We start from the raw sequence: 46,314 nt of genomic DNA on the forward strand, positions 1-46,314 counted from the left end.
GCCGTCGCGGATCGGGGTCAGGTCGATGACCACGGTGACGTACTTCTCGCCGCGGCGGGTGTGGCGCCACACGTGCTCGTCGACTCCGATGACGGCGACGCCGTCGAAGCGGGCCTCGTCATCGATCAGCACACGGTGGCCCTCAGCCAGGACGGCGTCGTTGGCGGTGTGCCACGCGATCGCGAGGGCCTCGGCCACCCGCGCCACTGTCAGGTGCTGAACCACGATCCCGACCAGGGGCCCAGCGCACCGCCGCCCGCGAGAGCTTCGCCCGCGGATCCGCAGCCGCCGTGGTGTCCTGCCGCCACACCCGACGACAGCCCGTGCAGCGGTAGCGCCGCACCCGCACCAGCAGCGTGACCGGCCGCCACCCGAACGGCTCATGCGCCAGCCACCGGGTCACCGTGCCCCGCGGCGTGCCCTCGGCCCCGCACCCGCGGCAGAACGCATCATCGGCGCGCGCCACGACCCGGCAGCACAGCGTCGCCCGGTCGGGCTCCAGCCGTTGCCCGACCACGACGAGCCCGAGCTCGTCCAGGCGCGCGAAGGTCGCAAGGTCAGGGGCAGCGAAGGTAAGTTCAGGCACGTCGAGGTCTTCCAGATGGTGAGCGTGAGAACTTCCATCCTGGGGGACCTCGACCCGTCCCCGGAACCGGCTCAGCCAGCCAGCGCTACACCCTCATCTGCGTTGAGCCGGTATCTCGACGAAGTGATCGGCGTGCTCGCCGCGACGATGCCATCGCGTGGCAACGTGCTCCTCGCGGTCAAGATCGCCGGGAACACCCGCGTGAACCTCGACGGGACGCTGATCGCGACCGACCGGCTGCGCGTGGCGGGACCGACCAAGGGCGTGGACCGGTGGTGGTCCGGCAAGCACAAGAAGCACGGCGGGAACGTGCAGGTCCTGACCGTCGGTGACGGGTGGCCGGTCTGGGTCTCCCCAGTACGCCCGGGCCGCGAGCACGACACGACCTGCGCGCGCACCCACCCCGGACTCCTCGATGCCCTGGACCGCTGGGCTCGCAACGAGCACGGCGAGCCCACGACGGGCCGCAAGGCGCTGGCCGACCTGGGATACCTCGGCGAGGCAGACCGGCTCACCGTCCCGTACCCGAGGCCGAAGACCGGCGAGCTGACCGAGGACGCCAAGTGCTTCAACCTGCTGCACTCAGCGATCCGGGCGGTGGCCGAGCGGGGCAACGCGATCCTCAAGAGCACGTTCAAGGTCCTGGACAAGATCCACATGAGCCCGTCGAAGATCACCGTCATCATCGCCGCAGCCCTCATGCTGCTGCACGTCGAGCACGACAGGTCCGTGTGACGTTCACACCCCTACCGGGAAAGGCTCAGTGATCAGTGGTTCACCGGTCCACTGCGAAACATATAGCGCGCCCACCATTACGAAAGGTGTGCCGATGTACCCTGTTAACTCCCAAGCCGCTCCCATGCCTTTTCGTGGCGCGTCGTGACGCAGAGAATTGCAATCACGGTAGGCGCCCATATGTCGTCTCTTGATTGCCAGCAGCATCGCCGCACCTCTCCTCCATCGGTAGATTTGAGGGCCAAAGTCGGCTACCTTGCCGGTAATCTTACCCTCGATGGCTCCCGCCTTCGCTGTGTCAGCCTTGGCCCGCCGACTACTTGGGTGCCAGCGCCAGTAGTCCCACGCGGCCGCGTTTGCGACCAGGATCCGCGCTGTCGTGGTGGTGCCGGTGGTGTTCATCGCTGCCCTCCTCCCCTGCTGGTTCACTCGGCCTGAGCGGCGCGTGCGACGCGGTTGATCTGGTCGGGGCGGAAGCCGGCGCAGTGGTCCTGTCCGGTGCCGTCCTCGACGACGACCACGGGGGCCTCGCTGTAGCCCAGGTCTTCGGTGACGTAGGCGCGGGCACCGGGGTTGTCCGCCAGCTCGACGACGACGACGTTCACGGCCGGGTCCTCGAGCTTGTCGATGGTCATCTTGCAGCGGATGCACTGCGGGCCGGTGCTGTAGACGGTGACGGTGAGCATCTGCGTTCCTCTCGCTCAGGTGGGGGCCTCGTTCCTGATAGCGGAGCCATCGGCCGCCCGAGCGGCGGGTGCGTCAACCCGCAGGGCGTCGGGGGAAGAAGTTCTCGGACCGGAACAAGGAGCGCAGCGACGCGGCCGAGAAATTCTGGCCCAGACGGCGGGCCCTGGCCCGCTTGCGCGCACGACGCGGCGGCCATGATGGAGCGTCAGGAACGAGCCCCACGGCTTCCGGGTTCACCGTCGCGGGCCTCCGTGCCCGGCCTTCCGTGGTCGCCGTCGCTCTGGTCCTCGATCTTGCCCAGCGCTCGCGCGACTGACGACTTGCCGATGCCGAGCACCTTCGCGATGTGGGCGAGTGTGTCCCCGTCGGCACGCATCCGTCGGGCCACGTCAAGGCGCTCGGGCGTGATCACGGTGGGCCGGCCACCGATGCGGCCCTGCGCTCTGGCGTGGGCCAGGCCGCGGCGGGTGTTCTCCCGGATGGTGTCTACGCGCAGCTGCCCGTAGACGGCGGTGATGCTGAACAGCGCTCGACCCATCGGGGTGGTGGTGGTGTCGATCGCCGGCTCGGTGAGGCTCTTGATGTTGACCTCGCGCCGGCCGAGCTCGTTGACGGTCTCGATCGCCATGACCTCGCTGCCGGCGATGCGGTCCAGGGCGCGCACCACCAGGGTGTCCCCCGGACGCAGGTAGTCCAGGCACGCGCGCCACCGCGGCCGGTCTGCGTCAGCGCGGGATGCCCGGTCGGCCCGTCCCAGAAACGATCGTTTACGGCACCAGTCAGGTCACGATTGCATAACGCTTGGCCTCGTGGAGTAGTAGCCCCAGTCATGCCGGCCATCTAACAGACACGAGCGTCGTCTTCGAACTACACCGGCTCCGCCCTTCCAGCTCCCAAGGCCGACGCGATCAGGCAGCAAACACAGACGGGAGTCACGCCTTCCCATGACAATCGAATATTTGGATCCAGCAAGCCACGCCATTCTCCATGCGAATGACGCTGGCAGTTCGAATCTGCATTCTGGCGCCGATGCGGCCAGTAGCGTTGCGCAGATGATGAGTCGCTCACCGCTTGTTGACGGTCGGAAACCACGGTACTTTCAACCCACCTTCAGGCGAGAACGCCCGTCGGACCGAGCAAGAAGCGAGAGGGCCACAACTTCAATGGAACGTAAGCGCCTCAAGAAGGCTCGACCGCGCTGGATCGCCCTAGCAGCGACGTTCGTACTCGCCGGAACTGCAACGACAACTAGCGCAGCGGCAGGCGATAGCGACGACGCACTTGTCCAAGAGGAAATCAACACGGCCGCTGGGCAAGACGCATTCAGCCAATATCTCACCGATATCCTGGAACTCGCACCCGCCAGTATCATCGATTTCCGATGGGAGGGTGATCACGGACTCGTAGCCGTCACTCCAAACGGTACCGAGACCGCCAAGGCCCACGCCACTAAGCATGGCGTCAACGTGAAGGTCGAGACCACAGACGAGGGGGCCGTCCCATACTTTGATCGTTCCACAGTCGAGCTGGCCGCTATGGAAAAGATCGAAGGCGCGATAGGTGACACAGTCGAGACTGCAGACACAGCCGAGACCGCACTTGCAGCGCGCTACGAATACAAGACCGACAGCGTCGTAGTGACCGCATGGGTAGACGCTGACAGAGCCGCAATAGCCGACCTTGCGGAGAGCGTCGCCCAAGTTAGCGCCAAGCAGTCGACCGCCAGTCCCACGATCAGCGTCGAATACGAGGACGATAGTGACGCCCCACAGGCGGAGTCGAACACCAGGGGAGGCATGGTCTACGGTGGCTGCACCGGCGGGTTTGTCGGCAAGCGCGGGAGCGCCTACGGAATCATAACGGCAGCGCATTGTACAACTAAGCCGGCCAAGTATGACGGTGACGCAACCAGCACAACGTACGTTGCCAGCGAACAGAACGATCTAAGATTTACAAAGCTTACTGGCGGGACACCAAAGAATAAGTTCCGATACAAGAAGGGCGCGACGTTCCGCACCGTGAACAGCACAGGGATCGTGTCTGTCGGCAAGACGCTTTACAAGTTCGGCAAAACCACCAACTATACACACAGCAAGGTCGCTTCATACAGGGGGTGCGTGACCTTTACGAACATCAACAAGAAGTACTGCAACCTGTACCAGACTGCCGAAAAGATTAGCGACAAGGGGGATTCTGGCGGGCCCTGGTTCGCCGTCCACACCGCGTACGGCGTGACCACCGGAAGCAACTCCAAGGGCTCCTACATTACTCCGATCGCGTACATCTCGAAAATCTCGGGCACCGTCAAGGTAAAGACAAGCTGAAGTGGAGCCACCAATGCGATTCAGCACTCGGAGTTCAGTGGTCGCATCGGCAGTGATCGCCGCGACCTTCATCATCGGCGGGTGTGGAGGCGTCGACGCTCCCAGCGGAGAAGACAGCACTCTCGCGCCCACACAGGTCTCGTCGGCCGAGGCCGCGAACCTCGAACGCACGGTGATCAACGCCATCAACATCGACGACCGCCCCGTGGAAGTGCGCTATGAAGCGTCAGAAGACCACCTAGTCCTGACCGTCTACACCCTCGGCGATGACCTCACGCCCGAGGAAATTGAGGAGTTCGAGGCAGCAGCCGAAGCCGCAAGTAGCGGAGTTGATGTCGTGGTCCATCTAACGTCTGACGATGCTCCGGTGGCCGATAACTGAGCGGACGCTTCATCGTTCGGCGTGGAGTGACGTGCCACCATTGCTTCACACCGAACGATGAAGGGTCTGTTCACCGGCCACCACCCGCAAGCATCTCATCACGCCAGGGTGCCATTTCCGCGCTCCCTCGAGACGCTGGCAACATCCCGTCAGCGATAGACCCGCGATGGCATCTCGCGCTATCTTTAGCATCGACCGTTCTGGACTATGTGGTCACCTAGGGCGCGTCTCCTAAATCGTCGGCGAGGCGCGGCAGACTGACCCGGTGACGTCTTCTCGGTTCCGGGCACTGAGTGATGAGCAGTGGGAGCAGATCGAGCCGGTCCTGCCCTCGAACGTCGGGCGGCGGGGTCGCCCGTTCGGTGACAACCGGCGGGTGGTCGAGGGCATCATCTACCGCTACCGGACCGGGATCCCGTGGCGCGACCTACCGCGCGAGGAGTTCGGGCCGTGGAAGACGGTCTGGAAGCGGCACCGCCGATACGCCGACGACGGGACCTGGGACCGCGTGCTCGCACGACTGCTGGCCCATGCCGACGCGGCCGGGCAGATCGACTGGAACGTCTCGGTGGACGCGACGATCAACCGTGCTCACCAGCACGGCACGAACACCGCGCGCCCGGAGCAGGACACAGGGGGCGAGATCGAACTACACGCCGACACCGCCCGGGTTCGTCCACAGCCCGCTTGGGGGTGAGCGTGAACCTGCAGGTCACGGCATCGGCCGCTCCCGCGGCGGCCTGACGACAAAGATCCACGCCGCGGTCGACGGGCGCGGGCGCCCGCTCGCGATCGTGGTCACCGGCGGGCAGCGCCACGACGGCGCGGCTCTCGCCGAGGTGCTGGCCGACATCCGCGTCCCGCGCCTGGGACCAGGCCGCCCGCGCACCAGACCTGATGCCGTGATCGCCGACCGCGCCTACACCAGCGGCAAGACCCGCCAGATGCTCGCCGGACGGGGCATCAAGGCCGTGATCCCACAGAAGAAGGACGAGATCGCGGCCCGCAAGCGCAAGGGCTCCGCCGGCGGGCGCCCTCCGAAGCTGGACACCGTCACCTACAAGGGCCGCAACGTCGTCGAACGCTGCTTCGCCCTCGCCAAGCAGTGGCGCGCCCTGGCCACCCGCTACGACAAGCTCGCCATCACCTACCGCGCCGCCGTCGTGCTCTCAGCCTGCATCACCTGGACCCGCATCTAGGAGACGTGCCCTAGTGCTCGAGCGGCTTTACATTGGGCAGATCGCTCGGCGGGTCGCCCCACCCGTTGCGCTCATAGAGGGCACAGAGGGGTCTGCTGCACGGATAGGTGACAGCGGTTCTCAGGCGGCGAGTGCGACCTGAGTGGTGATGATGGCTTCGTACTCGATGGGGGTCAATCGTCCGAGACGGGTCTGGCGGCGGCGTCGGTGGTAGGTGCGTTCGATCCAGGTGATGATCCGGATGCGCAGCTGCTCGCGGGTGGTCCAGCGGCGCCGGTCCAGGACGTTCTTCTGCAGCAGCGCGAAGAACGATTCCATGGCGGCGTTGTCGCCGGCGGAGGCGACCTGGCCCATGGATCCGCGCAGGTCGTGGCGACGCAGCGCTGCCAGGAATTTGCGGCTTCGAAACTGGCTGCCTCTGTCGCTGTGCACGATGCAGCCGGCCACCTCGCGGCCCTCGACGGCCCGTCTGGCCACGGCGTTCTCCAGCGCGGCCACGGCCAGTCGGGACTTCATGCGGTCGCTGATGGAGTAGCCCACGATCCGGTTGGAGTAGACGTCCTTGATCGCGCAGAGGTAGACCTTGCCCTCGCTCGTGGGGTGCTCGGTGATGTCGGTCAGCCACAGTTCGTTCGGCGCCGAGGCGGTGAAGTCCCGGTTCACGAGGTCGTCGTGCGCGGGCGGGCCGGGCTTCTTGCCGTTCTTCGAACGCTTCTTGCCGAACACGGACCACCAGCGCCCGTCGCGCACGAGCCGCCACATCGTGCGGTCGCACGCGTGATGGCCGGCCGCGCGGGCCTCGTCGGCCAACAGCCGGTACCCGAACTCCGGGTCCTCGGTGTGGGCGTTGAACAGGGCGTTCGCGAGGTAGGCCTGCTCCAGCTCACGGTGGCTCACGGGGTTGGCGAGCCACCGGTAGTACGGCGCTCTGGCGAGGTTGAGCACCCGGCACGTCACCGCGACGGGGACACCGTCTGCGGCGAGCTCTCGGACGAGCGGGTAGCTCATTTTCCCGGCAGGTGCGCCTGGGCGAAGTACGCCGCGGCGCGGCGCAGGACCTCGTTCTCCTGCTCAAGCACGCGGACGCGCTTGCGGGCCTCGCGCAGCTCGGTCGACTCGCTCTTCGTCACGCCGGGCTTGGCGCCGTCTTCGACGTCAGCCTGGCGCAGCCAGTTGCGCAAGCAGGACTCGGAAATGCCAAAGTCCTTCGCGACCTGCTTGATCGGAGCCTCGCCCTGGCGGGCGATCGCCACGACGTCGTCGCGGAACTCCTTGGGATGGGGTCTGGGCACGGTGAACATCCTTCCAGCAGCACCCGCAGGCACCACAGGTCAGGTGTCACCTATCCGTGCAGCAGTCCCTTAGGCCACTTCGCTGTGATTCTCGGGTCAGGCGGAAGTCGCATCGAGTCGTCACCGCGCTCCCGCACCTGCCACGAGCTCGCCGGCAGTTCAGTGGAGATCGCGATCGTTCTGTGATGCATGTGGGCTCGGAAGGCACTTCGCCCTCCGAGCCCACATGCGTCATGGTCGGCTACGACAGACCAGCCCAGGGCCGGGCTCTTCGAGCCTGCTCCTGGAACTGCTCGCCGCGTCACAGGGGACTACGGACTGGATCGCGGTCGTGGGGATGGCAGGCCCCTCGGGCTGGAGGCGGCCGCCGACGCCGATGTGTCCCGCTCGCGCCTCATCGTGGTGCCGGACGTCCGAGGCCAGGCCGCTGAGGCGGTCGCGGCGCTCCTCGACGGGATGAGCTACGTCATCGTGGGGTCCGACGCCGGGCTGTCGCTGTCGAACCGTCGGCAGCTCTTGGCCAGGGCGTGCGATCGGAGATGCGGTCTCGTGGCCACCAACGGGTGGGTGCACTCGAGCCTGCGGCTGCGCGCAGCCCACTGGTCCGGCACCGAGGAAGCCGCTGGCTACTTCCGCCACTGCACGTTCGGGGTTGAGCGTCAAAGGCGTGGGGTCACCGACGCCTGGACGCTGACCTTGCCGAAACCCGCGCAAGGCCCTCTCGACCCGGCACGACCCGGAACTGCGGTCCAGCATTGGCGAGCGCGGCTGCGCGCCATGAGCTGACCATAACTACGCCACCTCACCGCGGGTTCCGGCGACTGGTCTGGGCCTGGTGTCGGCGTCAACCGTCGCCCTCGGCTGTCTCGCTGTCGCCGGCCGCGACGGCAGCCTTCGTGGCGGCGTACTGCTGCTCGCTCGCTCGACCTCGAGAAGGTCTTCGACGAGGTGGTTGGCCTCACCGCCCGAGCGGAACTTCGACCTGTACGAGCCCGGCGAACCAAGCTGTATCCGTCGGGCACGCTGAGGCTGCGCAACATCCAGAACCCGACTCTGGCGCGCCCCAGAATCGGCCGTTTCCGCGGCGCCACCTCGGGTGGCACCTCAGGGTCGGTCAGTCGGCGGGTCGGGAGTCCTTCCCGTCGAGCCACAGCCGGTCGCTGGAGTCTCGGTGTGCGCCGTCGGAGCCCACGTGCTTGCCGCTGATCCGGTCGCCCTTGGTGATGACGTGGACCATGGCCATCGCGTGGCCGTGACCGAGCCCGTAGCTCTCCTTGAGCCACGTCACGACGGGCGTCGCCTTGCTGCCGGTGCCGAACCCCTGCTCGGCGGCGGCGGCGACGAGCTGGCGCGGGGTCAGCCCCGTCTTGGTCTCGACGGCGTCGAGGTAGGCCTGGAAGGACATCAGCGGAACTCCTGGATCATCGTGTCGGACGCGTGGATGCAGATCATGCGCAGGGTGCCGGAGCCGGTGTTGCTGAAGCCGTGCCAGACGCCGGGCTGCACGACGGCGGTGTCGCCTGCGTGGGCGACCACCGTCTCGTCGCCGATCGTGATGGTGGCCTCGCCCTCCAGGACGGACCACGTCTCGGAGTAGGGGTGGCGGTGCAGGCCCGGCCCCTGCGGCCGAGGTGGTCCCAGCCTCGTGCGAGCGCCCGTGGACGCCTAGAGTTTCGATGTGCATCGAAACATCGTCGAGTTCCGCCTGACGCCGGACGACCTCTCGGCGATCCGGTTCGGCATCTCCCCGGGCCACGAGCTCGCGCACGCCGTGCGGGTGCTGGGCCGGCCGCAGTACCACCCGCTGCAGTGGGGCTGGCTGCGGCAGGCCCGTCACCATGTCCCGGCGCGCGCGTTCGAGCTGATCCGCCTTCTGGTCGGCCCGGACGGCTACCTGCCGGACTTCCTCACGTCGACACCCGGCTGGGACCTAGGCCCCGCGGAGGAGGTCGACCGGCTGCGCGAGACCGCGCTCGAGCCGATGCGGGTGGACCTGCACAAGCGTGTGGCCCGCACCACCGGCGACGAGCAGCGTCTGCTGCGGGCCCTGGCGGAGGACCTCGCTCGCACCCGGGAGGCCGTCGCCGACGCCTGGCAGCAGGTCTGGGACGCTGTCATGGCCCCGTACTGGCCGCAGCTCGAGCGGCTCCTGCGCGCCGACATCGGTACGCGCTCGCGCCGGACGACGACGCACGGCCTCGGCGCGATGGTCGACACGCTGCACGAGGCCGTCACCTGGGGCTCGAACGCGGTGCACGTCCGCCTCCGGCTGCACGGCGAGGTGCTGGACTGCGCGGGCAGCGGCCTCGTCCTGGCACCGTCCGTCATGGCGCCACGCTGCGCCGTCGTGACGGAACCGCCGGCCCAGCCCACGCTCTTCTACCCCGCGTTGGGCATCTCCGAGCGGTGGGCCGACGCTCCGGCCGACACGGCGCGTGCGCTCACCGAGCTGCTCGGCACCGGACGCGCCACGGTGCTCCTCGCGCTGTGCGCGCCCCTGTCGACCAGCGAGGTCGCGGCCGCCGGTGGCCTCGCCGCCTCGACCGCGTCGCACCACCTGACCCGGCTGGCGGCCGCCCGGCTCGTCGACTCCCGCCGGGAGGGCGCCCGCGTCGTGCACGTGCGCACGCCGCTGGGCGAGGCGCTCGTCGGCGGATGAATCGCCTGCTTGCACGACGCGGCTGGCCCAGCGTCCGACGAACTCCGAGATCGTCGAACGCCTGCGGGCGCAGGACCGTTCGGCCGGTCCGTCGCGCCCAGGTCCGTCGGTTCGGTCAGAGCCGCTGAGCGGCAGTCGCCGCGGACCGGCCGAAATCCTGTCGGCCGCTCGGCACCTGCGCCGCTACGGTCGCCGGTATGACCCACCACGACCTTCCCCTCGCCGGCCGCACCGCGCTCGTCACCGGCGTCTCGCGCCGCCTGGGCATCGGTCACGCCGTCGCCCGCGAGCTCGCCGGGCTCGGGGCGAGCGTCTTCACGCACCACTACGCCCCGCACGACGCCGACCAGCCGTGGGGCGCCGACGACCTCGACGCCGTGCACGCGGGCGTCCGCGAGGCGCTGCAGGACGACGCCGTCTCCGGGTCCGCGAGCGCCGACCTGCGCGACCCCGCCCAGGTGGACGAGCTGTTCGATGCCGCGCAGGCGCTCACCGGTTCCCTCGACGTGCTGGTGTGCAACCACGCGCGCAGCGGCGGCGACGGGTCGATCCTCGACATGTCGGCGGCAGCCCTGGACGCGTTCTGGGAGACGAACACCCGGTCCACGCTGCTCCTGACGCGCCGCTTCGCCCAGCAGCGCGTCGCCGCGGAGCCGGGCCCGACGTCGCGTCCCGGCGAGCGTCTGGGGCGTGCCGCGCCGTCGGGCACCGCTGCGCCGTCGGACCCTGCGACCGCGCCGAAGGTGGTGTGGATGACGTCAGGACAGGAGGCCGGACCGATGCGTGGCGAGGTCGCCTACGCCACGTCGAAGGCGGCGCTGGCCGGGGTGACCGCCACCGTGGCGGCCGAGCTGCTCGAGCTCGGCGTCGTCCTCAACACCGTCAACCCCGGCCCGGTGAACACCGGCTACCTCGACCCGGGGACGACGGACCGGCCGCTCGCGGAGCTGGAGGAGCTGCGGGCGGCGACACCGTTCGGACGCTGGGGCGAGCCGACCGACCCGGCCCGGCTGATCGGCTGGCTCGTGAGCCCGGCCGGTTCGTGGATGGTGGGCCAGCGGCTGACGACGGACGGCGGGTTCGGGCTGCAGTGATTCCGGTGCCGTCCGCTCCCGGGCGCTCCGTCAGGCTGCGTCACGGACGGCCTCGGCGCGCTGCTCCACCAGTGCAGGAATCTCCGGGTGGCCGTCGGGCGCGCCCTCCGCATCCGGCGGCCCGACGGTCACCCGGGCGCCACGAGGCACCAGGACGATCTCGTATCCGCAAGCCGCCGCGGCGGCGAGGACGGTCTTGCTGGCGACGGACGCGCCGCGTTCCAGACGGGAGAGCGTGGGACGGGAGGTGGTCGCCTCAGCCGCCAGCTCGTCCTGAGAGAAGCCAGCCGTCTGGCGGGCGCGCCGGATCGCCCTACCCAGGCCGGCCTGGGTCCTGGCACGAAACCACGGTCGGCGAGGACTCATCTCTGATTCATACCACATCCACGCGCCCGATGGATCAAGAATGATTCAGCGCCCCTCCCGGCACGAGGTGAATCAGAAACGATGCGTTGCGGCGGAAGGATCCCCTCCCTCCTCCACGAGGACGCGTAGTCTCGGCAGAGCGGCCGCCCACCGACGATCAGGAGACCTCATGTCCTTCACCCACCCCCAGGGCACGTACGGTGCCGGGATCCGGCCCGGGCGGTTCGTCCGGTGCGTCAACAAGCTGGCGGCCGGCCGGGCACGTCGCGCACGGGGTTCCACGATGGGCATGAACCTCCTCGTGCTGACCGCCGTGGGGCGCACGAGCGGCGAACCGCGGTCCACCCCGCTGGCCTGGTTCCCGGACGACGACGGTTGGCTCGTCATCGCGTCTGCCGGCGCGGCGGCCTCGAACCCTGCCTGGTACCGCAACGTCGCCGCCCATCCTGACGAGGTCACCATCGAGCTCGGCGGCGAGACGATCCCCGTCTCCGCCACCGAGCTGCACGGTGACGAGCGCGCTGTCGCGTGGGAGGGGATCCGGGCTTCCGCCAAGCAGTTCGCGGGCTACGAGGGTAAGACGGACCGGCAGATCCCCGTGATCCGGCTGACGCGCCGCTGACCCGCCGACGCGCCGGTGGTGCCGAGGGGCGCCGTTGCGACGCCGGCAGCCCGACGTAGTCTGCTCGGATGAGCCGGGCGGGCGAGGAACCGACGCCGCAGAGCTTCTTCGGAGGCTTCCCCGACGGTCTCGCGCTCTTCGACGCAGTCCGGGCCGCCGTGGAGACGATCGGCGCGTTCGACCTGCGGGTGACGACGAGTCAGATCGCCTTTCGCCGGGGACGGGGGTTCGCCTATGTCTGGCGGCCCGGCCAGTACGTGCACAGCGAGGTGCCGGCGGTGCTGTCGATCGTCCTGCCGCGCGAGGTCTCGTCCCACCGGTTCAAGTCGGTCGCGCGCCCCTCCACGACGGTGTGGATGCACCACCTCGAGCTCTTCCGCACCTCGCAGATCGACGACGAGGTCCGGGACTGGCTCGCGGAGGCGTACGCGCACGCACGGTGACGCCCTACGCGCGGGAGGCGACGCGCGCCGGGGTTGCCGGAGCGTCATCGGAGGCCGGTTCGGCGAGCGTGACGCCCCACGCCTCGCGGAGCATCGCGGTCCCCGCCTCGGTGAGGTTCAAGCCTCGTCCCGAGCGGTGCCGCACGACCCAGCCCGCCTCGAGGAACCGGCGTCCGACGGCGGCACCCAGCGCTCCGGCCAGGTGCGGTCGCCGTTCGGTCCAGTCGAGGCAGGCCCGCGTGGTGGGCCTGCGAGCGGCGACCGCACCGTCGACGTCGAACCCGGTGGCCTGCAGCCCGTCGGCACCGGAGTCGGTGAGGACCAGCACCTCACGCCCGGCCAGCCAGCCGCAGCCCACCCAGGCGTCCGCGAGCGCGATGCCGAGGTGACCGGCCAGATGGTCGTAGCAGAACCGTGCACGGGCCAGGTGCTGCGCGTGCCGGCTGAGCCGGTAGCCGACGACGGGTGCCGGGGCCGCCAGCGTGCCCAGCGCCTCGAGCGCGGAGGCTACGTGCGGCCCGGCGAGGGCGTAGTAGCGGTGCCGTCCGTGCGCCTCGCACGTCACGAGACCGGCGTCGACCAGCACGGACAGGTGCTCCGACGCGGTGGAGGCGCGGACACCGGCGGCACGCGCCAGCTCGCCGGCAGGCCGCCGCGTGCCGTCCAGCAGCAGGTTGAGGAACACCGAGCGCGCGGGCGTGGCCAGCGCCCGGCCGACGGCGGTGAAGTCACGGTCCCTGCTCACGAGACCCACGCTACGACGGGCACGGTTCGGCGTCTGCCGAAACGTCCCGCGTCTAGCGTGCGGAGCATGAGCCATCGCTACGCCACCTCGCTGCACTGGACCGGTTCGACGGCCGGGGGCATCCGGTCGTACTCGCGCGACCACGTCGCCACCACCGAACCGTCGACGGCGGAGGTCGCCCTGAGCGCGGACCCGGGCTTCCGCGGGAGCCCTGACCGCCTCAACCCGGAGCAGCTCGTCGTGATGGCCGCGTCGTCGTGCCAGATGCTGTCCTTCCTCGCGGTGGCGGCACGGGCGGGCGTCGAGGTGCTGGCGTACGACGACGAGGCCACCAGCCACCTCGACCTGGGCGCGCAGCCCTCGCGGCTCGGCGAGGTCCGCCTGCGCCCGACAGTCACGACCGGCCCCGACGTCGCCCCCGACCAGGTGCGCCGCCTCGCCGAGCAGGCGCACCGGGAGTGCTACGTCGCGAGCTCCCTGTCCGTGCCGGTGGTCGTCGAGACGACGGTCGTGACGTCGTGAGCGCCCGGTACCAGGACCTGCGGGTCGAGCTGCCCCACCGGCCCGGGGCGCTCGCCGACCTCGGTGAGGCGCTCGGCGACGCGGGCGTCAGCCTCGAGGGCGGCGGCGTCGTCGCGCACGGTGAGCGGGCGGTCGCGCACTACCTCGTGGACGACGGCGCAGCGGCCGTGGCGGCCGTCGCCTCGGCCGGGCTGGGCCGCGCCGTCGCGCGCGACGTGATCATGACCCGGCTCGACCAGGACGCCCCCGGCCAGCTCGGCACGCTCGCCCGGCAGCTCGGCGACGCCGGGGTGAACGTCGAGGTCCAGTACAGCGACCACGACGGCAACCTGGTCCTGGTCGTCGCGGACGACGACGTCACGGCGTGCCGAGACGTCGTCGGGCGGTGGGAGCGAGGGCTGCCGCGCGGGTGACTGCTCGGGGTGGCGGTATCGGCGGCCGGGCCCGAGGATCGACAGATGAGCCGAACTTGTGCCCCTCTGCCCGCACCGTCCAGGAATGGCTCCGCATGACCGGCGCGGTGCTGCTCGACGTCGACGGGACGCTCGTCGACTCGAACTACCTGCAGGTCGACGCGTGGCTCCGCTCCTTCGCCGACGTCGGGATCGAGGTCGACGCCTGGCGGATCCACCGGACGCTCGGGATGGCCGGGTCGCAGCTGATCCCGCGCGTCGCCTCCCTCAGCGGCGTCGAGCTGTCGTCGGCGCTCGCGGACGAGGTCGACGAGGCCCACTCGCGGCACGAGGCCGAGTCCGCCCATCGCATGCGTGTGTTCGACGGGGCACGCGAGCTGGTGCGCGAGATCGCCGCGCGCGGTGCCCGGCCGGTGCTCGCGACGTCGGCCTCGCCCGAGCAGCTCGCGCGGCTGCGGGAGCTGCTCGACGTGGAGGACGCGCTGTACGCGGTGACGTCGGCCCAGGACGTGGAGGCCTCCAAGCCTGAGCCGGAGCTCGTGCAGGTCGCGCTCGACGCGGCGGGAGTGGAGCCCTCCCAGGCGGTGTTCCTGGGCGACTCGGTGTGGGACGCCGTCGCCGCGGAGCGCGCCGGTGTGCCGTGCGTCGGGGTGCTCAGCGGTGGTGTCAGCGCGCACGAGCTGACCGAGGCCGGCGCGGTCGAGGTCCGCACCGACGTTGCGGAGTTGCTCGCCCACCTGGACGGCAGCGCGCTCGCGACCGTCCTCGGCGCGAGGAGCTGACCAGGGCTCAGGGGTTGAGCAGCTCGTAGACCGGTGGGAAGTCGTCCGGGCCGCCCGGGGAGTGGCGGAACGCCAGGCCGGAGGCGTCGAACACCTCGAACCACTCGTCCCAGCCGACCTCGCGCGACTCCGGGATGCTCTCGTCGTGCGGGAACACCACTGCGGGGACGGGGCGGCCGCCGAGGCCGGGCGACTCGATGAGCAGCGGCACGCCTGACCGCCCCTCGACCCACGAGCGGATCTCGCGGTGATCCGTGGTCGTCACACTCATCCGGTCAGGAGGCCTTCCGCCCGGACGAGCCCGCCACAATGGAGACGCCGATCGCGGCCAGGCCGATCTGGAGGGCCAGCTCGATCCAGTCGATCCCGCTCGTGTCCTGCACGCCGATCAGGCTGGCGATCCACGTACCGAGCAGGGCGGCGGCGATCCCGACGAGGATCGTCGCGATGATCGAGATGTTCTGTCGGCCACGGACGACCAGTCGTCCGAGCGCGCCGATGATGGCACCGATGATGATGGCCGTGATGATGCCGCCTGCGGTCATGGCTGAACCTCCTGGTCGTCGGGTCGCGCCTTCAGCCACACCGTATGGCCGGTCCGGCTCGGCTGCACGGCGGCCGCACGACCCCGCCGGGACCGGGTGCCCCCTACAGGGGGCCGAGCACGTCGCCCGGGTCGGCCACCAGATCCAGCGACTCCAGCAGGCCGAGCAGCCGCCGCTCCTCGTAGCGGAAGTGGTTCTCCATGATCGCGGCGACGCCGTCCAGGTGGCGCTGCAGCTCGGCCCGGGTCGCCGCGCGCGCGACGGCTGCCTGGAGCTCACCGAGCAGGTGGCCGATCATCGAGTGGTCCTGCTCGAGAGCCCGCAGCACCGGGGCGAGCTGCGGGTGGGCAGCCTCGATCGCCGGGAACAGGGAGCGGTCCTCGCCGCGGTGATGGGCGTCCAGCGCCGTGCAGAAGCCGTGGCAGTACAGCAGCAGGTCACGGGTGGCGGCCTGTCCAGGAGTACCGTCGGCCAGGGCCGCACGGGTCACGTCCAGGGCTTCGCGCAACCGTCCGTGCACTCGGCGCAGCTCCTGGCTCCAGGCGACGAGCCTGGTCGTCTCGCGCTCAGTCACGCGACGACGAAGGGTTCGACGAACGCATCGTCGTCCTCCTTCGGTCCGGCGCCTCCATGCCTGACACGGTCTGCCACCGGCACGCGACGCTGGGCGAAGCGTAGCAGGCCGGTGGCTCCTCAGCGGGGGTCGATGCGCCCTTCCCGCACCGCGCGGGCGAGGCGCGGGGGGACCTGGACCCGCTCACCGCCGACCACGACCGGCACGAGCGCCGGTTCGACGGCCTTCCACTGCGCCCGCCGGCTCCGGGTGCGCGAGCGGGACGTCTTGCGCTGGGGGACTGCCATGGGTGCTCCTCAGCCTTGGCGCGCCTTCCAGCGCGGGTTCTGCTTGTTGATGACGTACGTCTTGCCGCGGCGCCGCACGACCTTGGCGCCGGGCTTGTCCTTCAGGGACCGCAGCGAGGCGCGTACCTTCATCGCGCACCCCCGGCCGTGGCACCGGAGCCGGCTCCGTACCGACGGCGGAACTTCTCGACGCGGCCCGCGGTGTCCACGACGCGCGCGGCGCCGGTCCAGAACGGGTGGCTGGCGCTGGAGATGTCGACGTCGATCACGGGGTACGTGTTGCCGTCGGACCACTCGACGGTGCGTGCGGGGCGGCCCGGGCCGGACGCCGTCTCCCCCGCGAGGGTGGAGCGTGTCAGGAACGCGAACCCGGCGCTGTGGTCGCGGAACACGACGGGGCCGTAGGTCGGGTGGATGTTCTGCTTCATGATTCTCCTCACCAGCTCGACTTGGTCACGCCGGGCAGCTCGCCGCGGTGCGCCATCTGGCGCATCCGGATGCGGGAGAGCCCGAACGTGCCGACGTACCCGCGGGGGCGGCCGTCGGCGGCGTCGCGGTTGCGGACCCGGGTCGCGCTGGCGTCGCGGGGCTGACGCTGCAGCTCCATGACGGCGGTGGCGCGCTCCTCGGGCGTGGACGACGGCGCGGCGACGACCCGCTTCAGCTCGGCGCGGCGCTCGGCGTACCGGGCGACGACCTCCCGCCGTCGGGCGTCGGCAGCGATCTTGGACTTCTTGGCCATCAGCGGGTCTCCTTGAACTCGACGTGCCGCCGCACGACGGGGTCGTACTTGCGCAGCACCACACGGTCGGGGCTGTTGCGGCGGTTCTTGCGCGTCACGTAGGTGAAGCCCGTGCCCGCGGTGGAGCGGAGCTTGATGATCGGGCGCAGGTCGGTCGTCGAGGCCATCAGACCTTCTCTCCTCGGGCTCGGATGCGGGCGACGACGGCGTCGATCCCGTCGCGGTCGATCGTCTTGATGCCCTGGGCGCTGACGCGCAGGGTGACCCGGCGACCGAGCGAGGGGACCCAGTACCGCTTGGACTGGATGTTGGGGTTGAACCGGCGCTTGGTCCGCACGTGCGAGTGCGAGATCGAGTGGCCGAACCCCGGGACGGTGCCGAGCACCTGGCAGCGGGCGGACATGACTTCCCTTCGTGTGAGAACAGTTCTCATCTACGCGCTAGAGTGTGGCAGAAACGATAATCGTTCTCAACCAGGAGGAGGCACCGTGCATTCCCGCCAGCCCACGAACCCCCGCCGACCCGCGCTGAGCGTGCTCGTCAGCACCGACACCGTGCTCCGCGACACCACCGCCGCGAGCCTCACGCTCGGCTCGCCGGACGCCGTCGTCGTCCGCCACGACCTGCTGCCCGACGACGGCGCGCTCCGCCGCGTCGTCGTCGACACGACCGGCGTGGTCGAGGACGTCACCGTCGAGCTCGAGCACGCCTGCGTGTCCTGGAGCGTGCGCGAGGACGCCGTGCCCACGCTCGCCCGGCTCGCCGCGACCGGCCGCTGGACCGACCTGGTCCTCGCCCTGCCGGTCACCGCCGAGCCGCTGCCCGTCGCACGGGCGCTCGCCACCCACACCGCGGACGGCGAGCTGCTCGACCAGGTGCACCTCACGGCGACCGTCGCCGTCGTCGACCTCGACCGCGTCGAGGCCGACCTGCTCGGCGACGACCTCGTCGACGAGCGCGGCCTCGCGCTCACCGACGACGACGAGCGCCCGCTCGGCGAGGCGCTCGCCGCCCAGCTCGAGCAGGTCGACGTGGTGGTGACCACCGGCGACGACCCCACCGGTTCCGGCCTGGTCGACCGGCTCCGCGCACGGGACAGCCGCCGGATCGACGGGCTGCACGCGCTGGACGTCACCGAGCTCGCCGCCTGCCGGCACGACAGCGTCGCCGCCGAGGGCCGGGCCCACCCCCTCGGCGCCCGCAACCCGCACCGGTCGAGCAGCGACCCGCGCGACCGGAGCTGGAGCCTGCTGCTGACGTCCCGCCGCCCCTTCCACCCAGAACGCCTGCTCGAGCAGATCGAGCACCTCGGGACGGGCCCCGTGCGCAGCCGTGGCGTCTTCCACGTGCCCGACCGGCCCGACTCCGTCTGCCTCTGGGACGGCGCCGGCGGAGCCCTGTGCGTCGCCGACCTCGGCACGTGGCAGGAGGTCGCCGGGAACCGACCGCCGGTCACCCGCATCCTCGTCGTCGGCGCCGGGGACGCCGAGGAGGCGCGGAGCACGCGCGACCGCATCCTCGACGCCTTCGGCGAGGCGCTCGCCACGGGCGCCGAGGTCGACGACGGCGGGCTGCGCTGGCTCGGCCGCCGCGACGTCCTCGAACCCTGGCTCGGGGCGCGGACGGTGTGAGACCGGCTAGCGGCCGGACCGGCTCACGGCCAGGACGGCCCCCGCCGCGACGACGCACACGACCGCGGTGGTCGCCAGCCCGGCAGCGAAGCTCGCCCCCGCCGCGACGAACCCGACCACCAGCGAACCCAGCCCGGTACCGGCGTCGAACCCGATGTTCCACACGGTGCTGGCGGTCGGGTGCGCGCGGCGCGGGACGGCCGCGAACGCCTCCACGAGCGTCAGGTTCTGCAGGCTGCCGTAGGCCAGGCCCACCACCGTCATGCCGACTACCAAGGCCACACCGCGCGAACCGCCGTCGGCGATCGCCCACGCGCACAGCACCAGTCCGGCGACGCACAGACCGAGCAGCGGCGCCATGAACACCCGAGGGCCGTGCCGGTCCGCCGGTCCGCCCACCGCCCACCGGGAGAGCGCCGTCGCCGCCGTGAAGCCGAGCAGACCCACCGCTGCCAGTGCCGCGCCGCCCCCGAACTGCGGGGCGAAGGTCAGGAGGGCACCGCCCGGCGTCGTCACCGCGAGGAGCACGAGCGACGGCAGGACCAGGCCGAGCAGCACCCGCCACCGGGCGCGACCCGGCGCGGCCGACGCCGTGTCACCGCTGTCGGCGGCCGTGACCCGTTGCAGACGGGCCCCGAGCACGGCGGCCGCCGGGGTCCCGAGCACCGGCAGCGCCCCGAGAGCGAACACGACGGGGAAGTCGAGCCACTCGGCGATCCAGGCCGAGCCCGGCACCAGCAGGAGCTGCGGGACCGCGATCGACAACCCGTACACACCGATCGCGCGTCCGTGCCGCGGGCCGTCCACGAGCGCCGCCACGGCGCTCGACCCGCAGACCGTCAGGACGGCGAACCCCATCCCGCGCACGGCCGACAGCACGAGCAGCCACGGCAGGGCGTCGGTCAGCATGAACAGGGCCGACGGCAGCCCCAGCAGGAGCATGCCCGCGACCATCGTGGGCTGCCAGCCGATGCGGCGCAGCGCCGTCGGCATCGTGGTCTGGGTGAGCACCGTGGCCAGCATGAGCACGGCATTGACGAGCCCCGCGCCACCCGCTCCCGCGCCGCCGTGCACCGCCCACAGCGGGGCGACGGGCAGCAGCAGCGCATAGCCCGCGAAACCGAGCGCGGACATGGTCAGCAGGGCCCGCATCCCGGGCACCCGCGTGATCGGTCCGCCGGAGGACGGGGAGGGACGGCGCATCCCGGGCAACATAACCCGCGCGGGCCGCGTGCGGGACCGGGGCCGGTCAGTCGCCCGGCCACTCCCCCGTCCACCGCTGGAAGGCCCGGGCGCCCCCGCGGTCGATCAGCGCCTTGACGAGGGCGTAGATCGCCCCCTGCAGGAGCGACGCGAGGACGATCTCACGCAGCGCGTACTCGGACTCCAGCGGCTTGGGCGGGTCGTCCGGGTGGCCGGGCGCGAACCTCTTGTAGACGCGGCGGAACACCTGCCCGGCCACGAGGCCGCCCACGATCGAGCTCGCCAGCCCGAACGGCCGGTAGAGGACCTTCGCGCTCTTGCTGCCCTGGACCTCGCGGCGGGCCTCGTGGTTCTTCTGGCTCATGCCTCGACGTTAGGCCGGGACCGTCCGGCCCGCAGCCGCGCGGGCGCCGTCGTGCCGGAGCGCACCACCGGCCCGACGATGGGGGCATGGAGCCCGCCCCCGCCCCACGCCCGCCGGCCGACCACGTCGTGCTCGTCGCGCTCGACGGGTTCGGCGCCCGCTACCTGCGCCTGCTCGACGACCTGCCGACCCCGCACCTCGACGCCCTCGTGCGCCGCGGCAGCCTGACCACCGGCACCGGTGTGATGCCGAGCATCACCAACCCGTCGTGGACCTCCGTCGCCACCGGCGCCTGGCCGGAGCGCCACCTCAACTCCGCGTTCTGGTACGACCCGGCGGCACGCGTCGCCCACGGGCAGCAGCGCGACGTCGCCGTCCCGACCCTCGCCGAGGCCGTGCGCGAGCAGGGCGGCACCGTGCTCTGCGTCCAGTGGCCCGCGCTGCACGACCACGGCACCGCGTTCGGCGACCCCGACGGCCTCTACACACGGCCGGGCGGTGACTGCGCGCGGCGGGTCGACGACGCCGTCGCGGTGCTGCGCGGCGAGCCCGTGGACAGCGCGGGCCGGCCGACCACCATGAGCCGGCTGCCGCAGCTCCTCGTGGTCTACTGCGACGTCCTCGACGCCCTCGGCCACGAGGGCGGCGAGGGACACCCCGGGATCCCCGCGGCCCTGCGCACGATCGACACCCAGGTGGGACGCCTCGTCACGGCCACCCAGGAGGCCGGCATCGCCGACCGCACCGCCTTCGTGCTGCTGGGCGACCACGGCATGACGACGTTCCGGCGGGGGTTCGCCCGGGCCGCCCGCACCGCCGTCCGACGCGCCGGGTACCGGGCCGAGATCGTCCGTCCGGGCGGCGCGCCCCGCCGTCGGACCGACGTCGTGGCGGTCGTCGGCGGGGTGGCGAGCCTGCACCTGGTCGGACGCGCGGCCGGCGACCCGCGGGCCGTCAGCGCGATCCGCGCCGCGCTCGAGGCGCTCGCCCCGGTGCGGGCCGTCTACGGCAAGACGGAGCAGGCCCGGATGCGGATGAGCCCGCGCTACGGCGAGCTCGTCGTCGAGCCGGAGCCCGGCTGGACGTTCGGCCGCACGCGACGACGCCCCGCCGGGCGGCACGGTGCCACCACCGAGCTGGAGGTGGCGTTCGCGCTGGCGGGCGCCGGCATCGCGCCGGGGCGGCCGCCGTCGGACCCGCGGCACGTCGACGTCGCGCCCACCGTCGCCGCGCTGCTCGGCATCGACCCGCCGGCCGGCGCGCAGGGTCGCGTGCTGAGCGAGGCGCTCAGCCCGTGAGCAGCACGAGCCGCTGCGTCGCGCGCGTCATCGCGACGTAACGGTCCACCGCGCCCTCGATCCCGCCGCCGAACCGCTGCGGGTCCACCAGGACGACCAGGTCGAACTCCAGCCCCTTGGCCAGCACGGGCGTCAGCACCCGGACCCGATCCCGCGGGGCGACGTCGACCCCGCCGGCCTCCCTCACGACGCACGCGACGCCGGGGTGCTCGGCGAGCCAACCGTCCAGGACCTGCTCCAGCTCCGCCGTCGTCCCGTGCACGACCGGCCCCGCGCTGCGCACCGACGTGGGCACGTTGGCGTCCGGGACCGCAGCCCGGATCACCGGCTCGGCCTCCGCCATGACCTCGCGCGGCGTGCGGTAGTTGATCGTCAGCGAGGCGACGTCCACGCGGTCCAGGCCGACACGCTCCAGCCGCGCGGTCCAGGACTCGGTGAAGCCGTGGCGGGCCTGCGCCCGGTCCCCGACGACGGTCAGGCTCCGCGAAGGACACCGGGCCAGCAGCATCTGCCACTCCGCGTCGGTCAGCTCCTGCGCCTCGTCGACGACCACGTGCGCGAACGGCCCGGCCAGCTCGTCCGGGTCGGCCACCGGGACCGCCGCGTCGTCCACCAGTGCCGTGCGCAGGTCCTGGCCGCGCAGCATCGACATCACGCCCATGTCCGAGTCGTCGGTCGCGATCAGGTCGTCGACCACGTCGGCCATGCGCGCCCGCTCGGCGGCCGCGGCCGCCTCCTGCCGCCGTCGACGGCGGGAGACCGCCGGGTCGCCGAGCCGGCGGCGGGCGGCGTCGAGCAGCGGCAGGTCGGCCACCGTCCACGCCCGGGCGTCCGCGCGCTGCAGCGCCGACACCTCCTCCGGCGCGAGCCACGGCGCGCACCTCCGCAGATAGGCGGGCACCTCCCACAGGTCGCCGACCAGGTCGGTCGGCTCCAGCAGCGGCCACGCCCGCCCGAACGCCCGCACCAGGTCGCGGTTCGCCGCGAGCGCGGCCCGGGAGGCGGCGTCAGGGTCGACGGCGGTACGCCCGTACGCGTCGAACTCGTCGTCCGCGCCGCCGTCGGCCCCGTCGACGCCGTCCCCCGTGCCGTCGTCCCAGGCGTCGAGGTTGCCACCGTCGGCGAGCTCGTCGCGAAGCTTGTCCACACCGATGCGCAGCAGCGCCTCCCACACCTGGTCGCGGGCCTCGTTGTGCGGCGTACCCGGCTCGGCGGTCGCGAACGCCTCCGCCCAGTCGTCGGCGCCGATCCAGACGTCCGCCGAGGGCGTCTCGACCAGGAGCCCTTCCGTCGGCGGGTTCTCGTAGAGGCGTACCGCAGGCTCGATCGCGGCCACCATGCGCGCGTCCGCCTTCAGCCGGGCCACCTGCGGATCCGGCTCAGGGGCCGCCGTCCGCCCCTCCGGGACGAGGTCCGCCAGCACGCAGGTCTGCACGCCCTCCTCGCCCAGGCTGGGCAGGACGTCCGAGACGTACGCCAGGTACGGCCGGTGCGGGCCGACGAACAGCACCCCGCCCCGGCGGTGACCGAGCCGCGGGTCGGAGTACAGCAGGTAGGCGGTGCGGTGCAGGGCCACCACCGTCTTGCCGGTGCCCGGCCCGCCGTCCACCACCAGGGTGCCCCGCGACCCGGCACGGATGATCGCGTCCTGGTCCGCCTGGATGGTGCCGAGCACGTCGCGCATCCGGTCCGAGCGCTCGGCACCCAGGCCGGCGATGAACGCGGACTGGTCGTCGAGCGCGGGGTGCTCGGCCGGTCCGGCGGCACCGGCACCGCCCGGCGCCCCATCCGCATCGGTGGCGAAGACCTCGTCCCAGTAGTCGCTGACCCGCCCGTCCGTCCAGTGGTAGCGGCGGCGGCTGGCCAACCCCATCGGGTCGGCATGCGTGGCGCCGAAGAACGGTTCGGCCACCGGCGAGCGCCAGTCGACGAGCAGACGTTCGCCGGTGCCGTCCGTCAGGCCGAGGCGCCCCACGTAGACCGGGTCGCCGCCGTCGGCCGGGACCATGCGCCCGAGGCACAGGTCCAGGCCGAACCGTTGCAGCGTGCGCAGGCGCCCCGTGAGCCGGTGGATCTCCTGGTCGCGGTCCAGCGCCGCCTGCCCCGGACCGGCGGGGGCGCGGCGGGCAGCGTCGAGGCGCTCGGTGAGGTCCGCCGTCGACTCGGCGAGGCTCGCGGCGATCGCGGCGAAGTGGCGCTCGTCGGCGCCGACCAGGGCGACGTCAGCCTTGGCGGCGCGAGAGTCGGGCAGGTCGAAGGCACTCGAGGAGAGGGAGGTCACGGGCATCGGCTCCGATCGCGAGGCCCCGGGTTGACCGAGGCGGAGGCTTGCGATTCTGCGCCTCGCAGGGGGTCTTGCCGCAAGACCCCCGGTGCGCTATACCTTGGAAAGGGCAGCCGGAGCGCACGTTCCCCGACCGCGTGGCCGCGGGCCGCGCCCGGACAGGAGCCCGCGATGGACTACCGCCGCCACGCCCCGGCGCCGCGCCTCACCGGACTCGTCGAGCACTACTGGTCGGTGATCTCCCCCGCGCCCCCCGGCCCGCTACGTGCCGTGCTCGTGCCGAACGGGCGCGGCACGATCCAGTTCTGCCTGGGCCGTCCGGGGCGGCGCTTCGCCGCAGACACGCCCGCCCGGGAGAACGCGGACGTCTACCTGCCGACCGGCACCGCGTCGATGGTCATCGAGCAGGAAGGCCCCTCCCACTACGTCGGCATCCAGTTCACGCCCTGGGGCGCTCGCACGCTGTTCCCCCGGGCTCCCGAGCAGCCGGCGCAGGTGGTCGACGCGATCGGTCCCCTGCCCGCCAAGGACGCCCTCGCCGAGGACCCTGCCCGTGAGCTCGACCGCTGGCTCGACGGGTTCCTTCCCGGGCAGCCGACCGGCTCGCCCGAGCTCCTCGCGCGGGCGACGGCCCGGATCGACGCCGCGCCGTCCGCCGTCGACGTCGGTTCGCTGACCGGCGAGCTCGCCGTCGCCGCCTCGACCCTCTACCGGGCGTTCCGCCGCGGGATCGGTCTCTCCCCGAAGCAGTACCTCCAGGTGATGCGCCACCGGGCCTTCACCGACGCGCTGCTCGCGGAGGCGGGCGGCCTGCCCACGGCGCTGCTCGCGGCGCTGTCCGGGTACGCCGACCAGTCGCACGCGTCCCGCGACTTCACCCGCTTCACGGGGATGACGGCGACGGCGTTCCGCGACACGTACGACGGCATCGCGCGCCTCATGGCACCGTCCGCAGGATGACCGATTCCTTCAAGCCGAGCACCCGGCGACGCTCCTAGCGTGGCGGCATGGGAACAATCATCCACATCGAGCTGACCAGCACCGCACCCGAGAAGACCGCGGACTTCTACGCCCGCGCCTTCGGCTGGGAGTCCACCGCGTCCCCGCACGTACCGGACTACCTCCTCACCCGCACCGGGGACGGCCCCGGCATCGACGCCGCCGTCATGAGCAGCCGGTACCAGGCGCAGAACACCATCCTCTGGATCGATGTGCCCGACATCGACGCCGCGATCGCCGCGGTCGAGGCGGCCGGCGGATCCTCGGCCGGCGACGTCCTCGACCTGCCCGGCGAGGGCAGGGTCGGGTACGTCGAGGATCCGGACGGCGTGGTCCTCGGGCTCAAGCAGTCGAGCTGACTTCGAGCAGGTCGCCCTCGCAGACGCGCCGTGCACGTCACCGAGCTCATGCCCATCGGCCCGTTTCTGGCGACCAGGACAGCCCGCTCACTGCACCCTGCAGGACCGGATCGAGAAAGTCTCCAGCGAGTACGACCGCTTCGTCGAAGCCAGACGGACTCGGTGTGTTCGCAGCCACCTTGGCGTAGGTGGTGGACCATGCGGCAGGAACAGTGAACGCGTCCCGGCCGGGAAGGCCGCGGTGCGTTCGTTCGCCTGCGATCGCCGCGTCCAGGGCACTGCCGTCGATCTGCTGGGTACGAGCGATGACCAGCAGGTCGACGAGGTCGCGCACGCGAGAGGACTCTCGGCCACCGGGGTAGACGGCCTCGGTCGCGCAGACCTTGTCGGCCACGTGGTCGACGACGGGATACAGGCGAAGACGCGGTGGGTCGATCTGCGGGACCGCGATCACGCTTGGCGCGGCTGCGACGTCAGGGTCAGCGGTCATGAGCGACCCGACGACGAGATCGATGTGGAACGCCTGGATCTTCTGCGCCCCGCAGAAGCACTCGACGTTGACCTGCATGCCGGACACGTCCGGCTGCTGGTCTCCGCCCAGTGGGAACGTGCCGGTCACCACGAACCGCATCCAGTCGCCCAGATCCTGGGCGAGCACCCGGCGAAGATCTACCTCAGCCGCCGAGAGGTCTCGGACGCGGTGCAGCAGATCGACGTCCTTGCTGTGGCGAGCATCCTCCACGCGCATCAGCAGCGCCGTGCCGCCCTTGAGGACCCACGAGTCGTCCTGGTCAGCAAACACCCGAGCGAGGAGCCGACCGTACACATACTCTCTCTGGAGCTCGCCGGGCGTCTTCGAGCTCGTTCGGCTCGCGGCCTTGGCACGCGCGGTGATCGAGCTCCACATCGCGACCGGGCTCGGGGGCTTCGGCTTGGTCACGAGGCGGGGCTCCCTTCGTCTGATCCGTCCCTGGATCGGGTGTCGTCGGTGCTGACCTGCTGAGCCAGTGCCAGCTTTCTCCACGCCTCGACAGTCGCAGCCAGGACTCCGGGCGGAAGGCTGGCCGCGGCTGTTCTTGAGATCGCCTTCGAGGTCTCCGGCAGGCTGAGTGCCGGCAGGGCACTGCTTGCGTTGATCTGCTTCACCACGTCGACGACCGCGCGGTCGTCGCGGAGCCACTTCTGGACACCTGAGCGCTGCAGAGCCCGCGAGTAGTGCGCAGCGACTCCGGATCCGTTGTCCCCCGATGACGACTCGGCGAGCATCTGGAGGACTCGCGCCGCAGCCGAACTCACGGCGGAAGCTCCGAGGCTGGAGGTGACGAGCTGCTGAACGAGGTGGTCTTCATCGATGCCGGCGATCTCGAGGAGGTCCGCCACGACCTCAGGCCCGGACCGGTCACGCTCGACCGATCCCAGCGCGCTCTCGAGCTCGCTCACCGTGACGATGCTGCGCTTGAGCATGTCGGCGACCACCGTGGCCACGTGGTCTCGGTCATGGCCATCGGCGAGCAGATCGGCCACGGTGCGCGCTGGAGTCGTCACGGGAAGCCCGTCGACAAGGGTCACCTCGTCGCTGCGCAGTGTCCCGCGATGGGCGCGCACCTCCGGACGTCGCGCCCGGTACCGGGTCGGCAGGGTCACCTCGACCTGGGCCTCAAGCAGGTCACCGGCCTGATGTAGTCCCGCAGCCGTGGCGTGCGAGAGCACCCCGGTCGGTGGGGACTCGGCAAGACGCTCGTAGGCAAGCCGGTTGGGCTCGATCGAAAGCCACGCTGCTCGCTTCTCCGACAGCTCGTCCCCTGCCCCCGCCGGCGTGGCGTACACGCCGTGGGTGATCCGCTCGAGCTCGCCACGCTCAGCCATCCGCGACAGCATCATGCGCGAGACCCCGGCCGCCGTCGCCTGCGCCGTAGTGAGCAGGCCCCACTGGCCGGCGGCGATCTCCGCTACGGCAGCTCGAATCCCAGCACCACTCATGGAGCGATTGTAACCCCTGGGTGTTACATATGCGCCATGCTCGATCCGTGGGCAAGGTTCAGCGGAGGTGTCGGTACCCGGGGGCGACCGGCCGGTCAGCCCACGAGGCCGATGCCGTAGCCCACGAAGAGCCCCGCGGCGAGCACGACCACCAGTCCGATCGCCACGATCCACAGCCACGGCGTCGCGCGGTGCGGACCGTGCTCCTCGTGGCCCTGCGGGGCGCTCATCTGACCCGAGGCCGGTGGGGTCTCGCCGGGCTGGACGTCCGTCTCGCTGTCACGTCCCGGTTCCGGGTCCGGCTGGTGCTCCCGGTCGTCAGCGTCGTGCGTCATCGAGGCCTCCCCCACGTCGAGGTTCCTGACCACCGTAGGCACCGACGGCGTCACCTCGCGCGTCACCACGGCACCGCTCGCGTTGCGGGGATCACCCAACCCGCAGAGCCTGGTGGTGGTCGCGACGACACCTGGAGGGCCGATGGCTGACACCGACGAGGGACGCCCTCACGGGGCGCACTCCCAGAAGCCTGAATCGCCACCCGACCTGAAGGGTGGGAGCTGGAAGCTGGGGTTCAAGAACGCCTTCCGCGAGTTCAGCGACGACCAGTGCACCGACCTCGCCGCCGCACTCACCTACTACGCGGTGCTGGCGTCCGCGCCGGCTCTGCTGGCCCTCATCTCCGTGCTCGGGCTGGTCGCCGACGCCGAGGCAGCGGTGAACTCGGTGATGAACACCGTCTCCGACTTCCTGCCCGAGGAGACCCTGTCGATCGTCCAGCCGCTCGTCGAGAACGCCGCGAACTCCACCGGTGCGGGCCTCGCCCTGATCCTCGGTGTCGCGCTGGCCCTGTGGTCCGCCTCCGGATACGTCACCGCCTTCAGCCGCGCGATGAACCGCGTGTACGAGGTCGAGGAGGGCCGGCCGTTCTGGAAGCTGCGCCCCGTCATGCTGGTGATCACCGCCGTCGTCCTCGTCCTGGTGATCCTGGTCGTCGCCAGCCTGGTGCTGTCCGGGCCGGTCGCCTCCGCCGTCGGCAGCGCCGTCGGGCTCAGCGACGTCGCGCTGACAGTCTGGAACATCGCCAAGTGGCCCGTCGCACTGCTGCTCGTCATCATCGTGATCGCGCTGCTCTACCACTCGACGCCGAACGTCAAGCAGCCGAAGTTCCGGTGGATCAGCGTCGGTGCGGCCGTCGCGATCGTCGTCTGGGCGCTGGCCTCGGCCACGTTCGGGTTCTACGTCGCCAACTTCGGCAGCTACGGGTCGACGTACGGCACCCTCGGTAGCGTCATCGTGTTCCTGCTGTGGCTGTGGATCAGCAACCTGGCGCTGCTGTTCGGTGCGGAGCTGGACGCCGAGGTGGAACGCAGCCGCGAGCTGCAGGGCGGGCTCGCGGCCGAGGAGACCATCCAGCTCCCGCCCCGCGACACCCGCGCCAGCGACAAGAAGGCCGCCAAGAGGGCCGACGCCGTCGCCGAGGCGCGGGCGCTGCGGGGCGGGGACACCCCCGCCGACGGGCCGGCACCGCGGCACGTGGACCGGACGTGACACCGGTCGAGGGCGCCCAAGATCAGCAGCAGGTCCGCAGGTAGTCCTGGAGGTCGGCCAGCACGCGGGTCATCCCCTCGCGGTCGGCCCGGTAGAGGACCGTCTTCCCGTCGCGCCGGGACAGCACCGTCCCGGCGCGGCGCAGTGCCTTGAGCTGCTCGGAGGCGGTGGACTGCCCGAGGCCGGCCTGCTCCGCGACCTCACCGACGGAGAGCTCGGCACCGCGGGCGAAGAGCGCGAGGATCGCCTGGCGGGTGGGGCTGGCCAGGGCGGCGAGGAAGTCCTGGGTCTCCTGGCTCAGCACCGGCCCCGCGGGCCCCGACGGCGCGGACGAGGTCATCGCTCGATCGTACCGGCTCAGTTCGTCGCATTGACATATCGCGATGCGTCGATATGTTGAACGCCATGACCTCTTCCTCACCCATGATCATCGTCGGCGCCGGCCAGTCCGGGCTCGCCACCGCCAGAGCGGTCCGCGCCGCCGGGCTCACGCCGCTCGTCCTGGAGGCCGGCTCCCGGCCGACCGGTTCGTGGAGCTCGTACTACGACAGCCTGCGACTGTTCTCACCGGCCGGGTACTCCAGCCTGCCCGGCCTGCCGTTCGACGGCGACCCACGCCGCTATCCCGCCCGCGACGAGGTCGTGGGCTACCTCGCGCGCTACGCCGAGCACGTCGGCGCCGAGATCCGCACCGACACCCGGGTCGAGTCCGTCGAGCAGCATGGCGGCGAGCTCGTCGTGCGCACCGCCGACGGAGCCGAGGAGCCGGCCGCGGGCGTGATCGCGGCGAGCGGGTCGTTCGGATCCCCCGTCCTGCCCGACCTGCCCGGCCTCGACGCGTTCCCGGGCGAGGTGCTGCACTCCGCGGGCTACCGCAACCCGCACGCCCTGGCAGGGAAGCGGGTGGTGATCGTCGGCGGCGGCAACTCGGCGGTCCAGATCGCCCACGAGCTCCACCAGGTCGCGCGCGTGACCCTGGCGACCCGGTCCCCGATCGCATTCACCCCGCAGCGCCGGGGAGGTTTCGACCTCCACTTCTGGCTCCGGGTCACCGGCCTCGACGTGCTTCCCACGCCCTGGCTGCGACGCCTCGTCACCCGGCCGTTGGTCCTGGACACCGGCACCTATCGTCAGGAGATCACCTCCGGCCGCCTCGTCCGCCGCGAGATGTTCACGCGGCTCGCGGGCGAGGAGGTCGTGTGGGCAGACGGGTCCAGGGAGAAGGTCGATGCGCTGGTGCTCGCGACAGGGTTCCGCCCGGACCTCGGGTACCTCCGTCCGCTGGGGGCGCTCGATGCGACGGGTGCACCGCGGCACCAGGGCGGCGTCTCGACCACGCACCGCGGGCTCGGCTACGTCGGCCTCGAGCTGCAGCGCTCGTTCTCCTCCAACACGTTGCGCGGCGTGGGCCGCGACGCCACGCACGTCGTCGGTGCGCTGGCTGCACACCTCGGGCGGCGCGGCGTGCCGGTCGGCCGATGACCGGCCGCCAGAGCAACGAGGGTTTACGCCCGCGCGCCGGCGGGCCCCGGCAGGCTCTGGTGGCGCTGTGCATGACGCAGGTCGTCGGCTGGGGCGTCCTGTACTACTCCTTCCCCGTCGCCCTCCCGGCGATCGTCGCGGACACCGGGTGGACATCGACGTCCGCGATGGCAGCGTTCTCCGCGGCACTGGTCGTCGCCGCGGCAGCCGGGGTCGCCGTCGGCCGCTTGATCGACCATCACGGCCCCCGAGGCGTGATGACGACGGGGTCCGTGATCGCCACCGTCGCGGTCCTGGGTGTCGGTGCCGCCCCGACGCTGGGCTGGTTCGCCGCCGCCTGGATCGTGGCCGGCATCTCGCAGTCGATGGTGCTCTATGCGCCGGCCTTCACAGCCCTCACCCGCTGGTACGGCCCCGCCCGGGGTCGTGCACTGATGATCTTGACACTGGTCGCCGGACTGGCCAGCACCGTGTTCGCGCCGGTCACGGCAGCGCTCGTGGCGCATCTCGGGTGGCGCCTGACCTATGTGACCCTCGCCGCGCTGCTCGCCCTGACCACGATCCCCACCCATGCCCTGGGCCTGCGGGCCGCGTGGCCCTCGCTGCCCGGTCACGACGCCAGTTCCGCGCGCTCGGACCGGCGCAGGATCACCACGAGCCGACCGTTCGTCCTGCTGACGGTCACCACGTCGCTGATCGCGTTCGCCCTGTTCGCGGCCACCATCCACCTGGTCTCCATGCTTGGCTGGCGCGGGTTGTCGCCGACAGCCGCGGCCTGGGCGCTCGGCCTGTCAGGCGCGGGCCAGCTCCTGGGGCGTATCGCCTATCCACCGCTGGTCCGTTGCACGACACCGATGAGCCGCACCGTCGTCCTGGCGGCGTGCGCCGGAGCAACCGTTCTCGCGGTAGGCGTGATCCCGGGCCCTGCCTTGGCGCTCGTCGCGGCGGCCACGGTCCTGGGTGTCGTCCGCGGCGCGTTCACCCTTCTCCAGTCGACCGCGGTGAGCGACCGTTGGGGCACCAGCGGGTTCGGTGCGCTCTACGGCGTCCTCAACGCACCGACCACCCTCGCGATGGCGCTGGCACCATGGGCGGCCGGCGCGCTCACCGATGCGACCGGGTCATACCCCCAGACGTTCGCCGTCCTCGCCGTCCTCGCCGGCGTCGCCACACTCGTCGCGCTCGGCACCCGACCCCGCGAGGCCCGACGAGCAGGCGGGTGACCTGGCCCGGCGACCTCGCAGAACACAGCCTGGAAGCGCGGCTACCCGAGATCGTCCAGCACGATCCGACCGCGCAGCGCCGCCGGGTCGACCGGACCGCCGGCCAGCACCTCGCGGGCGGCGTCCGGCCCGGCGGTGCCCTCCTCGACGCCCCAGAGCAGCACGCCGTGCACCTGCGCGGTGCTCGCCCCGTCGGTCTCGCGCTCCACGTAGTAGGCCACGACCTGCGCGAGCGGGTCGTCGGCGGGACCCTGACGGTCCTCGACGATCTCCAGCGACGCGTCGAGGGTGCCGACCGCCTCGTAGCGCACGCCGAACAGCACCGAGTAGTAGAACGGTGTGTGCGTGTACGGCTCGTCGGCGCCCGCCATGTCGCGCCCGGCCGCCCTGCCCGACGACGTCGCGTGGTCCACGTGCTCGACCCGCCGCGCACCGAGCACCCGGTCCGGGTAGTGCGCCACGTCGCCGGCGGCCCACACCGCGGGGTCGCTCGACCGCAGGTGCGCGTCGACGACGATCCCGCCGTCGTCGACCGTCTCCAGCCCGGCCTCGGCGGCGAAGCCGGTCTCGAGCGAGATCCCCAGCCCCAGGACGACGACGTCGGCCTCGACCTCCTCTCCGGACGAGAGCGCGAGGCGGACCGGCCCGTCAGGTCCCTGGACCCCGCCGCCCGTCACCCCGGTACCACGCACGAGCTCCACCCCGTGGGTGCGGAACAGCAGCTCCGCAAGCCCGGCGAGATCGGCGGGGAGCATCTGGTCCAGGAGCGTGTCCTGCGTGAACACGAGGGTCACCTGGGCGTCGGTCTCGGTGAGCCCGGCCGCCAGCTCGGTGGCGATGTAGCTGCCGCCCACCACCACGACGTGCGGGCTGCCGTGCGAGGTGAGCCCGCGCAGCCGCTCGTAGTCGCGCACGCTGCGGAACGGGATGACCCGGCCCGTGCCGTGCGAGTCGTCGACGTCGGCCGACCCGGGCGTGCCGCTGGTCGCCACCAGGGCCCTGCCGTAGCCGATCTCCCGCCCCGACGCCGTGCTCACCGTGCGGCGGTCCGTGTCGAGCGCGACGACGGTCTCACCGAGCAGCAGGTCCGCCCCGGTGTCCTCGGCCGTGCCGGTCCAGACCTGGTCGAACGTGAAGTCCGGGTCCGTCCACAGCTTCTTGGACAGGGCCGGCCGCGTGACCGGCTCCGTGGCCTCACGACCGACGATCCCGATGGTGCCGGCCGGGTCGACCTCCCGGATGCCGCGCGCCGCGGCGTCCGAGGCCATGCCGCCGCCGAGCAGCAGGTAGTCGTAGTGGTCCTTCGCCATGGTGGCCTCCTCAGATCGTGGCGACCGAGCCGCCGTCGACCCGGTAGTTCGAGCCGACGACGTAGCTCGCGCGGGCGGAGCAGAGCAGCGCGACCACCGCGGCGACCTCCTCGGGCCTCCCCCGGTGGTCCCGCTCGATGAAGGGCCGTTCCTCGGCCAGGAAGCTGCGGATCGCCTCGTCCCGGTCGACGCCGAGATCGGCGGCGCGGGCGTCCATCATCTCGTCGGTCATGGGCGTCTCGACGAAGGCGGGCGAGACGGCGTTGACCAGCACGCCCTCGCGGCCGTACGTCTTGGACAGCCCCTTGGTGAGGTTGAGGATCGCCGCCTTCGAGGCGCTGTAGGGCAGCTCGTCGACGTAGGGCTGCACGCCGTCCTCGGACGCCACGAGGACGACGCGGCCCCACCTGGAGGCACGCATGCCGGGAAGCAGCGCGCGCACCGTGCGCACTGCGGCGAGCAGGTCGACCTGCAACGTCTCGAGCCAGCCGTCGTCGTCGATCTCGTGGAACAGCCCCACCGCGCCGTGGACCCCTGCGGAGTGGACCAGGATGTCGGCCGTCCCGAAGTTCTCCTCCGTGGCCCGCACCAGCCTCGCGACGTCGTCGGGTCGCGTGAGGTCCGCACCGACGGCCATCCACGACCCCTGCGGCGCGTCCAGCGACTCGGCCGCCGCGCGGACCCTGCCGGTGTCGGTGTCCGTGAGGACCACGCGCGCCCCCTCGCGCAACAGCTCGTGGGCGGCCGCGAGGCCGATGCCGGAGTCTGCCCCGGTGACGACGGCGACACGTCCTTCGATTCCCAGGTCCACTGGTTGCTCTCCTCGTCCGTGCGGCAGGTCTGGCGCGCCGTCATCGTGCCCAGGAACGCCGCCGGTTCGCACGACGGGACCGACCGCACCCTCGCCGCCGCGGTTCGACACCGATCCCGGCAACTTCTGTCGATTGTCGACACTCTTCTGTCCAGAGGTAGTGACAACTCGCCCGCAGCGAGTTAAGTTGAACCGGTCAACGAATGTGTTGCCTGCGCAAAGGAGCGTCATGAGCAAGCCAGCCTCCGCCACCCGCTGTGCCGTCGCCGGAACGGCGACCGCCACTCTCACCCTCACCCTGGGGCTCGCCGCAGCCATGCCGGCTGCTGCCGCCGACGACGGCCTCGACGAGGTCCTCGTGGTGGGCAAGACCCTGGGATTCCGCCACTCCCACATCGACGAGACCACCCACGCCCTGATCGACCTCGGCGCCGAGCACGGCTTCGACGTCGACGTCTGGGACCCGCCCAACGACTCCGGCGGCTGGTGGGGTCCCGGGTCGCCGGGTCAGCCCGACCTGACCATGGACTCCACCCCGTTCACGTCCGCGGCGGACCTGGCGCAGTACGACTCGATCGTGTTCGTCTCCCCGGTGGACAACACCAACAGCCTCGACCCCGCCCAGCCCCGACTGCTCGACGACGCCGAGCTCACGGCCCTCGAGGGCTACGTCCACGACGGGGGTGGGGTCGTCGGGATCCACGCGGCCACCGACACGATGCACACCTCAGGCTGGTTCACCCAGCTCATCGGTGGCGGCGCCCGCTTCGCCAACCACCCGCAGCAGCAGACCGCCACCATGCGGGTCGAGAACCCCTCGCACCCGTCGATGCAGGGCGTCCCGCTCGAGTGGGAGCGCTGGGACGAGTGGTACAACTACACGCTCAACCCGCGCGGTGACGTCCACGTGCTGCAGACCATCGACGAGTCGACCTATCAGGGCGGCACGATGGGCGAGGACCACCCGATCGCCTGGTGCCAGAACTTCGAGGGCGGCCGGTCCTGGCACCAGGGTGCCGGGCACGTCGACGAGGCGTGGTCCGACCCCGTCTTCCTGACCTCCGTGCTGCGCGGGGTCCAGTGGACCGCGGGGACGGTCTCGGGCGGCGGCGACTGCGTCACCTGGTCCGAGGTCGACGCGCTCGTCGAGGAGCTGCCGTCCGACACGGCGCGTGACCGCGTCGCGATCTCTCAGCTCGACCGTCGCCTGGACGACGCCCAACAGGCCGCCGACGCCGGCAACGCCTCGAAGGCCGTCCGCATCCTGCGCCCGACGGCGGCGCTCGCCGGTGCGCTCGTGCGCGACGACGCCAGCGCCGAGACGCTGAAGGCCAAGGTCAGCGACCTGATCGAGTGGCAGCAGGGCCTGGTCGACGCCGGGCTCTGACGACTGCCGCTGAGGCAGCTGCGGTGAAGGGCTCTTTCCCGGACCGGTCGGTCCGGGAAGGAGCCCTTCGCCAGGCCCTCGTGCTCCCGCAGCGCTCAGCGAACCCAGACATACAGGTTCCTCTTGACCGCCCGCTTGGTCTTCGACGTCCCGGGGTAGACGACCTTGATCGTGTGGTGGCCGTCGCTGAGCCGGGGCAGCTTCACCGTGCGAGAGCCGTCGTGCTTCTTCTTCAGCCGGACCTTCTTGACGACCTTGCCGTCGGCCTTGATCTTGATCTTGCCGGTCGGGACGATGTCCGACGGTGACTTCACGCGGACCTTCACCTTCCCCGGCTCCTGGAAGCAGTTCGTCCTCCCTTTCGCCGCGGGCACCGCGAACATCACCGTCGAGCTGCCCGTGGGCTCCACGCTCCGCGGCTAGAGCGGATCGGTGTTCGTCGAAGGCCCGCTCGCTGCCGTCGACATGACCCTCTCGGCCGGCAACGCCCGGTTCGACGACGTCGACCGGCTGGACCTCAAGGTCTCCGCCGGCTCCGTCGTCGTCGGCCGCGTCGCCGGCGCCCTGGAGGTGCGGTCGGGCTCCGGGTCGGTGCGCATCGAGGAGGCCGCCGGCAGCGGCACCGTCCGAGCGAGCAACGGCACCACCACCGTCGGCTCGGTCACCGGCAGCCTCGTGGTCAACGGGGCGCACGCCGACATCGCGGTGGGCCGCGTGCGCGGCAGCCTGACGGCCCGGTGCGCGCACGGCGGCATCCGCGTCGGCAACCTCGAGTCCGGGGACGTCACGCTCGCCACCTCCTACGGCTCGATCGAGGTGGGTGTGCCCGAGGGAACAGCCGTCTACCTCGACGTCGCCTCGCAGCACGGCGCGGTGCGCAACCAGCTCACCCCCACCGACGGGCCGGTCGACGGCGAGCTGACGGCCGAGGTCCACGCCAAGACCGGGTTCGGCGACGTCGTCGTGCGCCGGCCGTGACCCCGCACCTCATCGACGATCGGAGAGCAGTCATGACCCACGACCACGCCCGCCGGCCCGCCATCCGCGTGCGGGGCGTCCAGAAGTCGTTCAAGGACCTGCCCGTGCTGCGCGGCGTCGACCTCGACGTCGAACGGGGAAGCATCTTCGCCCTGCTCGGCTCGAACGGCGCCGGAAGACCACGCTCGTGAAGATCCTCGCGACGCTGCTCACGGCCGACGGCGGCACCGCGACCGTCCACGGCTTCGACGTCGCCACTCAGGCCGGTGACGTCCGCGGATCCATCAGTCTGACCGGCCAGTTCGCCGCCGTCGACGAGGTCCTCACCGGACGGGAGAACCTCGTCCTCGTCGCCCGGCTGCGGCACCTCGCCGAGCCGGGGGCCGTCGCCGACGACCTGCTCGCCCGCTTCTCGCTCACGGACGCTGCCGACCGCAGGGCCGGGACGTACTCGGGCGGCATGCGGCGCCGCCTCGACATCGCGATGAGCCTGGTCGGCGACCCGCCCGTCGTGTTCCTCGACGAGCCCACCACCGGACTGGACCCCCAGGCCCGGATCGACGTCTGGAAGGGCGTCAGGAAGCTCGCCGAGGGCGGCACCACCATCCTGCTGACCACCCAGTACCTCGACGAGGCCGAACAGCTCGCCGACCGCATCGCCATCCTCCACGAGGGCACGATCATCCAGAACGGGACCCTCGCCGAGCTCAAGCAGCTCCTGCCGCCCGCCACGGTCGAGTACGTCGAGAAGCAGCCGTCCCTCGAGGACGTCTTCCTCACCCTCGTGGGTGCCGACGCCGGAAAGGAGTCCTGATGACCACCCACGTCCTGACCGACACCCGCGTCCTCACCGGGCGGTCCCTGCGACACATCAGCCGCAGCCCCGACACGATCCTCACCACCGCGGTCACGCCGATCGCCCTCATGCTGCTGTTCGTGTACGTGTTCGGCGGCGCGATCGACACGGGGTCCGACGAGTCGTACCTCGACTACATGCTCCCCGGCATCCTGCTCATCACGATCGCGTCCGGTATCGCGTACGCCGCCTACCGCCTGTTCCTCGACCTGCAGGGCGGCATCTTCGAGCGCTTCCGGTCCATGCCGATCGCCCGGTCGAGCGTCCTGTGGGGCCACGTGCTCACGTCCCTGGTGGCCAACCTCGCCTCGATCGGGATCGTGATCGGCGTCGCCCTGCTCCTGGGCTTCCGGACCGGCGCCTCGGTGGGCGCCTGGCTCGCCGTGGCCGGCATCCTCGGCCTGTTCACCCTGTCCCTCACCTGGCTCGCCGAGAACCAGCCGGTGACGTCCATCGTCGACACCCTGCGGGCCCTGTTCGCGCAGCAGTCCCCCGGCGCCGACATCTGGGTCGCCCTCGCCTGGCTCGTCGGCATCCTCACGGTCGCCCACGCCGCGGCGATCGCGGCCTACCGCCGCAAGACGGGCTAGCCAGCACTCCCCCACCGGCGGAGGATCGAGGGGTGAGCACTCCGTCAGGATCGGACGCCGCCTCCGGACCGGCGCCACGCCGTCGCGCACGCCGGTGGTGGATCGCGGCGCTCGCCGCCGTCCTCGTCGCGGGGGGCGCCGTCGTCGCCGGGGTGCTCGAGCACCGTGCCTGGGTCGAGGCCGTCGCCGAGTACGAGGCGGAGGTCGCCCGCGTCACCGCGGCGGCCGACACCTCCCGCGACCGCGCCGAGGAGGCCTACGCCGCGAGCGCCGACGCGCTCGACGAGGCGGTCGACGGCGGGAGGCCCGTCCTGGACGCCAGCGAGGGCCAGGTGAGCGGCCCTGCCGTGCGCAGATCGCTGGCCGAGGCGCTCGACCGGGCCGAGGACCTGCGCGATGCCGAGGTGACCTATCCGGTCGCGACCCTCACGGTGGACGAGGTCACCCGGCCGAACCCGTTCCGCCCCGAGACGCTGCCGCAGGTGGAGGTCGAGGTGGTCGACAGGTCTGACCCGGCGCCCGCCGAGCTGGACGCCGCGGCGACCGAGGTGACCGAGGCGACCGGCGCCGTCGTCGAAGCGCGCCGGCGGTGGGCCTTCGAGGAGCTGCAGGCGGCCACGACCGAGGGCCGCGACGCCCTGACCGACCTCCGGTCGCAGGTGGACGACGGCGCGCTGGACGAGCTCGACGCGGCGGTCACCGACGGGGAGGCGATGCTCGACGCGGGCGCGGACGCCGTCGACGCGGACGACGCCGTCTCGCTGCGGGACACGCTGCTCGGCACCACGGAGTCCCTGTGGGCGGACCGGCTCGACCAGATCGTCCGCGAGCGCCGCCAGGCCGCCCGGGACGACGGCGTCGACTGCCGCCGGGACAGGTGCGTGGCGCTGACGTTCGACGACGGCCCCGCGGCGAGCACCGAGCGCCTGCTGCGGATCCTCGCCCGCAAGGACGCGCCCGCCACGTTCTTCATGGTGGGCGACAACGTCGCGAGACGGCCCGAGATCGCTCGCGCCGTCGTCGACGGCGGCCACCTGGTCGCCAACCACACCTGGAACCATCCACAGCTCACCGGGCTCGACGACGCAGAGGTGCGCGACGAGCTTCGGCGCACCCAGGACGCCGTCACCGACGCCACCGGCTTCACGCCGTTCCTGCTGCGGCCCCCGTACGGCGACGTCGACGGCCGCGTCCGGTCGATCTCGACACGGACCGGGCTGGACGTCGTCCTGTGGAGCCTCGACAGCCGGGACTGGGAGTCCCGCGACGCCCGCGAGATCCGCCGTCGGGTGCGTGCCGAGGTGGAGCCGGGCAGCAACATCCTGCTGCACGACATCCACGCGACCAGCGTGGACGCCGTCCCGAAGATCATTGACGACCTGCGCGACGAGGACTACGTGCTCGTCACGGCCGAGCTGCTCGTCGACCGCGACGAGCCGTGAGGGGCGATGGCCTGCCGGCGACGGGTGGTAGCGGCGGCCTCAGGACGGTCGCGGCCTCGCGAACACTGAGGTCACCTTCTCGGCGGAGCTCGTGCAGCACCTGGAGATCAGCGAGCGGGAAAGGGGCACCGCGTCGAGAGTATGAGCAGTTATATAACTCTCGGCAACAGGGTCGCAGGTTTATATAACTAGGCACCCCAGCTGCCGGGCCGGCGGCCGGTCAGACGGTCTCGGCGCGCTTCTGCCGGGCGAACCGTGCCGGCTGGTCAGGCCCGTCCCACACCTGGATCGCGCGCCAGATGGAGGCGGCGATCGGCACGGCGAGCACGGCGCCGGTGATGCCGACGAGCACCGTGCCGGTGGTCAGGGCGAACAGGATGACCAGCGGGTGCAGGCGCAAGGTCCGACCCATGACCACGGGCTGGAGGAACGTGCCCTCCAGCTGGTTGACGGCGACGACGATCCCGACGACGACGAGCGCCTCGACCGGGCCGACGGCGACCAGCGCGACCAGGGCCGCGAGGATGCCCGCCAGGGTGGCGCCGACCAGCGGGATGAAGGCCAGCAGGAAGACCAGCACCGAGAGCGGGACGACGAGGGGCACGCCCATGATCGCGAGGCCGATCCCGATGCCCACGGCGTCGACGACCGCGATGATGGCGGTCCCCCGCACGTACCCGCCGAGAGTGCCGATGGTGGCGTCGCCGACGCGCAGCCCGCGCTCGTAGGCACGCCCCTCGAACGGCCGCAGCATGAACTCCCACATCGCCGGCCCGTCCTTGAGGAAGAAGAACAGGACGACGATCATGATGAAGAAGCCGGTGACGAAGTCGGCGGTCTGGGAGACGCCCTCGATGGCTCCGGACCCCACCGCGCTGGACTGCAGCAGGCCCGCGGCGGACTCGCGCACCGAGGTGATCTGCTCCTCGGAGATCTCGAACGGCAGGCCCTGGACGTAGCTCTGCAGGGAGTCGAAGCCGTCGAGGGCCTGGCTCTGCAGCTCGTCCCACTGGTCGACGACGGCCCGCACCACGAGCCACACGACCCCCGCCAGCAGGGCGGCCAGCGTCAGGAGCGCGATCCACGTCGCCAGCAACGACGGCACGCCGCGACGGCGCAGGAACGACACCAGCGGGGAGATGGCCGCCGCCAGCACGAGCGCGATGAGGATGGGGATGACGACCAGGGTCAGGCGGGTCCCCACGAACCCGAGGACCGCGATCACCGCGATCACCGCGAGGACCTGCAACGAACGCGTCCCTACGCGGCCGAACCCGTCCGACCAGAGCTTGGACGCCCCGCGCGCCTCCTGCTGGGCGGGCGCGCGACCCGCGACGCGGTTGGCCTCGACCGGCCGGCGGTCGGAGCGCGGTGCACGGCGGCCGAAGATGCCCATCGGCTGTCCTCCCTCGTTGGTCCGGCAGGCGCCGGACGTCCCGACGCTAGTGCGGGCGCCCCCGGGTCCGGCGACGACACGTCGGCGGGTACCAGACCTCGCACGTCTGCCGCGCCATCCTGCGGTCCCGAGCGGCCCCTACCTCCTGCGCAGCGCCCGTCGCACCCCCTTGACCGCCTCGACCAGGAAGAACACGACCAGCGCGAGGGCGAGCGTCTTGCCCCACTCCTCCAGGCCGATGGTCGCCGAGCCGAACCAGAGGTGCATGAACGGCGCGTACACGAACACGCACTGCAGGGCGACGAGGGACACCGCAGAGATCCAGATGACCCGGTTGCCCCGGAGCACGCCGAGCGTGAGGCTCGACGCGTCGAGGAACCGGCAGTTGAACAGGTAGGCGAGCTGGCCCAGAGCCAGCATCGTCACCGCCGTCGTCTGAGCCTGCGCCAGGGGGGCACCCTGCGCGCGCTCCGCGTAGAAGACGAACATCGTGGCGCCGCCGATGAGCAGCGAGACGATGAGGATGCGCCGAACGAACACGGCGTCGAGGATCGACGCCCCGGGATCGCGCGGCGGCCGGGACATCACGTCGGGCTCCGCCCGCTCGTACGCCAGCCCGAGCGACAACGTGACCGCCGTGATCATGTTGATCCACAGCACCTGCACGGGCGCCAGCGGCAGCGCCAGCCCGAACAGGACGGCCACGAGGATGACCAGCGACTGCGCCCCGTTGGTGGGCAGCAGGAAGAGCACCGACTTGCGGATGTTGTCGTAGATCCGGCGCCCCTCCTCGACCGCCCGCTCGATGGTCGCGAAGTTGTCGTCGGCGAGCACCACCTCGGCGGCGTCCTTCGTCGCCTCCGTGCCCTTGATCCCCATGGCGACGCCGACGTCCGCCTGGGTGAGCGCGGGGGCGTCGTTCACGCCGTCGCCCGTCATCGCGACCACCTCGCCGTGCGACTGCAGCGCCGAGACGATCCGGATCTTGTGCTCCGGGCTGGTACGCGCGTACACCGACACGTCGCGCACGACGGCGCGCAGCTGCTCGGTGCTCATGGCCTCCAGCTCCGGCCCGGTGAGCACCGCAGGCCCCGACCCGGACCCGTCGGACGGCCCGTCGACGATCCCCATCTCACGGCCGATCGCGAGCGCCGTCCCGGCATGGTCGCCCGTGATCATCGTGACCCGCACGCCCGCGGCGCGGCACTGCCCGATGGCGTCGATCGCCTCCGGCCGGGGTGGGTCCACGATGCCGACCAGCCCGCACAGCTCGAGGCCCGCGTCGACGTCGGTGGCCTCGATCGTGGTGGTGCCCGCGGGCGGGCGGGTGCGTGCGGCAGCCAGGACGCGCAGCCCGCGTCCACCGATCTCGTCGATCTGCGCCTCCCAGAAGGCGCGGTCCAGCGGCTCGCGGGCTCCGTCGACGCCGGTCTGCGTGGCGCACCGGTCGAGCACGCGGTCCGGGGCGCCCTTGACGTGGACGAACAGCTCGCCGTCCGGGGCGCGGTCGAGGGTCGCCATGTACTTGGTCTCGGACTCGAACGGCACGACGGCGACGCGCCGCCAGCCCGCCGGGTCCAGACCGGCCTTCATGCCGAGGCTGCGCAGGGCGCCCTCCGTCGGTTCGCCCACGAGCCGCCAGCCGTCGTCGGCGGCGTCGGCGGCGTCGGCCTCGCCGTCGGCCGCGGCTTCGTCGTCGGCCGCGGCGGCGCTCGACCCGACCCCGGCGTCGTGCTGCGCCGACATGACCCGGGCGTCGTTGCACTGCATCATGGTCGCGACGACGCCGGCGATGTCAGCATGGTCGAGGAGCCCGGGCTGCCAGGGCACCGGTGCGTAGCCCGCGCCGTCGACGTCGACCGTGCGGCCCGCGGTGCGCACGGTGCGCGCCGTCATCTCGTTCTTGGTCAGCGTGCCCGTCTTGTCCGAGCAGATGGTCGTCACCGACCCGAGCGTCTCGACGGCGGGCAGCTTGCGGGTGATCGCGCGCCGTCGTGCCATCTGCTGCACGCCGAGCGCGAGGGTGATCGTCACCAGGGCGGGCAGACCCTCGGGCACCGCGGCGACGGCGAACCCGATCGATGCGGACACGAGGTCGGGCACCGAGAAGTCGTGCACCACGCGGCCGATCACGACCATCACCAGGGCCATGCCCAGGATGAGCACCGCGAGCAGCTTGCCGAACCGGTCGAGCTGCCGTGTGAGGGGCGTCTCGAGGCTCGCGACCTCGGAGATCATCGTCTGGATGCGCCCGATCTCCGTGCGCGACCCCGTGGCCGTGACCACGCCGACACCCTGCCCGGCCGCCACGAGGGTGCCGGAGAACAGCATGCTGGTGCGATCTCCCACGCCCACGTCCGCGCTCACCGGCTCCACCCGCTTGGACGCCGCGACCGACTCGCCCGTCAGCGCCGACTCCTCGACCCGCAGGTTGGTGGCCTGCAGCAGCCGCACGTCCGCGGGCACCCGGTCGCCGGAGCGCACCCGCACCACGTCTCCCGGCACGACGTCGTCGGCGTCGATCCGCGCCCAGGCCCCGTCGCGACGCACCTCCGCGTGCACGGAGAGCATCTGCCGGATGCCGTCGAGCGCGTTCTCGGCGCGGCCCTCCTGGATGAACCCGATGGCGGCGTTCACGACCGCGACCAGCAGGATCACCGTGAAGTCCACCCAGTCGCCGAGGATCGCCTTGAGCACCGCCGAGACGAGCAGGATGTAGATGAGCACGTCGTCGAAGTGCACCAGGACCCGCTTCCACAGCGGTTCCCGCTCCGGCGGGGGCAGCCGGTTGGGCCCCACCTCGGCGAGCCGCTCGGCGGCGACCGAGGCCGCCAACCCGTCCTCCCCCACGTCGAGCGTGTCGAGCACCGTATTCGGGGAGAGCGACCACGGAGCCGTGTCGGCGGCGTGGTCCCGGTCGGTTTCCATGGGGCTATTCCACCCGTCCGCGCCGGTGAGCGCGCGGCGGGGGGGTGCCGTCGGTGGGCGCTGCCGTCGGCGGGGCGCCGCCTCAGCCCGGGTTCCCCGCGCCCCGCAGGATCGCGGTGCACTCGCGCTGGAGGTCCTCGTCCTGCCACATGGCGTGCTGCGGCGCGGCGTTGGAGCAGACGACGGAGCCCCAGGCGTCGACGGCGTCCGCGTGCCGCACGGCGTCCCGGCAGATCTGCGCGCCGACAGGGCCTTCCTCGAAGCGGGTGTCGCGCGACGCCATCACCGCGCGCTCTCCCGTCCCCGCAGATCGGGAATGTCGGGGAACCCGGGAAGGTGCCGGGCGGCATCAGCAGGATTGCCACTGAGCTCACGCACGGGCGCGGAAGCGGTCGCCTGGGCCAGCTCGACCGCTCCGGCCGCGCCCGCCGCCCGGGCGATCGCGACCGTGACATGCTCGGGGGCCGTCGATCCGGTGCCGGCGAACCAGGCCCAGCGACCGTCGAACGTGAGCGGCCGCGGATCCAGCACCTTGGCGAACCTGCCACGGTGGCGACGGGCGTCTTTCGGCGAGGGCCCGACGAGGTGGACGCCCTGCCGGGTCCAGGCACTCCTCCGCACCGTCGACTGCGGGGGGCCACCGGGATCGGTTTCCTTGGTGTAACGACCAGCACCGGTCACGGGGACCACGCTGCCCGGGACGATTTGGTCGTAGCGGATCACGTAGGGGCGCAGGCCTGGAGCGAAGGACCCGATGATCAGGCCGCGCTCACACACGAGCAACCGCTCGTTGCCGACGTAGAGCAGCGCCAGCCCGAGCAAGACCCCGAAGACCACGGTCGGCGCCAGGGCCAGCAGGATGGTCTCCCCGGGACTGACGAGGGTGAGTCCGGAGAGCAGCAGCCAGGTCCCCACGAAGACCCCGATCGTCTTCGGGGTGGGCTTGTCCCAGTACTCGGCGACGACACCACCGAGCTCCTCACGGTGGCGGCGGGCCGCGGACCGGACGCTCACCGCTGCACCGCCCGGCCGTGCCGGCGGTCCGGCGCGGTCCGCGCCCGACGGTCGTCGTGATCGTGCGGCCCGGTCACTTGGGCGCGAGCGTTCGTCGTCATGTCCCGCCTTTGCGTCGTCGAGTCGATTCGTGCCGTAGGCACCCTGTCGTACATCGGGGTAGCCCACAACGTCGACGTGGGGTGGCACCGGCGCTAGACGGGACAGTGCCCAGTTCGTCGGTTGCTCCGCACCATCGGCTCAGGAAGACTCCCGACGTGACCTCCACTCGTGCCGCTGTCACTTACGCACAGGCCCTCAACCGCAACACGCTGTTCGAGAGCCCAGGACTTCGCCGCGACATCCCGCGGCTGCTCCACCCGGAGGAAGAGGTGCTGCTGGTGCTCCCCGGCGTTGCCGGCGACTTCCCCAACGTCCTGATCGTCACCGCCACCCGACTCCTCCTCGCCTCCGTCGCCGGCCCCCTCAAGAAGGCGAAAATCAAGCGCGACGTTAGGAGCTCGGACGTGGTGGGCGTGCGCTACCGTCCGGGAGCCTTCACCAGGGTGCGGGTGGCGCGGGCTTCGGGGCGCGACATCGCCATGATGCCGCACCGGAAGGCCGATGCCGAGCGATTCGCCCACGAGCTCGAGCATCTGATCCGGACCGGCTCACTCCCCTCCTGATTCTTCCCGCGCTGGTTTCCGATTCACACGTTGAAGCGGAACGAAAACGGCCCATCTTGGCTGGTGACGGGCGCCGTCGGTAGGCGTCGGAAACCCGCTCTGACCTGCACGAACGCTCCTATCAGACCGTTGGGCCCGGTTGGCCGTCATCGGCCTCCGCCGGACTTCTTGCGGACTGTTTGCGGACCGCTGGGCTCACGGCGCAACCTGAGCGACGGCCGCTTCGCAGAGCGTCCGGGCGACCTGCTCGGCCTTCTCGGTCGCCGCGGCGCCCACCGGCTGGCCTCGTAGCGGTCCTGGTTCCGAGCGCGTCGTAGGCGGTCGAACTCTCTGTCAAGGGACAGCGGGACCTCCCCGTGGACGGACAGGAGACCTCCCTGTAGGCGGACAGCTCATCTCCCTGTCCGCGGACAGCTGATCTCCCTGGGGTGCTCAGTTCAAGGGGACCACCCCGCGTCCGGCGGTGGCCTCGGCCAGGCGTAGTGAGGTGCCCTCGGTGATGATGACGTGGGCGTGGTGCAGCAGGCGGTCGACGGCGGCGGTGGCCAGGGTCTTGGGCATGATGGTGTCGAACCCGGCGGGGTGGATGTTGCTCGTCACCGCCAGGCTGCGGCGCTCGTAGGTGGCATCGACGAGGCGGTAGAAGGCCTCGGCGGCGGACTGCCCACTGGGAAGCATGCCGATGTCGTCGACGACGATGAGCTCGGCGCGGGTGATGCGGGCGATGACCTTGCTGACCGAGCCGTCGACGGCGGCCTTGCCGATGGCGGCGGTGAGAGACTCCAGGGTGAACCACGCCACGCGCATGCCGGCGTCGATGACCTTGTGGGCCAGGGCCTCGACAAAGTGGGTCTTGCCCGTCCCCGACGGGCCGGAGATGGCCAGGTTCTCGGCGCGGTGGACCCACTCCAGTGTCGCCAGGGCCGATATGCGCGACGATCCGCCGACGACCATTGACGGACTCAGCGATCTGCACGGCCGTCGCTCCCGAGGCCGTCCGTACCCGCCGAATCCACGCCACGCACCCCACCGTAGAGCACCAATTAGTGCCTCAAAACAGCCACCCGCGCACCCATCACCCCAGGTCAGCGAGCCGCACCCTCCCGGAACGCGACGCGGTGACCAAACTCAGGTCCGGCGGGGGCAGCCGGTTGGGCCCCACCTCGGCGAGCCGCTCGGCGGCGACCGAGGCCGCCAACCCGTCCTCCCCCACGTCGAGCGTGTCGAGCACCGTATTCGGGGAGAGCGACCACGGAGCCGTGTCGGCGGCGTGGTCCCGGTCGGTTTCCATGGGGCTATTCCACCCGTCCGCGCCGGTGAGCGCGCGGCGGGGGGGTGCCGTCGGTGGGCGCTGCCGTCGGCGGGGCGCCGCCTCAGCCCGGGTTCCCCGCGCCCCGCAGGATCGCGGTGCACTCGCGCTGGAGGTCCTCGTCCTGCCACATGGCGTGCTGCGGCGCGGCGTTGGAGCAGACGACGGAGCCCCAGGCGTCGACGGCGTCCGCGTGCCGCACGGCGTCCCGGCAGATCTGCGCGCCGACAGGGCCTTCCTCGAAGCGGGTGTCGCGCG

The 46,314-nt window shown here is 71.5% G+C and carries 58 protein-coding genes and 3 pseudogenes; 26 read left to right on the forward strand and 35 right to left on the reverse strand.

What is annotated here, in order from left to right:
- Window positions 1-586: pseudogene (locus tag ACH5HR_RS16145) on the reverse strand (transposase); the annotation flags it as partial.
- 147 nt (window positions 587-733) lie between these two features.
- Between ACH5HR_RS16145 and ACH5HR_RS16150 the strand changes: the two are divergent.
- On the forward strand, window positions 734-1,321 hold the full coding sequence (locus ACH5HR_RS16150; protein WP_416478901.1) for an HARBI1 family protein: 588 nt from the start codon (window positions 734-736) through the stop codon (window positions 1,319-1,321).
- 3 nt (window positions 1,322-1,324) lie between these two features.
- Here the strand turns inward: ACH5HR_RS16150 and ACH5HR_RS16155 are convergent, their stop codons facing one another.
- From ACH5HR_RS16155 to ACH5HR_RS16165, 3 genes are all read right to left on the reverse strand, one after another.
- Window positions 1,325-1,723: a hypothetical protein gene (locus ACH5HR_RS16155; RefSeq protein WP_402375104.1), complete on the reverse strand. Its 399-nt coding sequence runs from the start codon at window positions 1,721-1,723 to the stop codon at window positions 1,325-1,327.
- A 23-nt stretch (window positions 1,724-1,746) separates the two neighbouring features.
- On the reverse strand, window positions 1,747-2,007 hold the full coding sequence (locus ACH5HR_RS16160; RefSeq protein ID WP_402375102.1) for a glutaredoxin domain-containing protein: 261 nt from the start codon (window positions 2,005-2,007) through the stop codon (window positions 1,747-1,749).
- 206 nt (window positions 2,008-2,213) lie between these two features.
- Window positions 2,214-2,765 (reverse strand): recombinase family protein, encoded by a 552-nt coding sequence (locus ACH5HR_RS16165; protein ID WP_416478903.1) that lies wholly within the window; start codon window positions 2,763-2,765, stop codon window positions 2,214-2,216.
- A 406-nt stretch (window positions 2,766-3,171) separates the two neighbouring features.
- On the opposite strand from ACH5HR_RS16165, the gene ACH5HR_RS16170 reads away from it, so the two are divergent.
- From ACH5HR_RS16170 to ACH5HR_RS16180, 3 genes are all read left to right on the forward strand, one after another.
- On the forward strand, window positions 3,172-4,332 hold the full coding sequence (locus tag ACH5HR_RS16170) for a trypsin-like serine protease (RefSeq protein ID WP_402375100.1): 1,161 nt from the start codon (window positions 3,172-3,174) through the stop codon (window positions 4,330-4,332).
- Between the two features lie 52 nt (window positions 4,333-4,384).
- Window positions 4,385-4,714, forward strand: a complete 330-nt coding sequence (locus tag ACH5HR_RS16175) for a hypothetical protein (protein WP_402375098.1) — start codon at window positions 4,385-4,387, stop codon at window positions 4,712-4,714.
- Window positions 4,715-4,979: 265 nt separating this feature from the next.
- A protein-coding gene (locus ACH5HR_RS16180) for an IS5 family transposase (protein ID WP_416478836.1) occupies window positions 4,980-5,913 on the forward strand; the annotation gives its coding sequence in 2 pieces (ribosomal slippage) (window positions 4,980-5,348 and window positions 5,350-5,913; 933 coding nt in all).
- Window positions 5,914-6,033: 120 nt separating this feature from the next.
- On the opposite strand, the gene ACH5HR_RS16185 is transcribed toward ACH5HR_RS16180, so the two are convergent.
- Window positions 6,034-7,205, reverse strand: a protein-coding gene (locus ACH5HR_RS16185) for an IS3 family transposase (RefSeq protein ID WP_416478837.1) whose coding sequence is annotated in 2 segments (ribosomal slippage) — window positions 6,034-6,924 and window positions 6,927-7,205 — 1,170 coding nt in all. Because the reading frame shifts where the segments join, the coding sequence is not laid out codon by codon here.
- 189 nt (window positions 7,206-7,394) lie between these two features.
- Here ACH5HR_RS16185 and imuA' point away from each other — a divergent pair.
- On the forward strand, window positions 7,395-7,991 hold the full coding sequence (gene imuA' / locus ACH5HR_RS16945; RefSeq protein ID WP_518486619.1) for a DnaE2-dependent mutagenesis accessory factor ImuA': 597 nt from the start codon (window positions 7,395-7,397) through the stop codon (window positions 7,989-7,991).
- Window positions 7,992-8,319: 328 nt separating this feature from the next.
- Here the strand turns inward: imuA' and ACH5HR_RS16190 are convergent, their stop codons facing one another.
- Both ACH5HR_RS16190 and ACH5HR_RS16195 read right to left on the reverse strand, forming a co-directional pair.
- Window positions 8,320-8,610: a DUF4287 domain-containing protein gene (locus ACH5HR_RS16190; protein WP_416478839.1), complete on the reverse strand. Its 291-nt coding sequence runs from the start codon at window positions 8,608-8,610 to the stop codon at window positions 8,320-8,322.
- Window positions 8,610-8,846: a cupin domain-containing protein gene (locus tag ACH5HR_RS16195; RefSeq protein WP_416478904.1), complete on the reverse strand. Its 237-nt coding sequence runs from the start codon at window positions 8,844-8,846 to the stop codon at window positions 8,610-8,612. The genes ACH5HR_RS16190 and ACH5HR_RS16195 overlap by 1 nt, the downstream gene beginning before the upstream one ends.
- Window positions 8,847-8,883: 37 nt before the next feature.
- On the opposite strand from ACH5HR_RS16195, the gene ACH5HR_RS16200 reads away from it, so the two are divergent.
- Both ACH5HR_RS16200 and ACH5HR_RS16205 read left to right on the forward strand, forming a co-directional pair.
- On the forward strand, window positions 8,884-9,864 hold the full coding sequence (locus ACH5HR_RS16200) for an ArsR/SmtB family transcription factor (protein ID WP_416478840.1): 981 nt from the start codon (window positions 8,884-8,886) through the stop codon (window positions 9,862-9,864).
- Window positions 9,865-10,061: 197 nt separating this feature from the next.
- Complete coding sequence (locus tag ACH5HR_RS16205) at window positions 10,062-10,958, forward strand: SDR family oxidoreductase (RefSeq protein WP_416478841.1); 897 nt, start codon at window positions 10,062-10,064, stop codon at window positions 10,956-10,958.
- Between the two features lie 30 nt (window positions 10,959-10,988).
- Here the strand turns inward: ACH5HR_RS16205 and relB are convergent, their stop codons facing one another.
- Window positions 10,989-11,324 (reverse strand): type II toxin-antitoxin system RelB family anti-toxin, encoded by a 336-nt coding sequence (relB, locus tag ACH5HR_RS16210; RefSeq protein ID WP_416478843.1) that lies wholly within the window; start codon window positions 11,322-11,324, stop codon window positions 10,989-10,991.
- A 169-nt stretch (window positions 11,325-11,493) separates the two neighbouring features.
- On the opposite strand from relB, the gene ACH5HR_RS16215 reads away from it, so the two are divergent.
- Both ACH5HR_RS16215 and ACH5HR_RS16220 read left to right on the forward strand, forming a co-directional pair.
- Window positions 11,494-11,946, forward strand: a complete 453-nt coding sequence (locus tag ACH5HR_RS16215) for a nitroreductase family deazaflavin-dependent oxidoreductase (protein ID WP_416478845.1) — start codon at window positions 11,494-11,496, stop codon at window positions 11,944-11,946.
- Window positions 11,947-12,014: 68 nt separating this feature from the next.
- A complete protein-coding gene (locus ACH5HR_RS16220; RefSeq protein ID WP_416478846.1) occupies window positions 12,015-12,389 on the forward strand; it encodes a DUF5655 domain-containing protein in 375 nt (124 codons plus the stop codon).
- A 4-nt stretch (window positions 12,390-12,393) separates the two neighbouring features.
- Here the strand turns inward: ACH5HR_RS16220 and ACH5HR_RS16225 are convergent, their stop codons facing one another.
- Window positions 12,394-13,134, reverse strand: coding sequence for an ArsR/SmtB family transcription factor (locus ACH5HR_RS16225; protein WP_416478848.1), 741 nt, complete (start codon window positions 13,132-13,134; stop codon window positions 12,394-12,396).
- A 66-nt stretch (window positions 13,135-13,200) separates the two neighbouring features.
- On the opposite strand from ACH5HR_RS16225, the gene ACH5HR_RS16230 reads away from it, so the two are divergent.
- The 3 genes from ACH5HR_RS16230 to ACH5HR_RS16240 all read left to right on the forward strand — a co-directional run bounded on the left by ACH5HR_RS16230 (window position 13,201) and on the right by ACH5HR_RS16240 (window position 14,851).
- A complete protein-coding gene (locus tag ACH5HR_RS16230) occupies window positions 13,201-13,656 on the forward strand; it encodes an OsmC family protein (protein ID WP_416478850.1) in 456 nt (151 codons plus the stop codon).
- A complete protein-coding gene (locus ACH5HR_RS16235) occupies window positions 13,653-14,069 on the forward strand; it encodes a hypothetical protein (protein ID WP_416478852.1) in 417 nt (138 codons plus the stop codon). The genes ACH5HR_RS16230 and ACH5HR_RS16235 overlap by 4 nt, the downstream gene beginning before the upstream one ends.
- A gap of 95 nt (window positions 14,070-14,164) precedes the next feature.
- Window positions 14,165-14,851 (forward strand): HAD family hydrolase, encoded by a 687-nt coding sequence (locus ACH5HR_RS16240; RefSeq protein ID WP_416478854.1) that lies wholly within the window; start codon window positions 14,165-14,167, stop codon window positions 14,849-14,851.
- 7 nt (window positions 14,852-14,858) lie between these two features.
- On the opposite strand, the gene ACH5HR_RS16245 is transcribed toward ACH5HR_RS16240, so the two are convergent.
- The 9 genes from ACH5HR_RS16245 to rpmB all read right to left on the reverse strand — a co-directional run bounded on the left by ACH5HR_RS16245 (window position 14,859) and on the right by rpmB (window position 17,402).
- Window positions 14,859-15,122: a hypothetical protein gene (locus ACH5HR_RS16245; RefSeq protein ID WP_416478856.1), complete on the reverse strand. Its 264-nt coding sequence runs from the start codon at window positions 15,120-15,122 to the stop codon at window positions 14,859-14,861.
- 4 nt (window positions 15,123-15,126) lie between these two features.
- Window positions 15,127-15,396 (reverse strand): GlsB/YeaQ/YmgE family stress response membrane protein, encoded by a 270-nt coding sequence (locus ACH5HR_RS16250; RefSeq protein WP_416478858.1) that lies wholly within the window; start codon window positions 15,394-15,396, stop codon window positions 15,127-15,129.
- 103 nt (window positions 15,397-15,499) lie between these two features.
- Window positions 15,500-15,970 (reverse strand): hemerythrin domain-containing protein, encoded by a 471-nt coding sequence (locus ACH5HR_RS16255; protein ID WP_416478860.1) that lies wholly within the window; start codon window positions 15,968-15,970, stop codon window positions 15,500-15,502.
- 119 nt (window positions 15,971-16,089) lie between these two features.
- On the reverse strand, window positions 16,090-16,257 hold the full coding sequence (rpmF, locus tag ACH5HR_RS16260; RefSeq protein ID WP_416478862.1) for a 50S ribosomal protein L32: 168 nt from the start codon (window positions 16,255-16,257) through the stop codon (window positions 16,090-16,092).
- 9 nt (window positions 16,258-16,266) lie between these two features.
- On the reverse strand, window positions 16,267-16,389 hold the full coding sequence (gene ykgO / locus ACH5HR_RS16265) for a type B 50S ribosomal protein L36 (protein WP_171781804.1): 123 nt from the start codon (window positions 16,387-16,389) through the stop codon (window positions 16,267-16,269).
- Entirely contained in the window at window positions 16,386-16,685 is a 300-nt protein-coding gene (locus tag ACH5HR_RS16270) for a type B 50S ribosomal protein L31 (RefSeq protein WP_416478864.1), read from the reverse strand. Before ACH5HR_RS16270 ends, ykgO begins: the two co-directional genes overlap by 4 nt.
- 8 nt (window positions 16,686-16,693) lie before the next feature.
- Window positions 16,694-16,999, reverse strand: coding sequence for a 30S ribosomal protein S14 (rpsN, locus tag ACH5HR_RS16275; protein WP_416478866.1), 306 nt, complete (start codon window positions 16,997-16,999; stop codon window positions 16,694-16,696).
- Window positions 16,999-17,166, reverse strand: coding sequence for a 50S ribosomal protein L33 (gene rpmG, locus ACH5HR_RS16280; RefSeq protein WP_416478868.1), 168 nt, complete (start codon window positions 17,164-17,166; stop codon window positions 16,999-17,001). Before rpmG ends, rpsN begins: the two co-directional genes overlap by 1 nt.
- Window positions 17,166-17,402: a 50S ribosomal protein L28 gene (rpmB, locus tag ACH5HR_RS16285; RefSeq protein ID WP_416478869.1), complete on the reverse strand. Its 237-nt coding sequence runs from the start codon at window positions 17,400-17,402 to the stop codon at window positions 17,166-17,168. The genes rpmG and rpmB overlap by 1 nt, the downstream gene beginning before the upstream one ends.
- Before the next feature lie 85 nt (window positions 17,403-17,487).
- Between rpmB and ACH5HR_RS16290 the strand changes: the two genes are divergently transcribed.
- The gene (locus tag ACH5HR_RS16290; protein WP_416478871.1) at window positions 17,488-18,630 is read left to right on the forward strand and encodes a GTP-binding protein; all 1,143 of its coding nucleotides are present in this window, start codon (window positions 17,488-17,490) and stop codon (window positions 18,628-18,630) included.
- 6 nt (window positions 18,631-18,636) lie between these two features.
- Here ACH5HR_RS16290 and ACH5HR_RS16295 read toward each other — a convergent pair whose 3' ends face one another.
- Window positions 18,637-19,833: an MFS transporter gene (locus tag ACH5HR_RS16295; RefSeq protein WP_416478872.1), complete on the reverse strand. Its 1,197-nt coding sequence runs from the start codon at window positions 19,831-19,833 to the stop codon at window positions 18,637-18,639.
- A gap of 46 nt (window positions 19,834-19,879) precedes the next feature.
- Window positions 19,880-20,197 carry a DUF4235 domain-containing protein gene (locus ACH5HR_RS16300; protein WP_416478874.1) on the reverse strand — a complete coding sequence of 106 codons (318 nt, stop codon included), beginning with the start codon at window positions 20,195-20,197 and terminating at the stop codon, window positions 19,880-19,882.
- Between the two features lie 86 nt (window positions 20,198-20,283).
- Here ACH5HR_RS16300 and ACH5HR_RS16305 point away from each other — a divergent pair, with 86 nt between their 5' ends.
- Window positions 20,284-21,495, forward strand: coding sequence for an alkaline phosphatase family protein (locus ACH5HR_RS16305; RefSeq protein WP_416478876.1), 1,212 nt, complete (start codon window positions 20,284-20,286; stop codon window positions 21,493-21,495).
- On the opposite strand, the gene helR is transcribed toward ACH5HR_RS16305, so the two are convergent.
- Window positions 21,485-23,782 (reverse strand): RNA polymerase recycling motor ATPase HelR, encoded by a 2,298-nt coding sequence (helR, locus tag ACH5HR_RS16310; RefSeq protein WP_416478878.1) that lies wholly within the window; start codon window positions 23,780-23,782, stop codon window positions 21,485-21,487. The genes ACH5HR_RS16305 and helR overlap by 11 nt on opposite strands.
- 168 nt (window positions 23,783-23,950) lie before the next feature.
- On the opposite strand from helR, the gene ACH5HR_RS16315 reads away from it, so the two are divergent.
- Together ACH5HR_RS16315 and ACH5HR_RS16320 are read left to right on the forward strand one after the other, a co-directional pair.
- Window positions 23,951-24,739: a helix-turn-helix domain-containing protein gene (locus ACH5HR_RS16315; protein WP_402375064.1), complete on the forward strand. Its 789-nt coding sequence runs from the start codon at window positions 23,951-23,953 to the stop codon at window positions 24,737-24,739.
- Window positions 24,740-24,786: 47 nt separating this feature from the next.
- A complete protein-coding gene (locus ACH5HR_RS16320) occupies window positions 24,787-25,137 on the forward strand; it encodes a VOC family protein (protein ID WP_402375062.1) in 351 nt (116 codons plus the stop codon).
- Window positions 25,138-25,183: 46 nt separating this feature from the next.
- Here ACH5HR_RS16320 and ACH5HR_RS16325 read toward each other — a convergent pair whose 3' ends face one another.
- The 3 genes from ACH5HR_RS16325 to ACH5HR_RS16335 all read right to left on the reverse strand — a co-directional run bounded on the left by ACH5HR_RS16325 (window position 25,184) and on the right by ACH5HR_RS16335 (window position 27,452).
- On the reverse strand, window positions 25,184-26,077 hold the full coding sequence (locus tag ACH5HR_RS16325; RefSeq protein WP_416478880.1) for a nucleotidyl transferase AbiEii/AbiGii toxin family protein: 894 nt from the start codon (window positions 26,075-26,077) through the stop codon (window positions 25,184-25,186).
- Window positions 26,074-27,117 (reverse strand): type IV toxin-antitoxin system AbiEi family antitoxin domain-containing protein, encoded by a 1,044-nt coding sequence (locus ACH5HR_RS16330; RefSeq protein ID WP_402375059.1) that lies wholly within the window; start codon window positions 27,115-27,117, stop codon window positions 26,074-26,076. Before ACH5HR_RS16330 ends, ACH5HR_RS16325 begins: the two co-directional genes overlap by 4 nt.
- Window positions 27,118-27,212: 95 nt before the next feature.
- Window positions 27,213-27,452, reverse strand: coding sequence for a DUF6480 family protein (locus tag ACH5HR_RS16335; RefSeq protein WP_402375057.1), 240 nt, complete (start codon window positions 27,450-27,452; stop codon window positions 27,213-27,215).
- 142 nt (window positions 27,453-27,594) lie between these two features.
- Between ACH5HR_RS16335 and ACH5HR_RS16340 the strand changes: the two genes are divergently transcribed.
- On the forward strand, window positions 27,595-28,665 hold the full coding sequence (locus ACH5HR_RS16340) for a YihY/virulence factor BrkB family protein (RefSeq protein WP_416478881.1): 1,071 nt from the start codon (window positions 27,595-27,597) through the stop codon (window positions 28,663-28,665).
- 22 nt (window positions 28,666-28,687) lie between these two features.
- Here the strand turns inward: ACH5HR_RS16340 and ACH5HR_RS16345 are convergent, their stop codons facing one another.
- A complete protein-coding gene (locus ACH5HR_RS16345) occupies window positions 28,688-29,005 on the reverse strand; it encodes an ArsR/SmtB family transcription factor (RefSeq protein ID WP_402375053.1) in 318 nt (105 codons plus the stop codon).
- 65 nt (window positions 29,006-29,070) lie between these two features.
- On the opposite strand from ACH5HR_RS16345, the gene ACH5HR_RS16350 reads away from it, so the two are divergent.
- The gene (locus tag ACH5HR_RS16350) at window positions 29,071-30,147 is read left to right on the forward strand and encodes a flavin-containing monooxygenase (RefSeq protein WP_402375051.1); all 1,077 of its coding nucleotides are present in this window, start codon (window positions 29,071-29,073) and stop codon (window positions 30,145-30,147) included.
- A complete protein-coding gene (locus ACH5HR_RS16355; protein WP_402375049.1) occupies window positions 30,144-31,370 on the forward strand; it encodes an MFS transporter in 1,227 nt (408 codons plus the stop codon). The genes ACH5HR_RS16350 and ACH5HR_RS16355 overlap by 4 nt, the downstream gene beginning before the upstream one ends.
- Window positions 31,371-31,411: 41 nt before the next feature.
- Here the strand turns inward: ACH5HR_RS16355 and ACH5HR_RS16360 are convergent, their stop codons facing one another.
- Together ACH5HR_RS16360 and ACH5HR_RS16365 are read right to left on the reverse strand one after the other, a co-directional pair.
- Window positions 31,412-32,680, reverse strand: a complete 1,269-nt coding sequence (locus ACH5HR_RS16360) for an NAD(P)/FAD-dependent oxidoreductase (RefSeq protein ID WP_416478883.1) — start codon at window positions 32,678-32,680, stop codon at window positions 31,412-31,414.
- Between the two features lie 10 nt (window positions 32,681-32,690).
- On the reverse strand, window positions 32,691-33,491 hold the full coding sequence (locus ACH5HR_RS16365) for an SDR family NAD(P)-dependent oxidoreductase (RefSeq protein WP_402375047.1): 801 nt from the start codon (window positions 33,489-33,491) through the stop codon (window positions 32,691-32,693).
- Window positions 33,492-33,720: 229 nt separating this feature from the next.
- Between ACH5HR_RS16365 and ACH5HR_RS16370 the strand changes: the two genes are divergently transcribed.
- On the forward strand, window positions 33,721-34,878 hold the full coding sequence (locus ACH5HR_RS16370; RefSeq protein ID WP_416478885.1) for a ThuA domain-containing protein: 1,158 nt from the start codon (window positions 33,721-33,723) through the stop codon (window positions 34,876-34,878).
- A gap of 95 nt (window positions 34,879-34,973) precedes the next feature.
- On the opposite strand, the gene ACH5HR_RS16375 is transcribed toward ACH5HR_RS16370, so the two are convergent.
- Window positions 34,974-35,192: a hypothetical protein gene (locus tag ACH5HR_RS16375; protein WP_416478887.1), complete on the reverse strand. Its 219-nt coding sequence runs from the start codon at window positions 35,190-35,192 to the stop codon at window positions 34,974-34,976.
- Between ACH5HR_RS16375 and ACH5HR_RS16380 the strand changes: the two genes are divergently transcribed.
- From ACH5HR_RS16380 to ACH5HR_RS16400, 5 genes and pseudogenes are all read left to right on the forward strand, one after another.
- Window positions 35,173-35,301 (forward strand): hypothetical protein, encoded by a 129-nt coding sequence (locus ACH5HR_RS16380; RefSeq protein ID WP_416478888.1) that lies wholly within the window; start codon window positions 35,173-35,175, stop codon window positions 35,299-35,301. The two genes, ACH5HR_RS16375 and ACH5HR_RS16380, sit on opposite strands and share 20 nt — an antisense overlap.
- 9 nt (window positions 35,302-35,310) lie before the next feature.
- A complete protein-coding gene (locus tag ACH5HR_RS16385) occupies window positions 35,311-35,856 on the forward strand; it encodes a DUF4097 family beta strand repeat-containing protein (protein WP_416478890.1) in 546 nt (181 codons plus the stop codon).
- 32 nt (window positions 35,857-35,888) lie between these two features.
- A pseudogene (locus tag ACH5HR_RS16390) lies at window positions 35,889-36,670 on the forward strand (ABC transporter ATP-binding protein).
- The gene (locus tag ACH5HR_RS16395) at window positions 36,670-37,302 is read left to right on the forward strand and encodes an ABC transporter permease (protein WP_416478892.1); all 633 of its coding nucleotides are present in this window, start codon (window positions 36,670-36,672) and stop codon (window positions 37,300-37,302) included. The pseudogene ACH5HR_RS16390 and the gene ACH5HR_RS16395 overlap by 1 nt, the downstream one beginning before the upstream one ends.
- Before the next feature lie 32 nt (window positions 37,303-37,334).
- Window positions 37,335-38,744: a polysaccharide deacetylase family protein gene (locus tag ACH5HR_RS16400; protein WP_416478893.1), complete on the forward strand. Its 1,410-nt coding sequence runs from the start codon at window positions 37,335-37,337 to the stop codon at window positions 38,742-38,744.
- A 220-nt stretch (window positions 38,745-38,964) separates the two neighbouring features.
- Here the strand turns inward: ACH5HR_RS16400 and ACH5HR_RS16405 are convergent, their stop codons facing one another.
- The 4 genes from ACH5HR_RS16405 to ACH5HR_RS16420 all read right to left on the reverse strand — a co-directional run bounded on the left by ACH5HR_RS16405 (window position 38,965) and on the right by ACH5HR_RS16420 (window position 44,082).
- Complete coding sequence (locus ACH5HR_RS16405; RefSeq protein ID WP_416478895.1) at window positions 38,965-40,140, reverse strand: AI-2E family transporter; 1,176 nt, start codon at window positions 40,138-40,140, stop codon at window positions 38,965-38,967.
- Between the two features lie 138 nt (window positions 40,141-40,278).
- Window positions 40,279-43,068 (reverse strand): cation-translocating P-type ATPase, encoded by a 2,790-nt coding sequence (locus ACH5HR_RS16410; protein ID WP_416478897.1) that lies wholly within the window; start codon window positions 43,066-43,068, stop codon window positions 40,279-40,281.
- Window positions 43,069-43,150: 82 nt separating this feature from the next.
- Window positions 43,151-43,354, reverse strand: coding sequence for a hypothetical protein (locus ACH5HR_RS16415; protein WP_416478899.1), 204 nt, complete (start codon window positions 43,352-43,354; stop codon window positions 43,151-43,153).
- A complete protein-coding gene (locus ACH5HR_RS16420; protein WP_402375032.1) occupies window positions 43,351-44,082 on the reverse strand; it encodes a hypothetical protein in 732 nt (243 codons plus the stop codon). The genes ACH5HR_RS16415 and ACH5HR_RS16420 overlap by 4 nt, the downstream gene beginning before the upstream one ends.
- Before the next feature lie 257 nt (window positions 44,083-44,339).
- Between ACH5HR_RS16420 and ACH5HR_RS16425 the strand changes: the two genes are divergently transcribed.
- Window positions 44,340-44,747 (forward strand): hypothetical protein, encoded by a 408-nt coding sequence (locus ACH5HR_RS16425; protein WP_402375030.1) that lies wholly within the window; start codon window positions 44,340-44,342, stop codon window positions 44,745-44,747.
- Window positions 44,748-45,179: 432 nt separating this feature from the next.
- Here the strand turns inward: ACH5HR_RS16425 and ACH5HR_RS16430 are convergent, their stop codons facing one another.
- The 3 genes and pseudogenes from ACH5HR_RS16430 to ACH5HR_RS16440 form a co-directional block, all read right to left on the reverse strand.
- A complete protein-coding gene (locus tag ACH5HR_RS16430) occupies window positions 45,180-45,701 on the reverse strand; it encodes an ATP-binding protein (protein ID WP_402375028.1) in 522 nt (173 codons plus the stop codon).
- A gap of 121 nt (window positions 45,702-45,822) precedes the next feature.
- Entirely contained in the window at window positions 45,823-46,038 is a 216-nt protein-coding gene (locus ACH5HR_RS16435; RefSeq protein WP_402375026.1) for a cation-transporting P-type ATPase, read from the reverse strand.
- An 82-nt stretch (window positions 46,039-46,120) separates the two neighbouring features.
- Window positions 46,121-46,314: pseudogene (locus ACH5HR_RS16440) on the reverse strand (cellulase-like family protein); the annotation flags it as partial.

The organism is Isoptericola maris, assembly GCF_048065335.1.
GTDB classification, from domain to species: Bacteria; Actinomycetota; Actinomycetes; order Actinomycetales; family Cellulomonadaceae; genus Isoptericola; species Isoptericola rhizosphaerae.

What these genes read in the sequence shown, in the direction of transcription:
- ACH5HR_RS16150 (WP_416478901.1), top strand. Translation starts at nt 734, where the DNA reads ATGCCATCGCGTGGCAACGTGCTCCTCGCGGTCAAGATCGCCGGGAAC.
- ACH5HR_RS16155 (WP_402375104.1), bottom strand. Translation starts at nt 1,723, where the DNA reads ATGAACACCACCGGCACCACCACGACAGCGCGGATCCTGGTCGCAAAC.
- ACH5HR_RS16160 (WP_402375102.1), bottom strand. Translation starts at nt 2,007, where the DNA reads ATGCTCACCGTCACCGTCTACAGCACCGGCCCGCAGTGCATCCGCTGC.
- ACH5HR_RS16170 (WP_402375100.1), top strand. Translation starts at nt 3,172, where the DNA reads ATGGAACGTAAGCGCCTCAAGAAGGCTCGACCGCGCTGGATCGCCCTA.
- imuA' (WP_518486619.1), top strand. Translation starts at nt 7,395, where the DNA reads ATGTGGGCTCGGAAGGCACTTCGCCCTCCGAGCCCACATGCGTCATGG.
- ACH5HR_RS16190 (WP_416478839.1), bottom strand. Translation starts at nt 8,610, where the DNA reads ATGTCCTTCCAGGCCTACCTCGACGCCGTCGAGACCAAGACGGGGCTG.
- ACH5HR_RS16205 (WP_416478841.1), top strand. Translation starts at nt 10,062, where the DNA reads ATGACCCACCACGACCTTCCCCTCGCCGGCCGCACCGCGCTCGTCACC.
- relB (WP_416478843.1), bottom strand. Translation starts at nt 11,324, where the DNA reads ATGAGTCCTCGCCGACCGTGGTTTCGTGCCAGGACCCAGGCCGGCCTG.
- ACH5HR_RS16215 (WP_416478845.1), top strand. Translation starts at nt 11,494, where the DNA reads ATGTCCTTCACCCACCCCCAGGGCACGTACGGTGCCGGGATCCGGCCC.
- ACH5HR_RS16220 (WP_416478846.1), top strand. Translation starts at nt 12,015, where the DNA reads ATGAGCCGGGCGGGCGAGGAACCGACGCCGCAGAGCTTCTTCGGAGGC.
- ACH5HR_RS16230 (WP_416478850.1), top strand. Translation starts at nt 13,201, where the DNA reads ATGAGCCATCGCTACGCCACCTCGCTGCACTGGACCGGTTCGACGGCC.
- ACH5HR_RS16240 (WP_416478854.1), top strand. Translation starts at nt 14,165, where the DNA reads ATGACCGGCGCGGTGCTGCTCGACGTCGACGGGACGCTCGTCGACTCG.
- ACH5HR_RS16245 (WP_416478856.1), bottom strand. Translation starts at nt 15,122, where the DNA reads ATGAGTGTGACGACCACGGATCACCGCGAGATCCGCTCGTGGGTCGAG.
- ACH5HR_RS16250 (WP_416478858.1), bottom strand. Translation starts at nt 15,396, where the DNA reads ATGACCGCAGGCGGCATCATCACGGCCATCATCATCGGTGCCATCATC.
- rpmF (WP_416478862.1), bottom strand. Translation starts at nt 16,257, where the DNA reads ATGGCAGTCCCCCAGCGCAAGACGTCCCGCTCGCGCACCCGGAGCCGG.
- ykgO (WP_171781804.1), bottom strand. Translation starts at nt 16,389, where the DNA reads ATGAAGGTACGCGCCTCGCTGCGGTCCCTGAAGGACAAGCCCGGCGCC.
- ACH5HR_RS16270 (WP_416478864.1), bottom strand. Translation starts at nt 16,685, where the DNA reads ATGAAGCAGAACATCCACCCGACCTACGGCCCCGTCGTGTTCCGCGAC.
- rpsN (WP_416478866.1), bottom strand. Translation starts at nt 16,999, where the DNA reads ATGGCCAAGAAGTCCAAGATCGCTGCCGACGCCCGACGGCGGGAGGTC.
- rpmG (WP_416478868.1), bottom strand. Translation starts at nt 17,166, where the DNA reads ATGGCCTCGACGACCGACCTGCGCCCGATCATCAAGCTCCGCTCCACC.
- rpmB (WP_416478869.1), bottom strand. Translation starts at nt 17,402, where the DNA reads ATGTCCGCCCGCTGCCAGGTGCTCGGCACCGTCCCGGGGTTCGGCCAC.
- ACH5HR_RS16295 (WP_416478872.1), bottom strand. Translation starts at nt 19,833, where the DNA reads ATGCGCCGTCCCTCCCCGTCCTCCGGCGGACCGATCACGCGGGTGCCC.
- ACH5HR_RS16300 (WP_416478874.1), bottom strand. Translation starts at nt 20,197, where the DNA reads ATGAGCCAGAAGAACCACGAGGCCCGCCGCGAGGTCCAGGGCAGCAAG.
- ACH5HR_RS16305 (WP_416478876.1), top strand. Translation starts at nt 20,284, where the DNA reads ATGGAGCCCGCCCCCGCCCCACGCCCGCCGGCCGACCACGTCGTGCTC.
- helR (WP_416478878.1), bottom strand. Translation starts at nt 23,782, where the DNA reads ATGCCCGTGACCTCCCTCTCCTCGAGTGCCTTCGACCTGCCCGACTCT.
- ACH5HR_RS16315 (WP_402375064.1), top strand. Translation starts at nt 23,951, where the DNA reads ATGGACTACCGCCGCCACGCCCCGGCGCCGCGCCTCACCGGACTCGTC.
- ACH5HR_RS16320 (WP_402375062.1), top strand. Translation starts at nt 24,787, where the DNA reads ATGGGAACAATCATCCACATCGAGCTGACCAGCACCGCACCCGAGAAG.
- ACH5HR_RS16330 (WP_402375059.1), bottom strand. Translation starts at nt 27,117, where the DNA reads ATGAGTGGTGCTGGGATTCGAGCTGCCGTAGCGGAGATCGCCGCCGGC.
- ACH5HR_RS16335 (WP_402375057.1), bottom strand. Translation starts at nt 27,452, where the DNA reads ATGACGCACGACGCTGACGACCGGGAGCACCAGCCGGACCCGGAACCG.
- ACH5HR_RS16340 (WP_416478881.1), top strand. Translation starts at nt 27,595, where the DNA reads ATGGCTGACACCGACGAGGGACGCCCTCACGGGGCGCACTCCCAGAAG.
- ACH5HR_RS16345 (WP_402375053.1), bottom strand. Translation starts at nt 29,005, where the DNA reads ATGACCTCGTCCGCGCCGTCGGGGCCCGCGGGGCCGGTGCTGAGCCAG.
- ACH5HR_RS16350 (WP_402375051.1), top strand. Translation starts at nt 29,071, where the DNA reads ATGACCTCTTCCTCACCCATGATCATCGTCGGCGCCGGCCAGTCCGGG.
- ACH5HR_RS16355 (WP_402375049.1), top strand. Translation starts at nt 30,144, where the DNA reads ATGACCGGCCGCCAGAGCAACGAGGGTTTACGCCCGCGCGCCGGCGGG.
- ACH5HR_RS16360 (WP_416478883.1), bottom strand. Translation starts at nt 32,680, where the DNA reads ATGGCGAAGGACCACTACGACTACCTGCTGCTCGGCGGCGGCATGGCC.
- ACH5HR_RS16370 (WP_416478885.1), top strand. Translation starts at nt 33,721, where the DNA reads ATGAGCAAGCCAGCCTCCGCCACCCGCTGTGCCGTCGCCGGAACGGCG.
- ACH5HR_RS16380 (WP_416478888.1), top strand. Translation starts at nt 35,173, where the DNA reads ATGTCCGACGGTGACTTCACGCGGACCTTCACCTTCCCCGGCTCCTGG.
- ACH5HR_RS16395 (WP_416478892.1), top strand. Translation starts at nt 36,670, where the DNA reads ATGACCACCCACGTCCTGACCGACACCCGCGTCCTCACCGGGCGGTCC.
- ACH5HR_RS16405 (WP_416478895.1), bottom strand. Translation starts at nt 40,140, where the DNA reads ATGGGCATCTTCGGCCGCCGTGCACCGCGCTCCGACCGCCGGCCGGTC.
- ACH5HR_RS16410 (WP_416478897.1), bottom strand. Translation starts at nt 43,068, where the DNA reads ATGGAAACCGACCGGGACCACGCCGCCGACACGGCTCCGTGGTCGCTC.
- ACH5HR_RS16430 (WP_402375028.1), bottom strand. Translation starts at nt 45,701, where the DNA reads ATGGTCGTCGGCGGATCGTCGCGCATATCGGCCCTGGCGACACTGGAG.
- ACH5HR_RS16435 (WP_402375026.1), bottom strand. Translation starts at nt 46,038, where the DNA reads ATGGAAACCGACCGGGACCACGCCGCCGACACGGCTCCGTGGTCGCTC.